The following is a 57,671-nucleotide window of genomic DNA, read 5'->3' as shown; positions in this document are numbered from 1 at the left end:
CGTGAGTTTCATCAAATTGGCGTTGAAGCCTTTGGGAGTGAAAGTCCTAACTTGGATGTTGAAGTAATTTCAATGGGTATGCATTTACTTAAAAAGCTAGGTATTCAAAATTTTAAACTAGTTATTAATTCTTTAGGGGACAAGGAAACTAGAAAGGCCTACCGAGAAGCATTAATTGCCTATCTTGAGCCACACTTTGATGAGCTTAGTGATGATTCTAAGGAACGGTTACATCGTAATCCTTTACGAGTTCTTGATAGTAAGGATAAAAATGATCAAAAACTAGTAGCTAATGCGCCATCTATTTTAGATTATCTAAGTGATGATTCTAAGCAACATTTTGAAACTGTTAAACAACTTTTGGGTGATTTGAATATTCCTTATGAAGTTGAATCTTCAATGGTTCGTGGCTTGGATTATTATAATCATACAATCTTTGAAATTATGGCCCATGATAAGGTCCTAGGAGACGGTGATGTGACCGTTTGTGCTGGTGGACGTTATAATGGCCTGGTTGAAGAACTAGGCGGTCCAGAGACACCAGGAATTGGATTTGGTTTGGGTGTGGAGCGTCTCTTGTTATTAATGCAGGCACAAAATGCTGCTTTACCTAAAACAAATGATCTAGACGTTTACGTGGTGGCAATTGGTGATGAAACTAAGGCCGAAACTTTAAAAATTGTTGAAAAAGTTCGCGAATATGGATTTAGTGCTGATCAAGACTACTTAAATCGTAAACCTAAGTCCCAATTTAAAACTGCTAATCGTTTGAATGCCAAAATTGTGATGACCATTGGAAATGATGAGTTAGCTAAACAAGTTGTTAACTTAAAAGTCATGGCAACTGGTGATGAGCAACAGGTGAAACTGGAAGATGTTTATAAAAACTTTCCAAAATTATTTGGTAAATTTTTAGAAAAGTAAGGGAGATAGAGAATTATGAAACGTACAACCTATGCTGGTTTAGTAAATAAACAGTATTTAAATCAAGATGTCGTTTTAAAGGGCTGGGTTCAAAAACGACGTGATTTAGGTAATCTTATTTTTATCGATTTGCGTGATCGCGAAGGAATTGTTCAATTAGTTTTCAGTAAAGAATTTTCTGAAACGGCTTTGAACGTTGCGGATGAATTACGTAGTGAATATGTCATCGAAATAAACGGAAAAGTTGTTCCCAGATCTGAAAAAGAAATTAATCCTAATATGAAGACTGGCGAAGTTGAAGTAGAGGTTCATGAAGCTAAAATTTTGAATAAAGCTAAGACACCGCCTTTCTATATTCAAGATAATATCAATGTTTCAGATGAATTACGTCTTAAGTATCGTTATCTTGATTTACGACGTCCAGAAATGCAGCGTGGCTTAATGATTCGTAATCGTATCACTCAAGCTGTTCACAGCTATTTTGATGCACAGGGATTTATTGATATTGAAACACCCGATTTGACGAAATCAACCCCTGAAGGTGCACGAGATTATTTGGTTCCTTCTCGGCTTTATCCTGGTCATTTTTATGCTTTACCACAATCACCACAGTTGTTTAAACAATTGTTGATGGGTGCTGGTTTTGATCGCTATTATCAGATTGCTCGATGTTTCCGAGACGAAGATTTACGTGGAGACCGTCAACCAGAATTCACACAAATTGATATGGAAACTAGTTTCTTAGATGCCGAAGAGATTCAGGACTTGACAGAAGGCCTAATTGCAAAGGTTATGAAAGATACCTTAGATATTGACGTCAAATTACCATTTGATCGAATTACTTGGAATGAATCTATCGCACGTTTTGGCACAGATCAACCCGATGTTCGTTTTGGAATGGAGCTAAAAGACTTATCGACCATTATGAAAGATTCTGAATTCAAAGTTTTCTCAGGTGCTATTGCTAATGGCGGTCAAGTTAAAGCAATCGCTGTTCCTGGCGGGGCTAACTTATATTCTCGAAAGGCAATTGACAACTATACCGAATATATCAAACGTTTTGGTGCAAAAGGCCTTGCATGGTTGAAAGTTACTGACGACAGTTTTTCTGGTCCGATTGCTAAATTCTTTAAAGAAGACACTGTTCGTGATCAAATTTTAAGCGCTACTGAAGCCAAGAGCGGTGATTTATTGTTGTTTGTGGCCGACCGGAAAAAGGTTGTGGCAGATACATTGGCTTATTTACGTGTTACCATTGCCAAAGAACAAGATATGATCCCAGAAGACAAGTTTGCTTACCTTTGGGTTGTTGATTGGCCATTATTCGAATATGATGAGGGAGACGCGCGTTGGGTACCAGCACATCATCCATTCACTATGCCAAATGAAGAAGATGTTCATTATCTGATGAATGATGATGAGGATCCTCACAAAGCACATGCACAAAGCTATGATATTATCCTCAATGGTTTGGAACTTGGTGGTGGTTCGATTCGTATTCATAACCGTGAACTTCAGGGACGGATGCTCAAGGCTTTAGGATTTACCAAAGAACGAGCTGAAAAGAGTTTTGGTTATCTCTTAGATGCGCTAGATACTGGTTTTCCACCACATGGTGGTTTAGCAATTGGGCTAGATCGTTTTGCCCGTTTACTAGCAAAGCGTGATAACATTCGTGATGTTATTGCCTTTCCAAAGAACTCCAAGGCTGTAGAGCCAATGACTTCGGCACCACGACCAGTGGCAGAGAAACAACTACAAGAGTTACATTTATTTTCAGTAAATGAAAATAATGAAAATGAATAATTAACTAATTTCGATCAGCTGAGTAATGCATAATTACCGGCTGATTTTAATTTTTTGATCAAAAAATCAGAAAACAAAATGGGGTTATGATACTATATAACCTGAATGCAGCGATATAAGATTAAGTTAACGGAGATGTTGGATAAAATGAGCAAAGAAGAAACAGCAATTTTTGCAGGTGGATGTTTTTGGTGTATGGTTCAGCCTTTTGATTCTTTACCTGGAATCAAGAAGGTAGTTTCGGGTTATACCGGTGGTCATACGGTTAATCCCACCTATGAAGAAGTTAAATCACATACAACTGGACACACAGAAGCAGTAAAAATCACTTTTGATCCAGAAGTTATGTCTTATAAACAACTAGTTCAAATTTACTGGCAACAAACTGATCCAACCGATGCAATGGGACAATTTCAAGACCGTGGTGACAATTATCGACCAGTTATTTTTGTGAACAGTCCGGAGCAACGTCAAATTGCTGAACAATCACGCAAAGCACTGGCAATTAGTGAACAGTTTGATAAACCAATTGTGACCAAAGTTGAGGACGTGGCACCTTTCTATCCCGCTGAAGATTATCACCAGGATTTCTATCAAAAAAATCCCGACGTCTTTGCACAACAAGAAGCTGGGGGACGAGAAGCATTTATCAAAACTCACTGGGAAAAGGAGAATTAATTACTTTTCATGGATAAACAGTTTAAAAAAATTGCTAAACGTCATCAATATACAGCGCTGGCTGGAACCGCCTTTATTTATGCGATTTTAGTTTCAATTGCGATGAATTTTTTCTGGACGCCAGGTAAAATTTACGCCTCAGGAATTACTGGTTTTGCCCAGTTGATTTCCACACTAAGTGATCATTATTTACCATTTGGATTATCAACCGCGTTAATGCTCTTTGTTTTAAATGTACCTTTGTTTTTCTTAGCATGGGCACAAATTGGCCATCGTTTTACCTTGTTTACAATTTTGTCCGTTGGTTTAGCTAGTATTATGATCAAAGTCCTTCACCCCATGACATTAACCACGGATCCAATCATTTGCGCAATTTTTGGTGGGGCAGTGAATGGATATGGAACTGGTTTGGCCTTAAAAAACGGGCTGTCAACCGGTGGACTAGATATTTTGGGAATGGTTTTACGAAAACGAACCGGAAAAAGCATTGGAACCATTAATATGGTCTTTAACGCCTTTATCGTTTGTGCTGCCGGTTATGTGTATGGCTGGCCATATGCGTTTTATTCCGCAATTGGTTTAATTGTAAATGCCAAAATTATGGATATGACGTATACCAGACAACAAAAAATGCAGGTGATGATTGTGACTGATCGTCCCAAGAGCGTAATTGATAGTGTTCAAAACCATATTCGCCGTGGAATTACAATTGTCCACGGTGCAGAAGGTGCCTATAATCATCATCAAAAAACCATTTTGTTTACCATTATTTCGCGCTACGAGATGAGTGATTTGGAGATGGCAATGAAAGAGTCTGATCCAAAGGCTTTTGTAAGTATCTCTGGAAGTGTCACAATCCTTGGGCACTTTTATGAACCGTCACTTTAAATCAAGGAGCAATCGAAATGAAGACTATTTATATGTTTCTCGTTCGACTTTGGTCTTCGATATTTGCAGGGCAAAGAAAAACGCAAATAACCTATCTTATGAGTTTTGGTAATAATAATGAGTTTGTCATAAAATTAGCTCAGCGAGTTGCGCCTTTAAAACTCACGATCTTTTATCAAACTAAAATTGAAAAAGATGCAAAAGAGTTAAGCGAGTTAGAAAATGCTCAGCTGATAAAATTTGATAATGGTTTTTCACTATTTTTAAAGCTCATTCCCACGTTAATGCGCAGTAAATTGATTTTAATCGATAATTATTTTCCATTTATGGGTGCTATTGTGAAAACAAAACAGATGCGCGTGACTCAGCTTTGGCATGCAAACGGTGCAATTAAGGAATTTGGGTTTAGTGATCCTTCAACAAGTCAACGTAGTTTATCAGCTCAATCGCGCTTTCAGAAGGTGTATGATGCAACAGATGATATTGTCGTTGGTTCACAAAAGATGGCTAGTGTTTTTCGGATAAATTATCGACTTGATGGTCACCAGATGAGAACTTTAGGTTATCCAAGATCAGATAAATTTAAAAATAATGAATGGATGACTCAGGTAAGAACGCATTTTTTTAAAAGCTATCCCAAATTGAAGGATAAGCGTTTAATCTTGTATGCGCCAACATATCGAAAAGATGTTCAGTTCTCATTTGCACCAAATTTTGAGAACTTAAAGTTACCTCAAAATGCAGTTTTAATTTTAAGATTGCATCCACATTTACAAGATTTGGAAAAATACTGGGAACAAAAAGCGTCCTTCATCACTTCAATTGATCCGAAAATCTCAACAGATGAACTCCTTACTGTGGCGGATACACTTATTACAGACTACTCATCAATTTTGTTTGATTATACGTTGCTTGATAATGCACGTCATATTGGTTTATTTACTTTTGATCAAAATAAGTTCAAAAAAACAGTTGGCTTACAAAATGATTTTTCCGACGAGTTTCATGCAATTATTATTTCAACTGTGCCGCAGCTGTCTGATTTTTTAGTTAATCCAAAAGATCAAACAAATATCATTAAAGAAATTAATAATAACTGGAATGAATTTAATGATGGTAAGGCAACTGATCGGACGATAAACTTTTTAATGGAACGGAGTGAAATTTAAATGACTCATAAGTTTGGCCAATTCATTAAAATTTTTGTTCGCTATTTCTTGATTTTGATTAATGAATGCCTTATCCGTTTACCGATTAGATCCCATTTAATTATTTTTGAAAGTTTTAACGGTCGCGATATCAGTGATAATCCCGCAGCCATATATCATGAATTGGTTTTAACACATCCTGAATACACAACTTCCTTATTTTTTGGTGTGAAGGGAAGTCAATTTGCAAAAGTGAAAAAAGCCAATCCAGAGATTCAATTGCTTAAGCGTTGGTCAATAAAATGGATTTGGGTTGTGGCAAGGGCTGAGTACTGGGTTTTCAATTCTCGGATGCCATTATGGTGGCACAAAAACCGCGGTACCCAATATATACAGACCTGGCACGGAACACCACTTAAAAAATTAGGAATTGACATCGATAATGTAGAAATCCCGGGAACAACTACAGAAGAATATCACAAGAAGTTTATAAAAGAAGCGGCAAGATGGGATTATTTAATTGCTCCTAATGCTTATTCAGAAGAGATTTTTAAACGAGCATTTGGGTTTAAAAATAAGTTTATTCGTTCTGGGTACCCACGTAATGATGTTTTATATTCACAAAACAACTCACGCACCATTCATGATTTAAAACGCACTCTGCTGGGACGAGATGCCACGCAAGTAATTTTATATGCACCTACATGGCGAGATGATGATTTCATTTATAAAGGACGATATCGATTTAATTTGCCATTTGATTTAAAAACCTTTTTCTCAGTTGTTTCTCCAGACACGATTCTGATCATTAGACCCCATTATTTGGTTAAGGATCATATTGATATTCGCGGTTTTGAAAAACGCGTCAAAATTCTTGCTGATACCGATATCAATCAACTTTACCTAATTAGTGATTTACTTATAACGGATTACTCATCAGTGATGTTTGATTTTGCAAATCTACGACGACCAATGTTATTTTTCCCTTATGATTTGACTCATTATGCAACTGAATTACGTGGATTCTATTTTAATTATCTGGAAGAATGTCCTGGACCGATTGTAACTAAACAAACAGAATTCTATCAACAACTCAAAATCTTTGAGCAGGCAGGAGCTTTTTCAAATTTCGATAATCGATTTGATCGTTTTCAAGAAAAATTTACGAGTTGGGAAAATGGTACAGCAGCCAATCAAATTGTGAAACTCATTGCAAATTAGGAGGAGATAAACATGTTATTAGGTTCGCACGTAAGTATGAAAGCACCTAAAATGTTTTTAGGTTCCGTTGAGACCGCCATTTCGTATAAAGCTAATACTTTTATGATTTATACCGGGGCACCACAAAATACACGCCGAAAACCAATTGACGAGTTGCGAATTCCAGAAGGAAAACAGCTTATGGCTGAAAACTCACTTCATAATTTGATTATTCATGCACCTTATATTGTCAATTTAGGGAATACGTTGAAGCCAGAAAGCTTTCAATTTGGCATTAATTTCTTAAGGGATGAAATTAAACGTGCTGACGCTCTGGGTGCTAGTCAAATTGTCCTGCATCCAGGAGCACATGTGGGTGCCGGATCCGATGCTGCCATTGATCAAATTGTAAAGGGTTTAAATAAAATTTTATCCGCAGATCAACACGTCCAAATTGCCATCGAAACAATGGCCGGTAAGGGGACAGAAGTTGGTAAGAATTTTACTGAAATTGCTGCCATTATAAAAGGAATTCAATTACAGGACAAAATTTCCGTTTGTTTTGATACTTGTCACACTAACGATGCGGGCTATGATGTTCGCGATCACTTTGATGACGTCCTAAATGAATTTGATCAAAAAATTGGATTATCTTATTTAAAGGTTATCCATTTGAATGATTCTAAAAATCCGCGTGGAAGTCATAAAGATCGTCATGCTGATCTTGGACTAGGTACAATTGGATTTGAAGCACTTAATAAAATTGCTCACTATGATCAATTAAAAGATGTTCCGAAAATTATGGAAACCCCTTGGATTGCCGATCCTGAGAATATTAAGAAAAAATATGCACCTTACGGCTATGAAATTGCCATGTTAAATGCCCAGAAATTCAATCCTAGTTTAGTTTCTGATGTCCTTGAACAAAATGCCTTTGATGCTTTCCTAAAGTAAAATACAGTGACATAAAAAAAGCCTGAGAAAGTAAATTTTCTCAGACTTATTTTTGTTTTAGTCCATTTTTATTCTTTGCTTACGTCCACATCAAGACTTTCCATGATTAGAGTGGCTGTCTCTTCAATAGATTTGTTTGAGGTTTTAATCACTAAGCATCCCAAACGTTTGAAAATTTTATCGGCATAATCTAATTCTAATTTGATGCCTTCTGTATTTGAATAGGATGAATCTGGATTCAAACCATATGCAATCATTCGTTGTCGACGAATATCATTCAAAACTTCTGGTGTTGTCGTTAAACCAAAAATCTTTTTGGGATCTACTTTCCAAATTTCTTCTGGAATTGAAGCTTGCGGTACAAGCGGGAGATTAGCCACTTTAAAACCTTTATTAGCTAAGTATAGTGAAAGTGGAGTTTTTGAAGTTCTTGAGACACCAAGAAGAACAATATCCGCCTTTAAAAAACCAGTCGGATCTTTGCCATCGTCATAAGTAACAGCAAATTCCATGGCCGCAATTTTATCAAAGTAGCCCTCATCTAAGTTATGAACCGTGCCAGGTTTATTGGCAGCTTCTTGACCGGTTTGTTGTTTAAACAGAGAAATCGCAGGAGTTAAAACATCATAATACAGAATTTTTGCTTGTTCACATTGCTCTTTAGCAAATTTATTTAACTCTGGATTAACAAATGTTGAGAAGACCACTGCTTTTTGTCGTTGTGCACGTTTCAGGATACCATCTAATAAAGATGTTGTCTGTGTAAACGGATAACGATCAAATTCAAACTTTTCATTAGGAAATTGTGCAGAAGCGGCTTTGGCAACAGAATTCGCAGTTTCACCAACTGAATCAGAAATTATAAATACTTTTGTTGACATAATCAATCACCCTCATCCTTTTAGGTTAAGTCTACCATACGGAGACGTGAATGAAAACGGTTTTATGATTTTTCAAATGAATTTGAATAAACCTGAATTGTTTTGTTGACGTAAAAATCTATGTTATGTATAATAATAAAGAACAGCAGATTTAATTAGATAAGTTTGTCGTTACTTTAGAGCTCGGAGGGAGGGATTCAAAATGTCAAAAACAGTCGTTCGTAAAAACGAGTCACTTGATGACGCTCTTCGCCGCTTTAAACGTACAGTTTCTAAATCAGGTACATTACAAGAATATCGTAAACGGGAATTCTACGAAAAGCCAAGTGTTAAACGCAAGTTAAAATCAGAAGCTGCAAGAAAACGCAAGAACAAGAAACGCTTCTAATTTTTAATGCTCCTGAAAATCAGGAGCTTTTTTTGTATCAAAAACTTTGATAAGGGGATATACTGATGAGCCTAGTACAAATAATTACAGACGATATGAAAACGGCAATGAAAGCGCGAGATAAGGATACTTTGAGTGTGATTAGAATGCTTAAAGCTGCCTTAATGAATGAAAAAGTTAAAGTAAACCATGAACTGAGCGATGAAGAAGCACAAACAGTTATTGCACGTGAATATAAGCAACGTAAAGAATCTGTAGACGAATTCAAAAAGGGCAATCGTGATGATCTGGTAAAGGCAACCGAAGCTGAATTAAAGATAGTTGAAAAGTATATGCCACAACAATTAACTAAAGAAGAAATAGAAAAAATTGTTGCAGATACAATTACTTCAGTGGGAGCAACTGGTACATCTGATTTTGGTAAAGTAATGGGTGCCGTAATGCCTAAGGTAAAAGGTAAAGCAGATGGAAAGTTAGTTAATCAAGCTGTAAAGAGTCAGCTTAGTTAATAGATAAGAGTGGTTATGGAAAATAACCATCAAATTAATCAGAAGGAGCAAATGTTACTTGGCTGAACAAAAAACGATTGAAAAAGAATTTTTGTTATCAAACCCAAGCGAAGAAATGTCACTTCTTGGTAATCAAGATAAGTTTGTACAAATTCTTGAAGAAGGGATGAATGTTTCTATCCACCCATTTGGCGAGAAAATCACAATTTCTGGCGAAGCTGAAGCGACAAAACGAACGGTTAATGTGTTTCAAAACCTTTTGTCATTAGTTAAGCAAGGCATTCAACTGAACAGCGCAGACGTTGTCAGTGCGATGAAAATGGCGGATAAGGGAACTTTGAACTATTTTCAAGATATGTACAAGGAAACTTTAATTAAAGACAATAAAGGCAAGGCCGTTCGGGTTAAAAACTATGGTCAAAGACAGTATGTAGATTCTGTGAAACGGAACGATGTTACCTTTGGAATTGGTCCGGCTGGGACAGGTAAAACATACTTAGCTGTTGTTATGGCGGTTGCTGCCTTAAAACGAGGCGAAGTCGATAAATTAATTTTAACTCGACCAGCAGTTGAGGCTGGTGAGAGCCTTGGTTTTTTGCCTGGTGATCTTAAAGAAAAAGTTGATCCTTATCTACGTCCGGTCTATGACGCACTTTATCAAATTATTGGGGCCGAACACACCACTCGTTTAATGGACAGAGGCGTTATTGAAATTGCGCCTTTGGCATATATGCGTGGACGAACTCTAGACGATGCTTTTGTTATTCTTGATGAAGCTCAGAACACAACAAGTTCGCAAATGAAGATGTTTTTAACGCGATTAGGTTTTGGTTCTAAGATGATTGTTAATGGAGACGTTACACAAATTGACTTGCCCCATGGTGTTCGAAGTGGGTTAGTTGAAGCACAACGAATTTTACAAAAGGTTCGCCATATTGGTTTTGTTGGATTTGATTCCGAAGATGTTGTGCGTCATCCAGTTGTAGCACAAATTATTAATGCTTATGAAGGACATAAATCAAATTAAAAATGGAGTAGATTTAGATTATGGATATTCAAATTTATGATCATACAAAAGAAGAGCCCAAGACAAATCTTGAATTAGTTCAAAAAGTCCTAGAATTTGCTGGTGATTACCTTAAACTAGCAGCAAATACCGAAATGTCAGTCACATTAATGCATAATGATGAAATTCACGAAATTAATAAAACCTATCGACAGGTAGATCGGGCAACCGATGTGATCAGTTTTGCAATTGAAGACGATTCGGATGAAGATCCAATCATTTTGGATGATGAGTTAGCGGAAGAAATCACACCGAATATTGGTGATCTTATGATTTCCGTTGATAAAGTTAAGGAACAAGCTGAATATTTGGGACATTCCTATCAACGGGAATTAGGTTTCCTTTGTGTACATGGTTTTTTACATTTAAATGGTTACGATCATATGAAACCCGAAGACCAGAAGGTTATGTTCCCTCTTCAGAAAGAAATTTTAAATGCTTATGGCCTTAAAAGATAAAAAACAAACTGAAAAAAATCATACATTTAGTCAGTCTTTTGTGCATGCTTACAACGGATTAATTCGCGTTTTTCACGAAGAACGAAACATGCGAATTCATAGTGCTTTGGCAATCATTGTGATTGTGTTTGCTTGGATTTTACATTTAACAAATGAAGAATGGTACTGGATCATTGCTTGTATTGGATTGATGTTTGTGACGGAAACTTTGAACACCGTTGCTGAAAACTTAGTAGATTTAGTGACTGAAAAGACTTATAGTGAGTTAGGTAAACACATTAAGGACATGGCTGCTGGAGCAGTTTTGATTGCGGCTTTCTTTTCGGGAATTATTGGATTATGTATTTTTGTTCCCAAAATTTGGATGCTTTTAGTCCATTAGAATAGGAGAAATACTTTGGTAAGTTCAAACAAAAAGTTTCATTCAGGATTCGTGGCAATTGTTGGTCGCCCCAATGTGGGTAAATCAACGTTTATGAATTATGTTATTGGTCAAAAAATTGCCATTATGAGTAACGTACCACAAACAACACGTAATAAGATTCAGGGTATTTATACGACTGACAAAGAACAAATTATTTTCATCGATACACCAGGAATTCATAAAGCACATAATAAGCTTGGCGACTTTATGGTGCAGTCTTCATTATCAACACTAAATGAAGTGGATGCAGTCATGTTCATGATTAGTGCTAATGAAGAACGTGGTGCCGGTGATGATTTCATTATTGAACGCTTGAAACAGATAAAAAAGCCTGTTTACTTGATCATCAATAAAATTGATCTCATCAATCCCAATAAATTGCTTGAAATTATGGATAATTACAAGGATGCACTGAATTGGAAAGAAGTAATTCCAATTTCGGCTACTCAAGGTAATAATGTTTCAGAGTTGATTGATACGCTGGCAGCCGAATTGCCCGAGGGACCAAAGTACTATCCAGACGATCAAGTAACTGATCATCCAGAACGTTTTATTGTGGCCGAATTAATTCGGGAAAAGGTTTTGATGCTGACTAGACAGGAAGTTCCTCATTCTGTTGCAGTTGTTATTGAAAGTTTAAAACGACAAGATAAACGCAAAATTCATATTCAGGCAACTATCATTGTTGATCGACCAACACAAAAGGGAATCATTATTGGTCATGGTGGCCAAATGCTTAAAAAAATTGGTACTTTGGCACGTGAAGATATTGAACGTCTTTTGGGTGATAAAGTTTACCTTGAGCTTTGGGTAAAGGTTTCAGAAGGTTGGCGAGATAAACAATCACTCTTGCAGTCATATGGCTATCGAAAAGATAATTATTAATAAGGAAATTCTTAATGGCAGTACAAACTACAGCTCGATTTGAAGGAATTGTCATGTTTCGTAAAGATTATCGGGAACGTGACCAATTAGTAAAATTTTTCACGCGTGAATTTGGGAAAAAAATGTTCTATATCCGCGGAGCAAGAAAAAGAGGGTTTAAATTGGCAGCCGCTATTCTTCCCTTTACCAGAGGAACTTATGTGGGCTTAATTAGAGAAAATGGCCTTTGCTATTTAAATGCAGAAAAAAAATTAATTCAATTTGAACAAATTAATCAAGATATTGAGCGCAATGCGTATATTACCTATATTTTGAATTTAATTGATTCAGCTTTTGCTGATAATCAGTCAATTCCTGTGTGGTTTGATATGGCAGCAAACGCCTTAACGATGATTAATGAAGGATTTGATCCTGAAATTATTAGTCATATTTTCGAGCTTCAATTGTTGCCGGTTTTTGGGGTTCAGCAAGAATGGCAGCAATGCGTTATTTGTCAGCGAAACGATCTGCCACTAGATTATTCTGAATCTTCTGGAGGTATGCTCTGCCAAAATCATTGGCATCTTGACCCGCAACGTTCACATCTTGATCGCAGAACTATCTTTTATTTACAGAGATTAAGTTCTATTCAACTTCAAAAAATTCGATCAATTAAAGTTCGAAACGAAACCAAGATAAGGTTAAAAACTTTAATTGACACAATTTATCAAGACGAGGTTGGTTTGAACCTAAAGAGTAAACATTTTATTGATACGATGGATTCTTGGAATTAAGGCGTTCAAAGATTGACTTTAATCTAAAATTATCCTAGTATAGAGAAGAATTTAATACTGAACAATGATGAAAAGAATTTTTTAAATGAACTTGCAGAGAGCTTAGGATGGTGAAACTAAGTAGTGTGTTTAAAAAATTGGCGTTTCGGAGTTCGCAAATTAAGCTGCTGACTTTTGTCAGAAGTAGGGTGGAACCGCGAATAAATCGTCCCTACGTAGATTATTTCTGCGTAGGTTTTTTTGTGTTCAAAATAAAAAGGAGACACATAATGGTAAATAAATTAGCTGTTCAAGATATTATTCTGACTCTACAACATTATTGGTCGGATCAAGGCTGTATGTTAATGGAGGCGTATGATACTGAAAAAGGAGCAGGAACCATGAGCCCTTATACATTCTTAAGAGCTATCGGGCCAGAACCTTGGAACGCAGCATATGTAGAGCCTTCTCGACGTCCTGCAGATGGTCGTTATGGTGAAAATCCTAATCGTCTTTATCAACATCACCAATTTCAGGTAATTATGAAACCATCACCTGAAAACATTCAAGAACTCTATTTAGGCAGTTTAAAAGCTTTAGGTATTGAACCCCTTGAACATGACATTCGCTTTGTTGAGGACAACTGGGAAAATCCTTCAATGGGGTGTGCCGGTGTTGGTTGGGAAGTCTGGCTTGATGGTATGGAAGTCACACAATTTACTTATTTTCAACAAGTTGGTGGGTTGGAAGTTTCACCTGTAACTAGCGAAGTAACTTATGGATTGGAACGCTTGGCTTCATACATTCAAAATGTGGACTCTGTTTTTGATCTGGAATGGGGTCATGGTGTAAAATACGGTGAAATTTTCAAAGAGCCTGAGTACGAACACTCAAAATACTCTTTTGAAGAAAGTAATCAAGAAATGTTATTACAATTATTTGATGATTATGAACGTGAAGCCAAGGCACAAATTAAAAATGGTTTGGTGCATCCTGCCTATGATTACATTTTAAAGTGTAGTCATACATTTAATTTATTGGATGCTCGTGGAGCGGTTTCTGTTACAGAACGTGCAGGTTACTTATCTCGAATTCGTAACATGGCAAAATCAGTTGCTAAGGCTTTTGTTCAGGAACGTGAAGCACTTGGTTTTCCACTTTTAAAGAATTCAGATCATCAAAAGGAGGCCCAAAAATAATGGCACATTCTTATTTACTCGAAATTGGCTTGGAAGAAATTCCCGCTCATGTAGTAACACCAAGTATTGAACAATTGAAAAAACGGGTGACCGACTTCTTAAACGAAGAAAGAATTGAATTTACGGCTATTAAACCTTTCTCTACACCACGACGTTTGACTATTTTGATTACTGGATTAGCAGATCGGCAAGCAGATGAGGAACAAGAAGTTAAGGGACCTGCCAAAAAAATTGCATTGGATAAAGAGGGCAATTGGTCAAAAGCTGCAATTGGTTTTACCAGAGGTCAAGGTGTAACCACTGATGACATTACCTTTAAAGAACTCAAGGGTACGGAGTATGTTTATGTCACTAAAAAAACAGTGGGTCAGTCTGTTACAGATGTTTTACCAAAAATAAAAAATGTTGTTGAAAAAATGACTTTTCCAACGATGATGAAATGGGCTACTTATAGTTTTAAATATATTCGTCCCATTCGCTGGATTGTCTCTCTTTTAGATGATCAAGTAATTCCTTTTTCTATTTTGGATGTAACGGCAAGCAACATTTCTCAAGGTCACCGTTTTCTTGGTAAACCCGTCACAATTAATAATGCCCAAGATTACGAAAAACAACTGAAATCCGTGTTTGTTCTTGCGGATGCAACGAAACGTAAACAACTTATCAAAGATCAGATCAATAAAATTGCCGCTGATCAAAATTGGAATATCGAAGTTGATGCTGACTTGCTTGAAGAAGTTAATAATTTGGTTGAATGGCCAACTGCCTTTTCAGGTCATTTTGATGAAAAATATCTTGAAATTCCTGAAGAAGTTTTAATAACTTCTATGCGCGACCATCAACGCTTCTTTTATGCACGAAATAAAGCGGGCCAACTTTTACCTAATTTTATTTCAGTACGTAACGGTAACAAAGACCATTTAGAAAATGTTATTCGTGGGAACGAAAAAGTTTTAACTGCCCGATTAGAAGATGCCGCCTTCTTCTATCATGAAGATCAAAAACATAGTATTGATTACTATGTTGAAAAACTTAAGAAAGTTAGTTTTCACGATAAAATTGGCTCAATGTATGAAAAAATGCAGCGAGTTCAAATTATTGCCCAAGAACTTGGCAAGTATGTTGGTTTAACTGAACAAGAGCTTGCTGATGTCAAACGAGCTAGTGAAATTTATAAGTTTGATCTTGTCACAGGTATGGTTGGCGAATTTCCTGAACTTCAAGGGGTAATGGGTGAAAAATATGCCTTGCTTGAAAATGAGCATCCCGCAGTAGCTACTGCTATTCGGGAACATTATATGCCGGTTAGTGCAGATGGTGCATTACCAGCAACTAAAGTGGGGGCTGTTTTAGCAATTGCCGATAAATTTGACGATATTGGTAGCTTTTTTGCCGTTGATTTAATCCCAACCGGTTCAAACGATCCATATGCTTTACGCCGACAGGCTTTAGGAATTGTTCGAATTACGCGCGATCAAAATTGGCATTTTCCAATGCAAAGTTTGCAAAAACAGTTTTTACAAGATTTGCATGATCAAAAGGCAACCTTCGATCTAGACTTTACTCATCATGCTACTGATGTTCGTGATTTTATGAAGGATCGTGTACGCCAGTGGTTTTCAAATAAAAACGCACGTTATGACATCGTGGAAGCTGTTACTAAAGGTTCCAATTCCGATATTTTAAACATGCTAGACGCGGCTAAAGTTCTAGAAACACACAAGAATGATACAGACTTTAAAGAGAATATTGAAGCTTTAACTCGTGTTTTACGAATTTCGGATAAAGCTGACCTTTCAAGTCAGAATTTAATCGTTGATCCTTCATTATTTGAAAATGAATCTGAAAAACAATTGTTTGATGCCGTTGAAACAGTCCGCAAAATGGCTAGTGATCGTACCTTAAACGAGAATTTTCAAGCTTTACAATCACTCCGTCCTTTGATTGAAGCATATTTTGATCAAACGATGATTATGGTTGATGACAAAGCAGTTCGCGAGAATCGTTTGAAACAACTCACAATTTTGGCAAGATTAATTTTCTCTATCGGTAATTTAAATGAATTGATTGTTAAATAGTTATAGCTTCTATCTAAAGGTTGAAAGTACAAAAATCACTTCAATAACTGGTGTTAAACGACTTGACCACCGAAAAATAGTTTGGCTGCCGTCCTACGACTCACCTGGTCTGGAAAACGGCATTTAAATCTAATTTTGTTATCATAAACACTTTTGTATCAGGTAATGAGATGCGTTTTTGAGCTTTCAACCTTTAGTCTCTATGAATAATCTTCGTCTACAGGTATGTTTATTAGTGTAAATGAAGATTATTTTTATTATTAGTTACGTCATTAGTGTGCCTAATTATTTTAGTCTAGTGATTGTAATTAATAGCAATGAACTAAATCGTTTTAATTGCTTTTTATGTGCCAGGGCGGTATTATTTGATATGTGTCGATATCGTGGCTTAGTGTATACTTGGGAGGAGGAAATCGTTTTTTGGCTAAGGCAATTCCAGAAGATCTTATTGATCAAATTCGAACCTCTGTTAACATTGTTGATGTGATTGGTCAGTACGTTCAACTAAAGAAGCAAGGAAAGAACTTTTTTGGCCTTTGTCCGTTTCACGAAGAAAAAACGGCATCATTTTCGGTTTCTGAATCAAAGCAAATTTTTCATTGTTTTAGTTGTGGACGAGGTGGCAATGTTTTTAAATTCTTGATGGAACTTAACCACATTGAATTTCCAGCAGCAGTTAAACAAATTGCAGATTTTGCGAGCATCAAAATTCCAACTGAATATTCAGAAACTAATTCTGGCGCGACTCAAAATAGTGAACAAGGTCAACTAATTAAGCTTTATGATCAAGCAGCAAAACTTTATACACACGTTTTATTAAATACAGAAATGGGACAACAAGCCTTAGATTACTTACATGGACGTGGATTAACCGATGAAATTATTACAAAATTTCAGCTGGGCTTTGCTCCAGGTGAACAATTACTAAAAGAATTTTTTGATGAAAAAAAGTTAGATTATCAATTATTACGTCAATCAGGTTTGTTTATAGAGGATCAACAGGGCAATTTACGGGATCGTTTTAGGGGTCGTGTAATGTATGCAATCAAGAATCCTCAAGGTCATGTAATTGCGTTTTCTGGTCGAATTTTAAATAAAGCTGATTCACAAGCAAAATATATTAATAGTCCTGAAACTAAAATTTTTAGTAAAGGCGACGTTCTGTATAACTTTGATATTGCCAGATCTGCTATCCGTAAAGAAAAGCGTGCAATCTTATTTGAAGGATTTATGGATGTTATTGCTGCATATCAATCAGGAGTTGTCAATGGAATTGCTTCCATGGGAACTAGTTTTACTAATGATCAAATTTATTTACTGCAACGAACAACAACACAACTAGATATATGTTACGACGGCGATGATCCTGGACAGGCTGCAATCAATCGTGCTTTAGAGGCTTTTGGTCAAAATAGTCGATTGAAATTAAGCGTAATTGAGATTCCTGACAAATTGGATCCAGATGAGTATGTCCGTCAACATGGATTTGAACAATTTAAAGAGATTGTTCAGTCAGCACGCCTAACACCAACTGCATTTAAATTAGTTTATTTGAAACGAGATTTTAATTTAAATAATGAGGCGGACCAAGTAACTTATATCGAACGAGCTCTAAATGAAATTAGTCATCTTGGCTCTACAGTCGAACAAGACTTATATTTGAATCAATTGTCAAAAGATTTTGGTGTACAAACACAGGATTTAGCCCAACAACTGCGACAAATTCGTTCACAGCAAAGTATTACTAATCATCAGCAACAGGCCACACAAAATCCACCACAAACAATTAGTCGAGAATATCACCGACAACAAGTAAAGCTTGGAAAAGTGGAAATTGCTGAAGAACGATTATTAAATTATTTACTTTATGATCATAATGTTTGGCTAAAGCTTACCGGGCTACCAGATTTTCATTTTGTGCATGAGAAATATCAAACAATTTATATGTTAGCATCTGGATATTTTGAAAATCATGATTCTTACGATTCAGCCGCCTTTATGGACTTTGTACATGATAATGAACTCCAAAATGTCATTGCAGAACTGGATTTGCAAGATTTAGATGATGAGAATATTGATCAAGCTGTTAATGATTATGTAAAAGTGATTATGGCAGAAGCCCCGCTTAGCCAACAAATTGCTTCTAAGACAAAATCGTTGAATGAAGCTAAAAAAATGGGTAATACCGAATTACAGCAAAAGTTAGCAATAGAACTAATTGATTTGTATCGTCAACGCCAAGGTGCTTAACACGTTCATGGGAGGATTTAACTATGGCAAAAAAAACTACAAGTAAAACAACAACTACAAAAAAAGCAACTAGAAAAGCAACAACCAAAAAGGCAGTATCAGCAAAAAGTCCAGATAATGTGTTTAATACTAAGGCTTACAAAAAAGAAGTCAACGCACTAATTAAAGCAAATAAGACCGGCAAACAACTTAAATATGATGAACTTTCGGATAAGATTGCAATTCCTTTTAAATTGGATGTTCGTCAAATTGACGATCTCATTCAAAAGGTTGAAGATGCTGGAATTAGTGTTGTGGACGAAAATGGTGATCCAAGTACTCGTGCTTTAAAAGCCCAAAAAATTAGCAAAAAAGAATTAGATGATACCAAGGCACCTGCAGGCGTTAAAATTAACGATCCTGTCCGCATGTACTTAAAAGAGATTGGTCGGGTACCGTTGTTAACTGCTAAACAAGAAGTTGAACTTGCTTTAAGAATCGAAAAAGGTGAAGAAAGTGCTAAGCAAGAACTAGCAGAGGCCAACTTACGACTCGTTGTTTCGATTGCTAAGCGTTATGTCGGTCGTGGCATGCAATTTCTTGATCTGATTCAAGAAGGAAACATGGGACTTATGAAAGCCGTTGAGAAATTTGATTACCGAAAGGGATTCAAATTTTCAACCTATGCAACTTGGTGGATTCGGCAAGCAATTACCCGTGCGATTGCTGACCAAGCACGAACTATTCGAATTCCTGTCCATATGGTTGAAACCATTAATAAATTGATTCGTATTCAACGACAATTGCTTCAAGACCTTGGCCGTGAACCAACGCCTGAAGAAATTGGTGCTGAAATGGATATGCCAACTGAAAAAGTCCGTGAGATCCTTAAAATTGCTCAAGAGCCAGTCTCCTTGGAAACTCCAATCGGTGAAGAAGATGACTCTCACTTGGGTGATTTCATTGAAGATCAGGATGCAACAAGTCCTGCTGATCATGCTGCCTACGAATTACTGAAGGAACAATTAGAAGGTGTTCTTGACACGTTAACAGACCGAGAAGAAAATGTGCTGCGTCTTCGCTTTGGCCTAGATGACGGGCGTACACGCACTTTGGAAGAGGTTGGTAAAGTCTTCGGAGTGACCCGTGAACGGATTCGTCAAATTGAAGCCAAGGCATTAAGAAAGTTACGTCATCCTTCAAGATCCAAACAACTAAAAGATTTCTTAGAATAGCGCATTTAAATTATAGAATCTAAAGTAAAGTTACGCATTTTACTTTAGATTCTATTTTTTTAGCGCAATATCTACTCGTGATATAATAAATTTAAAAAGAGAAAAGAGTTTTTTTATGAATGCAGATAAATTGTCTACACGACTTCAAACAGTTGCAAACTTTGTTGATCCGGGAGCACGAATTGCTGATATTGGTTCTGATCACGCGTACTTACCGGTACATTTAGCAAAAAAAGATTTAATTGAATTTGCAATTGCGGGAGAAGTTGTCAAAGGTCCCCATGAAAATGCCACTACTGAAATCAGCGAACAAGGACTTCGAAATTTAATTGATTCGCGCCTTGGCGACGGACTGGCCGTTATCAGACCAGACGACCATATTGATACCGTTGTGATTGCTGGGATGGGTGGTACATTAATTGCCCAAATTCTGGAAACAGGTAAACAAAAACTTGATAATGTGACAACATTGATTTTACAACCGAACGTTGGTGAAAATCGTGTACGTAACTGGTTAATGACTAATCACTATATCATTACCGAGGAACAAATCTTAAAAGAAGATCATCATATTTATGAAATTATTGTAGCTAAAAAAACGAATAAAACTTTTTCTTATTCAAAGAAACAACTTCTCTTTGGACCAGAACTTTTAAACAAATTACCCAACCCCATTTTTAAGGAAAAATGGGAGGCTGAGTTAGCCCGCGAACGGATCGCCATTCATCAAATGGAACAGGCTAAGCAGATTCCTCAAGAACGTATAAATAAACTGAACTTGAAAACTAGTTTGATTAAAGAGGTATTACACATTGAAGATTAGAAACTTTGTTAACAAATTAGAAAAATTTGCGCCTAAAAAATTAGCTGAACCAGGAGATCCGGTTGGTCTTCAAATTGGTAATTTAGACGCTGAGTTTACTAAAATACTTGTGACTTTGGATGTCCGACCAGAGGTGGTTGCCGAAGCTATTGCCAATCACTGTGAACTAATCATTGCGCATCATCCTGTAATGTTTCATTCGGCACATAATCTAGATCTAGCAAATCCACAAAATCAAATGTATGCACAAATTATTAAACATAATATTACGGTCTATGCGGCTCATTCAAACCTTGATGCTGCTGATAATGGTATGAATGATTGGCTAGCTGATAAAATTGGGCTCCTTGATACCCAACGTCTATTAAATGGTTACATTGATGAAAATGGCCACCAGTACGGTATGGGTCGAATTGGAAACTTAGCCACAAAAATCTCTGTTTTAAACTTTGCAAAAGAAATTAAATCTATTTTTAAATTACAAGGTTTGCGACTTGTTTCTTCGAATCCCGAAAAATTAATTTCACGGGTTGCTGTTCTTGGTGGTGATGGTGGTAAATTTTATCCGCAGGCTCTGAGCAAAGGTGCGGAAATTTTTGTAACTGGTGATGTATACTATCACACAGGTCATGATATGTTAGCCAATGGTTTAAACGTTGTTGACCCAGGACATAATATTGAAAAAATTTGTATTCCAAAATTGACAGCCTTATTTCGTACGTGGGATATCGTGCAAACTAATCATATTGAAATTGTGGAATCGAAAGTAAACACAAATCCATTTACTTTTATATAACCTAAAGCTGTTAGTAAAAAGGAGGAATTTTGTTTGAATCCAGATAATCTTACAAATGCAGTTCAAGAAGCTCTTGCTGAAGCTCAAAAGGTTGCAATTAATCGTAAACATCAAGTAATTGGTATTCCCGAATTATTTAAGTTTCTTGCACAACCGGACCAAATGGCGGGGACACTACTCGGAGAACAAGGATTAGCTAATCAGGATTTACAAGCAGAAATTGACCGTGAACTTGATGAGGTTTCAGTAGTTGAGGGAGATAACATTCAGTACGGACAAACCTTAAGCAATAATTTGTTCAAACTTTTTCAGAAAGCTGAACAATTAAGTAAACAGCTTGGTGACGAATATATTGCCTCAGAAATCGTGGTACAAGCGTTACTTCAAATAGATGATCCGCTTACCACATTTATCAAGAAAAATGGCGTCACATCAGCAGAATTATCCAAACAAATTAAAAAAATGAGGGGAGGAGAGCACGTGACTTCTAAAGATCAAGAAACACAATATAAAGCATTGGAAAAATATGGCGTTGATATGGTGAAATTAGTTCATGCTGGGCATCAGGATCCAATTATTGGTCGTGATGAGGAAATCATGGACGTTATTCGTATTTTGTCTCGAAAAACTAAAAATAATCCCGTTTTAATAGGTGAACCTGGTGTCGGAAAAACAGCTATTGTTGAGGGACTGGCACAGCGTATTGCACGTAAAGATGTTCCAGATAATTTAAAGGATAAAACTATTTTTTCACTAGATATGGGATCACTTATTGCTGGAGCAAAGTATCGGGGTGAATTTGAAGAGCGTTTAAAAGCCGTTTTAAAGGCAGTGAAGAAATCTGACGGCAAGATTATTTTGTTTATTGACGAAATTCATAATATCGTTGGTGCTGGTAAAACGGAAGGTAGCATGGATGCAGGAAATCTGTTAAAACCAATGCTAGCAAGAGGAGAACTACATCTGATCGGTGCAACTACGTTAGATGAATATCGTGAATATATGGAAAAGGACAAGGCTCTAGAACGGCGTTTCCAACGTGTTTTAGTCAATGAACCATCCATTGAAGACACCATCAGTATTTTGCGAGGGTTAAAAGAAAGCTTTGAAATTCATCATGGTGTAAAAATACATGATAATGCGATCGTGGCAGCAGCCAATTTATCCAATCGCTATATTACAGACCGTTATTTACCTGATAAAGCCATTGATCTTATTGATGAGGCGTCGGCAACAATTCGTGTTGAAATGAACTCAAGTCCTACTGAGCTTGATCAAACCAATCGACAACTGATGAGGATGGAAGTCGAAGAAACGGCTCTTAAGAATGAAACCGATGCGGCTTCAAAAAAACGATTAACTGAATTAAAATCCGAATTAGCTAATACGAGAGAAAAGAAAAATAGTCTTCAAAAACAGTGGGAATCAGAAAAAAAGGCTATTCAAACTGTTAACAAAAAGCGAACAGAGCTTGATGATGCAAAACATAAATTAGAAGAAGCTGAAAATAATTATGATTTAGAACAAGCAGCAAAACTTCAACATGGTGTTATTCCAAAATTGCAGGGCGAACTAACAGCTTTGCAGACCCAAGAGCAAAAAGATTCTGATCACTGGCTGGTTGAACAGTCTGTGACTGAAAACGAAATTGCTAATGTAGTTAGCAAAATGACTGGAATTCCTGTAAATAAATTGGTTAAAGGTGAACGTGAAAAACTATTGCATTTGGCCGATAGCCTGCATGAACGTGTAATTGGTCAAAATGAAGCTGTTGATGCCGTTGCAGACGCAGTTTTGCGGTCTAGAGCTGGCTTGCAGGATCCTAATCGTCCCTTAGGCTCATTCATGTTTTTAGGACCAACAGGTGTCGGAAAAACAGAATTAGCTAAGGCACTTGCAGAGAACCTTTTCGATTCAGAACAGCATATGGTTCGAATTGATATGTCTGAATATATGGAAAAGGAATCCGTTTCACGTTTAGTTGGTGCTGCACCAGGCTATATTGGTTATGAAGAAGGTGGCCAATTAACTGAGGCTGTCCGTCGAAATCCCTATACAATTGTTCTTTTTGATGAAATTGAAAAGGCACATCCGGACGTATTTAATATCTTATTACAGGTTTTAGACGATGGTCGTTTGACTGATGGACAAGGGCGGACTGTAGATTTTAAAAATACCATTTTAATCATGACTTCAAATCTTGGTTCTGATATTCTTCTCCACGGAGTTGATGAAAAGGGTGAAATTTCAGATTCAGCTAAACAAGCTGTGCGGCAACTTACCCAAACTAAATTCAAACCAGAGTTTTTGAATCGAATTGATGACATAATTATGTTTGCACCACTGAATTTAAAGGATATTGAAAAAATTGTTGGCAAGTTAGTTGATCAATTGTCGACTAGATTAGCCGATCAAGACATTCAACTTCAAATTTCATCATCCGCTAAAGAATGGATTGCCAAACAAGGATATGATTCTGCTTATGGTGCACGACCTCTTCGTCGGTATATTTCAACAGAGATAGAAACACCGTTAGCTAAAGAAATCATCTCTCAGCGTATTAAACCTCATACAAGTGTTAGCATTGAACTTGTTTCAAATCATTTGGTTTTCGAAAATAATTCATTGAAATAAAAAAGAAAAAAACAAAGATGAAAAATCATCTTTGCTTTTTTTAAAACTATTTTTTAACCGAATCACTGCTAGACAGTAAGCTAATACCATTTGAAGCAATCAAGGCTGCAACTGCAGCAACAATCCCAATGGTTAAGGGTTTGTAGGTCATAACTTCTAGGGCACCCCCGACGGCTCCAATAACTTCACCAAAAATGAATGACCAGAATATAATAACAACTTGTTTCATTTTACAGGACACCTCGCAATCAGAAATAGTTTAGCACAATTTCACCAAAAATCAACTCACTTGAAATGTCATTAGTTCCTTAACGGTGATATTTTTGTATAATGGGAGTAGTTGAAAACAAGTTGAGATAAGGGAGGTAAAATTATGGCTTTTGTTCCGTTACAGGTCACAAGTAGCTATAGCTTGTTACAAAGCACGACGAGAATTAGTGAACTAGCAAAAGTGGCCAAACAAAGAGGCTTCTCTTCACTGGCTTTAACTGACAATAATATTATGTATGGGTTGGTAGACTTTTATAATGCCTGTCGAAAAGAAGGGCTCAAACCAATTCTCGGATTAAAACTAGATTTATTTGGAGCTCTTGATTCTACCAACCGATTTCCTGTCATCTTTTTAGCAAAAGATCAAATAGGTTATCAACATCTTATGAAAATTAGTACTACCAAAAACACTCAAACTGAAGAAACAGATATTTTCTATTCACAAATTACTGAGTTTATGACTCATCTTTACATCATTTTTCCAGCCAGTAATTCTGAACTAGTCATGTTAGTTGAACGTGGTGATTCACAATCTGCGCAAAAACTACTGAATCAAATTCAGACCGTGGCCGATGCAAAAAGTGTTTTGATCGGTGTCAATACACAGCAGTCTTCTGTTTTACAAAATACTTTGCAACAATTGGCTAAAACAACTAAAACGGCAGTTATTGCATTGCCAGAAGTAAACTATTTAAATGCAACGGATCACTTTGCAACACAGGTATTACGGGACATTGACAAGGGTGAAACCATTCGCAACCCGGAACAATTTGAAGATTATCAAGGTAATAATTGGTTACGGCCGGCAGCCGACTATGAAGAAATTTATCGGAAAAATGACTTAACAGAAGCGATGGATCTAACTGAAACGATTGCTGCAAACTGTAACGTAACCTTAAATTTCAAAAAACCAGAATTACCGGAGTTTACTGTTCCCGACGGATTTGATTCCAAAACCTATCTTCAAAAATTAACCAAAAATGGATTGGCAACTAGACTTAGCAATAAAAAAGCTGATATCACAGCTTATCAAAAACGATTAACCCACGAATTAACGGTCATTGATCAAATGGGGTTTGATGATTACTTTTTAATTGTGTGGGATGTGATGAATTTTGCTCACCATCATGACATTACTACTGGCCCAGGACGGGGTTCTGCCGCCGGATCACTGGTTGCTTATTGTTTACAAATTACGGATGTGGATCCCTTAGAATACGATCTTTTGTTTGAACGATTTTTAAATCCAGAACGTGCTCAGATGCCTGATATTGATCTGGATATTCCTGACAATAAACGCGATGAAGTTTTACAATATGTTCATGATAAATACGGGCATTCACATGTTTCCCAAATCATTACATTTGGAACATTGGCAGCTAAACAGGCGCTTCGTGATGTTGGTCGTGTTTTTGGAATGGCACCTTATGAAATCAATCAACTGAGTAAACTGGTACCCAATGTTTTAAAAATCACTTTACGCGAAGCAGTTGAACAATCACAAAAATTAAAAAATTGGTTAGCTGACAGTTCAAAAAATAAACTACTTTATACAATTGCACAACAAATTGAGGGACTGCCACGTCATTATTCAACGCACGCCGCAGGAGTTGTTTTAAGCGCTCAAAATTTGAGTGATGTCGTTCCACTACAAAAGGGCAGTGATGAGCTTTTACTTACCCAGTATCCAAAAGATACCGTTGAAGCACTTGGCCTTTTAAAAATGGACTTTCTTGGCCTCCGTAACTTAAGCATTATGGCTAATGCAGTTCGAATTATTACCAAAACAAAAAATCCACAGTTTAAGATTTCAGATGTTGAATTAGATGATCAACAGACCTTAAAACTTTTTCAAAACGCTGATACTACGGGAGTTTTCCAGTTTGAATCAGCTGGTATTCGCAATGTTTTGCGTCAATTACATCCCGAAACATTCGAACTAGTCGCCGCTGTTGATGCACTGTACCGACCTGGTCCTATGGAGAATATTGAAACTTTCATTAAACGTAAAAAGGGTAAAGAACCTGTCCAGTATCCGGATTCAAGTCTCGAGCCAATTTTAAAAAGCACTTTCGGTATTCTAGTCTATCAGGAACAAGTTATGCGTGTTGCTTCGGTTATGGGCGGCTTTTCACTTGGAGAGGCCGATTTATTGAGACGAGCAATGAGTAAGAAAAAACGTGCTGTAATTGATGAAATGCAGACCAAATTCATTGCTGGAGCCTTAAAGCGGGGATACACACAGCAAACAGCCAAGCAAGTTTATGATTATATCGAACGTTTCGCAAACTATGGTTTTAATAAATCACATGCCGTTGCCTATTCCAAAATGGCCTTTGAATTAGCCTATTTAAAGGCACATTATCCAGGCGCATTTTTTGCAGCTTTAATGAACTCGGTTATTAATAATCCTAGTAAAATTAAGCTTTATTTATCTGAAGCAAAACAACATGAAGTTAAAGTTTCAGCTCCTGATATTAATGAAAGTCAATCGACCTTCATCTTAAAGAACGATCAAATCATTTTTGGATTGTCTTGCATTAAGGGCGTACGACGAGATTTCGTTTCTGATATACTAACCGAACGAAAAAAAAATGGTAAATTTATCGATTTGCAAGCTTTTCTTCAGCGAATTCCGGTTAAATGGCTCAAACAAGATTTGATGGAAGCTTTAATATATGCGGGATCATTTGATTCATTTGGTTATAATCGGGCTGAACTTTTAAATGTTTTGCCTGATTTATTAAATGGGGTTGCCTTAAGTGGTAGCAGCATGAGCCTTTTTGAAAAATTAACACCAAAAATTTCAAAAACTTCAGACCTGCTACTAGATATAAAACTACAAAAAGAAAATGAATTTTTAGGAGCTTATCTTTCTGGTCATCCAGTTGAACAATTTTCGTTTCTGCGTAAGCAATTTAATATTACAGATGTCCTTAACTTAAGTGTTAATCAATCCGTCACTTGTTTACTTTACATTAATAAGATCAGAATAATTCGAACCAAAAAGGGTGAACAAATGGCTTTTGTAACGGGAAGTGATCTCACCGGTGAAATTGACATAACAGTGTTTCCGAACCAGTACCAAACTTCTGCAAGGATTTTAGAAAAAGGGAAAGTTATTTTAATTCAAGGTAAAGTTGACGAACGTAACGGCCTACAAGTTATTGCAAATCGCATTCAGCTTGCCGAACAAATTAAGGTACCCTCTGCTGTTTCCAATCAACGTTGGGTGCTCCGCATTTTAGAGGAAACACCGGCTATACAAACACAACTTCAACAAGTTTTGCGAACCAATCCAGGAACTATTCCTGTTTTGTTATTTTATCCACAAACGGATAAAAAAGTTTTACTGGAAAAGCAGTTTTGGACAACTAATTCTGATAAAACTAATTCAGCGCTTACAAACCTGTTGGGTAAAGGAAACGTAGTGCTACAATCCATGAAAAATACCGGTATCTAGGGATTTGTTAGTGATCTTTTTTATCAAGAATACAGACATTCAATTTCAAAAGTGGTAAAATTATACTTGAAGTTTGTGAAACTCAATAATTTTTTACTTGAGGTGAAGAAATGAAACGCATTGGTATTTTAACTAGTGGTGGCGATGCACCAGCTATGAATGCTGCAATTCGTGCGGTTGCACGAAAGGCACTTAGCGCAGGACTTGAAGCTTACGGAATCAACTACGGTTTCGCTGGTTTAGTTGCCGGAGATATTCATAAGTTTGCTGCTGCTGATTTGGACGACTCAATTGATGAAGGTGGAACATTATTATATTCTGCTCGTTATCCTGAGTTTGCCCAAGTAGAAGGACAGTTGAAAGGTATTGAACAACTAAAGAAATTTGGAATTGATGCTTTAGTTGTTATCGGTGGAGACGGCTCTTATCACGGTGCCTTACGACTCACAGAACATGGATATAACACAATTGGTCTTCCGGGAACAATTGATAATGATATTCCATATACTGATTTTACAATTGGTTTTGACACAGCTTTAAATACAGCTGTTGAAGCAATTGACAAAATTCGCGATACTGCAAAAAGTCACCAACGAGTTTTTGCAGTGCAAGTAATGGGTCGAGAAGCTGCTGATATTGCACTTTGGGCAGGTGTTGCAACTGGCGCAGATGCAATTGTAGCTCCGGGTCATGATTATGATGTTAAAGAAATTGCCGAGAAACTCAAGCGTAATCGAGTTGATGGTAAGGATTATGGCATTATTGTCATTGCAGAAGGCGATGCAAATTCTGATGCTGCACCTGAGTTCTTAGAAAAGCTCAAGCAGTATGGTGATTTTGATGCACGTGCCGTTGTTTTAGGACATGTTCAACGTGGTGGTCGTCCAACTGCTCGTGATCGTGTTTTAGCTAGCAAGATGGGTGCTTATGCCGTTGAATTATTGTTAGAGGGTAAAGGTGGTCTGGCAGTTGGAATCTTAGACAATAAGGTTCAGGCTCATGACATTACTGATTTATTCAACGCAAAGCATCAACCCGATTCTTCGTTATATGAGTTGAATCAAGATCTATCATTTAAGTAAAGAAATTTTTAAATTCTGGTAAAAACGACGTTAAAGTCTTTTTATAAACTAATCAAGGGAGAGATATAGTTATGAAGAAAACCAAGATTGTTTCAACACTTGGTCCTGCAAGTACATCAGTAGATACAATTGTTAAATTAATTGAAGCTGGTGCAAATATTTTCCGTTTCAACTTTTCACATGGTGATCATGCAGAACATTTAGACCGCTATAACAAAGTTATGGAAGCAGAAAAGATTACTGGAAAAACTGTTGGTATCTTGTTAGATACTAAAGGTGCCGAAATTCGTACCACAGTTCAAAAAGACGGTAATCAAGAATATCATACTGGTGATAAAGCACGTATTTCAATGGATGACTCATTAGAGACAACTAAAGATAAGATTGCTGTTACTTACGCCGGTTTATATGATGATGTACATGTTGGTGGCCATGTGTTGTTTGATGATGGTTTACTTGACTTTAAGATCGACGAAAAAGATGAAGAGAACAAAGAATTAGTTGTTCATGCTATGAACAATGGTGTTCTTGGCTCTCGTAAAGGAACAAACGCACCTGGCGTTTCAATTAATCTTCCTGGAATTACTGAAAAAGACTCAAGCGATATTCGTTTTGGTTGTGACAACATGAACATTAACTTTATCGCTGCAAGTTTTGTTCGTAAACCTCAAGATGTTTTGGATATTCGTCAACTTTTGGAAGAAAAGAATATGACTGATGTTCAAATCTTCCCTAAGATCGAATCACAAGAAGGTATTGATAATGCTGATGAAATCTTAAAGGTTGCTGATGGAATTATGGTTGCTCGTGGAGACATGGGTGTTGAAATTCCAGCAGAAAATGTTCCATTGGTTCAAAAATCATTAATCAAGAAATGTAATGCACTTGGTATGCCCGTTATTACAGCTACTCAAATGTTAGATTCAATGATTGAAAACCCACGTCCTACACGTGCTGAAGCATCTGATGTTGCTAATGCCGTTTGGGATGGTACTGATGCAACAATGCTTTCAGGTGAAAGTGCTAATGGTGCATACCCTGTTGAAGCTGTTGCTACAATGGCCAAGATCGATGAAAAAGCTGAAAATGCTATGGCTGAAGACGGAAACTTGCAAATCAACAAGTTTGATCAGAGTGATGTTACTGAAACAATTGGTGCCGCTGTTGCACGTGCTGCAAAGAACTTAGGTGTTAAAACAATTGTTGCTGCAACAGAATCTGGTTACACTGCAAAGATGATTTCTAAGTACCGTCCAAATGCTGATATTTTAGCCATCACATTTGACGAACGCACACGTCGCGGTTTAACCGTTGAATGGGGTGTTCACCCAATCGTTACTGAAAAACCATCAACAACAGATGATATGTTTGATTTAGCTGCTAACAAGGCTGTTGATTTAGGCTTTGCTAAAGAAGGCGATTTGATTCTTATCACTGCTGGTGTTCCAGTTGGCGAACGTGGAACTACTAATATGATGAAGCTTCAATTAATTGGTTCTAAATTAGCATCTGGTCAAGGTGTTGGTGATGAAACAGTTATTGGTAAGGCTGTTATCGCTTCTTCTGCAAAAGAAGCAAACGACAAAGCTGTTGAAGGCGGTATTCTTGTTACAAAGACTACTGACAAAGACTACTTACCAGCTATCGAAAAATCTAGCGCTTTAGTCGTTGAAAACGGTGGTTTGACATCACACGCTGCAGTTGTTGGAATTTCAATGGGAATTCCAGTTATTGTTGGTGTTCAGAACGCAACTTCAATTCTTTCAGATGATGAATTAATTACAGTTGACTCACGTCGTGGTGTTATTTACCATGGTGCTTCAAACGCTATCTAAATTGCGTTATTTATAAAGTAGTATTAATGAAAAGACCGCTGTTATTGGACAGCGGTCTTTTTAATACATAGTTGAATGAAAGGTGTCGATTTTAAAATGGAAAACTGGTTGTTCTTAGTTGGTATTCTAGCAATTGCTGTTTGGGGGAAAAATCAGTCATTAGTAATTGCAACTTCCATTGTGCTCATACTGATGTTGATTCCAAATTCCCAAAAAATTTTACAACTTGTTGAGAAACAAGGAATCAATTGGGGAGTCACAATAATTTCAATTGCTATTCTTATTCCAATTGCCACCGGACGAATTGGTTTTCAAGATTTAATTAATGCTTTTAAATCACCAATTGGGTGGATTGCCGTATTTTGTGGTATATTAGTGTCAATTCTTTCGGCCCGTGGTGTCGGCTTTCTTGCTGTGTCTCCTGAAGTAACCGTAGCATTAGTTTTTGGCACCATCCTGGGGGTCGTTTTTCTGAAGGGCATTGCCGCTGGACCAATCATTGCTTCTGGAATCGCATACTGCATTCTTCAATTAATTAATATAAAAATTTAACATTAAGGAGTTATCATGAATAATTTATTAGGTCGTGTTATTGATACCAAGATGACTGATGAAAACGAAAACTACTACTTTCTTCAAAATGGTGGGGTGGTTTTTCAATTAGACAAAAAAGAACCTGTCAAGCCTTTACATATTGGCGGTCATTTTCAAGGATTTGCTTATGAAAATGAAGACCATAAATTGCAAATCACCGCTAATTTACCCAAAATTCAAGTGGGTCGAATGGGGTTTGGTACGGTTGTGCAAAGTCGACGAGATTTAGGTGTGTTTGTAAATATTGGTTTACCAAATAAAGATATGGTAGTTTCACTGGATGAATTACCGACCATTAAAAGTCTGTGGCCACAAAAAGGTGATCAGCTAATGATCAGTTTACGAATTGATCATAAAAATAGAATGTGGGGAACTCTTGCAGATGAAGCTACTTTTCAAGAAATTTCTCAAAAAGCTCCCCAAACTTTGAAAAATAAGAATTTAAAAGCTACGGTTTATCGTTTGAAATTAGTAGGAACTCTGGTAATCACAAAAGACTATTATTTAGGCTTTATTCATCCAAATGAACGAGATCAAGAGCCTCGTTTGGGTGAAGAAGTTTCTGCCCGAGTTATTGGTATTCATCCAGATGGCACTTTGAATCTTTCTTTAAAGCCTCGTAGTTACGAAGCGATTGGTGATGATGCAGCTATGCTTTTGGCCATGCTACAACATGATGAGACTCATGCGCTTCCATTTACAGATAAGAGTAGCCCAACTGCCATTAAAACTGAATTTGGTATCAGTAAAGGTCAATTTAAACGTGCCGTAGGTCATCTCTTAAAAGCTGGTGTCGTTAAACAAGAAGATGGCCAATTAAAACTAAAAGAAGAAGCCCAGTGAGTTAAAAAATGAATAATGAACTTCAAGATTATTTACACGCTCTCTTAGTAGAACAGGGATTGGCACAAAACACAATAACTTCTTACCAACAAGAATTAACTGAATTTTTTTCATTTCTAAAAGCACAACAAATCACAACATTTAACCAAATTGATCGTTATACAATTTTGGGTTATTTAAAATTTTGTGATGATCAAAAAAAATCAAGAAATTCGGTTATTCACACAGTTACAAGTTTACGCCAATTTTTCAATTACCTGATGGCGCAAAATAAAATTAAAGCTGATCCCATGTTGAAAATAGACACGCCTAAATCTGCACATCACCTACCACAAGTGCTAAGTGCTGCAGAAATTGAAGCTTTGTTAAAAGTACCAGATACTCACAAAAAACTTGGCGTACGAGATCGTACGTTATTAGAGGTCATGTATGCAACTGGTTTACGGGTTAGCGAGGCTGCCAATCTTAAAATGGATGATTTACGGCTAGAAATGGGATTGATTTCAACCATTGGAAAGGGCGATAAACAGCGAATTATTCCAATTGGTGATGTTGCCATTCAGTGGTTAGAGGAATACACAAAAGACGCAAGGATTCAACTTTTACATGGTAAAGAAAGTCCTTATGTATTTTTAAATAATCATGGTCATCAGTTGACAAGACAAGGTATTTGGAAAAATTTAAAAATTATGGTAAAAAAAGCTGGCATAAAAAAAGATGTCACACCACATACACTGCGCCATTCTTTTGCAACTACGTTATTAGAAAATGGTGCTGATTTAAGAACTGTTCAAGAACTATTAGGTCATGCCGACATTTCAACAACCCAAATATATACACATGTCACAAAAAAGCATTTAACAGAGGTTTACAACAAATACCATCCACGCGCATAAGTAAAATTGTCGCCACCTTTAAAATATGGTAGAGTTATTAATAATACTTATGTTTTGAATTGAACAGACCCCTAGGAGGCTGAGTTCAACTTGTTAGTAAAATATAGAGATTCGTTCCAAAAAATAGTTATGGGATTACTATCGTTTATTCCAGACCTAAAAGATATTGATCGCATTAACCATGAGTTAGAATGGTATGCGGCTACTGACGATCGTAATTTATATCTTCAAAAAAATGAAGATGGAGATTTTATTGGTTTGGTTGGCGTTGAAAAACAGGATAAATATTTAATGATTCATCATTTGGCTTTTATTCCTCAACAACAAACTAAAGAAAATGAAAATCAAATTTTTAATTCGCTGGCAGATTACTATCCAGATTTACAAATGATGGGAACTATTGAAACGACGCCTGCGTTAGCAAGGTGGGAAAAAGAAAAAAATGAATAGTTCAGCAAATGAACAGCCGGAAACACTACCAAATGTAAAAATAAATGACTTTGAAGGTCCATTAGATTTGTTATTACATCTTATTAAACAGGCCAAAATGGATATTTATGATATTCAAATTTCTGAAATCACTTCCCAATATTTAGGCTATTTGCACAAGAATCAACAATTAAAGTTAGATATTGCTGGCGAATATCTCATTATGGCCGCAACCTTAATGAGAATTAAAAGTAAACTGCTTTTACCAACCGAATTTGATTCTGAAGATAGTCCGGAAGAGGATACAGATCCACGTTTAGATCTGGTCAATCAGTTAGTTGAATATCAAAAATATCAGCAAGCTGCTAAAACATTACAACACGAAGAAAACAAACGTGATCAATTCTATACACGTGAAGAAGCAGCCGTTCCTGAGGGAATGCAATTGGCACATTTGGCTCCAGGACTCACATTAACCATGCTTCAACAGGCGTTTCAAAAAGTATTAATTAAGCAAGAAAATGATCAACCCATTCACCGTACTGTAACTGAGGATTCAGTTTCAATTGCGCAAAGAGTCAAGGTAATCGAAACCTCTCTTCTTCAACATCCAGATGGTGTTAGTTTTGATTCACTCTTCGAAGCTAACGTAAGTGTAACTGGAGTTGTTGTTACTTTCATGGCCATGCTAGAAATGGTAAAAAAACAAAACATAACTTTCCAACAGGATGGGCAATTAGGTACCATCAAATTATTCAGTTTAGGTGAAATTAGAAATGGCAAGTAACATACAAAAAATTGAAGCCCTTTTATTCGTCAGCGGTGAAGATGGACTAAGTCTCGCCGATATTGCAGAAATGACGGGTTTTATGAAACCGGCAGTAACAACCATGTTGGATAATCTAGCCAATAAATATGAGAAGGACCCCGATTCGGCTTTAACCGTTTTAAATTTTGGGCATCGTTATCGCTTGGCCACAAAGGCAGAAGTGGCCACAGTAATAAAAAACTATTTTGATGCCCCACAACTAACTAAATTATCACCTGCATCGCTTGAAGTACTTGCAATTGTGGCCTATAAGCAACCAATAACAAGACTTGAAATTGATGAAATTCGTGGTGTACAGAGTGGTTCCATGTTGCAAAAACTAACCATTCGAAATTTAATTAGTGAAGCAGGGCGACTAGATGAACCTGGTCGACCGATTCTTTACCAAACAACCGATTATTTTTTAGATTATTTTGGATTGACAAATCTTCAGAGTTTACCAGCCTTGCCAAATATTCAATCTGATAATTTAAATAATAATGGCGATTTGTATTTAAAACAATTTAATGAAAAATTACACGAAAATGAGGCAAAATCGGATGGCAAATGAACGATTGCAAAAAGTAATGGCAGAAGCGGGAGTTGCTTCTCGCCGAAAATCAGAAACTTTGATTACTACTGGCCATGTTAAGGTTAATGGCCAAACAATTAAAATATTGGGAACCAAGGTGGATGATGACGACGAAATCGAAGTTGATGGCATCCCGCTTCAACGTGAAAAACTTGTATACCTTCTTTTTTATAAACCAAGGGGTGTAATATCAAGCGTTAAAGATGAAAAAAATAGAAAAACCGTCATGAGCTACTTTCCAGATGTACGTCAACGAATTTATCCCGTTGGTCGTTTAGATTACGACACGTCGGGCATTTTGCTAATGACCAATGATGGTGCGTTGGCGAATAAATTAACTCATCCAAAATATAAATTTGAAAAAACTTATGTTGCCAAAGTTGAAGGCATTCCGACTAATGATCAATTAGAAAAATTGCGCCATGGAGTGCGAATTGATAAAAAACTTACGGCACCTGCAAAAACAAGGGTCATGAGTTCTGATTTAGATAAAAAAACGGCTATTGTAGAAATCACAATTCATGAAGGTCGTAATCATCAGGTTAAAAAAATGTTTGAAAAAATTGACCATCCAGTAATCAAGCTAAAGCGTGAAAAATACGGATTTTTAACTTTAGATGGCTTGCAATCTGGTGAATGGCGCTCCTTAAAACTCAATGAAATTACTCGACTAACACAACGGTAGGTAAAATGAATAACGAATTTAACTTTTCATACTTTTTATTACAATTTTTAAGTACCGATGACTGGCGCCGTCCAAAAGTATTGCTAAACAATTTAATTGGGAGAAGAACTGTATCTAACCTTTTTTGGGGAATACAATACGGTCTTCTGCCTTTTTTTAATTTATTTCCTAAATTGACGGCGACTGATTTTGAAAGGGCAATAAACTTACTTCAAGAAAAGAAACTAATCGAAAAACAACAAAATGATCAAATTCGATTAACTACTGCTGGTAAACAAATGCAACAAATTATTCAAGAAAGTATTGTACAATTTCATCTTTCGGGAATGGGTTTACATACCAACTTGGAAACCGTGCAACAATGTCTAAACTTAGTCATTCAAATTACATCTGAGTTTTCCTATAAGAATAATCGATATTACCCCTTGCAATATACTGGACAAGTCATGGCAAGAAGTAAACAGTGGTTTCTAAAAAATAAGTCTGATACGTTACCGGAACAACTGCAAGCAGAATTTACAGCGTTTCTAAATACCATTCCAACCGAAAAAGCTGACATTTTCACGAATAGTTTTATTGGTCATAATGATTATGGTTTAACGGATGCGCAATTTGAATCTATCTTAGATCTAACCCCGTTTGCGTGGCATCTTCAAAAATTAACACTTATTGCTGATTTTATTCGATGGGCATTAGATGATTCAAAAACGGATCATTTTTTATGCAATCAAATTGTATTGCCTTGGATTACACCATCACCACTTTCAACCAGCAGTTTGCGTTCATATCAGCTTTATTTAAAAACCAAAGATCTTCAAAACGTTGCTACATTAAGGCATGTAAAGCTTAATACGGTTAAAGAACATTTATTGGAAGCCGCTATGTTGACAACTGATTTTCCTTTTAATTTATTACTGCCTAAGTCAATTTCAACAGATTTAAAAAATTATTTAACCACTTATCAGGTTAGCCAATGGCAATTCGACGAAGTTTTAAAACGAGATGCTCGTTTTTCTTTCTTTGAATTCCGCTTATTACAAATTGAAAGAGGGCAAATTCAATATGCAAATTGAAGCGCATGATCTCTATAAAGTTTTGCAAGCTAAATTTGGCTTTTCTACGTTTAAATTGGGACAACTTGAAATTATTCATCATCTTTGCAATTCAAAGAATGTTTTGGCCGTGTTACCTACTGGAACTGGAAAATCTTTAATTTATCAATTACTCGGATACTTATTAAACCGTCCAGTTCTCGTTATTTCACCTTTAATATCATTAATTGATGATCAGGTAGCTCGTTTGAATAGGCTAGGTGAAAAACACGTGGTGGGGCTGACCTCAAAATTAGACCACAACCAACGTGAATTTACGTTAAACCATTTAAGAAATTATCGATTCATCTATCTTTCTCCTGAAATGGCAACTCAACCTGAGGTTTTAAACGCACTGAAACAACTAGATTATGGTTTATTTGTTATTGATGAGGCTCACTGCCTATCACAATGGGGACCGGATTTTCGACCAGATTATTTAAAGTTAAAAGACCTTTTAAGTCAGTTAGGATCTCCAACAACCTTAATGTTGACAGCCACAGCAACCAAATCAGTCCGTGAGGATATTCTTAAAAAAATGGGATTTCACTCAGATCAGGTTGAACAAGTAGTATATTCAGTGGATCGCCCCAACATTTACTTAGAGGTAGAACATTGTGAAACTCCAGCTCAAAAAAACAAAAAACTATTTAAATTACTAAAAATGATTAAAGGTTCAGGAATTATTTATTTTTCAAGTAAGAAAATTGCTAATCAAATGACTGAATTAATTGCTCAACAAACTGACCGTTCGGTGGCCGCTTACCACGCTGATGTTAGCCTACAAGATCGTTATCGCATTCAACAACAATTCATGTTAGGAAAAGTGAATGTTATTTGTGCAACTAGTGCGTTTGGGATGGGCATTGATAAGAATAATGTGCGTTTTGTTATTCATTATCATATGCCCGGAAATCTAGAAGATTACTTACAAGAAATTGGTCGAGCTGGTCGGGATCAGCAACCAAGTATTGCAATTCTTTTGTACACGGCAGGTGATGAATACATTCCAAGCACGCTTAACATGAAAGGTTTTCCAAGTGCAAGTAATGTGCAAACTTTTTTTGCAAAACCGGAAAGTCGTGCATCTTTTGAACCTGATCAAAAACAATTACTAACTTACTATCATGACCAGCATAAGTCTGCTCAAGAAGTAAGCCAGATTTTTGAGAATCGTCAAGTAGCTAAACAAAATAGTTTGATGCAAATGCTAAATTTTGTAAATGAAGAAAATTGTCTACGTAATAACTTGCTAACTCATTTTGGTGAACAAGAGGTCACTCATAATGCTAATTGTTGTGGTATTGATTGCGTATTCGAAGCGGTTGCAACACTTAAGCTCACGAAAACAAGCGAAGTGGAACAAGAGACAAATCAAAGTCTATCTTTAGTTCCGTGGCAAACCAGGTTAAATCAATTATTTTCACAGAAAAAGTAAACACGGAAATTAACCAATATGTTACAATTGTTCTGGTAGTTTTTTCTAGGAGGAATGAGAATGAGTCAAAATAAAAATACCAATTCTGATGATAAACAAACGGAAAAACAACGATCTAGTACTGATAATCCTACGAGTTCACCTTCGAGACGAGCAAATCGTAGATCATACCGTTACACTAAGTTAATTGTTACGGTGGTCGGAATTGTGGTTGTTTTGCTATTCATTTCACCAATTGTGGTTTATAAATACAATCAAAATAATTTTAATCGACCACAAACTGATGCACAGATTGCTTCATCAAAAAAGAAGGCAAGTGCTTCCAGTAAGGCGATTGCAGACAAGGCTGCAGCTAAATCTTCAAAAAAACTGGCCAGTTCAGTAAGTGAAAGTAAGTCTAAGGCTGAAAGTGCATCTAGTAAAGAAGCAAAAAGTAGTTCATTAGCTGCTGCAAGTTCCAAGTCTTCAGCTAGCTCATCATCAAGTACTTCTACGAGCTCAAGTTCTTCCAGTTCTTCGACCTCTAGCTCCTCAAGTAGTAGTACAACCAAAAAGTACGTAACCGTTCCTGCAGGCGAAGGCTTATATCGAATTGCCGTGAACAATGGTATTTCACAACAAAAATTAATGGAACTTAACGGATTAACTAGTAGTTCCGAACTAAAACCAGGTCAACGTTTACGAGTTAAATAATTAAATGGGGAGTCGTTTATTCATGGAAAAACAGAAGATACAGGTTGCCATTGACGGTCCAGCATCCGCTGGAAAAAGTACGGTGGCCAAATTAGTTGCAAAGAATTTTGGTTATATTTATTGTGATACTGGTGCCATGTACCGTTCGGTAACACTGAAGGCCATTCAAAATCATCTCAGTTTAAGTGATGAATCCACCATTGTTGCAATGTTAAAACAGACAAAAATTTCTTTTACACCTGGAAATCCCGTTCAACATGTATTTGTGGATGATAAAGAAGTTACGGAAGATATTCGTCAACCAAACATCACTAATTCAGTTTCAACAATTGCCAGTTTGGCTGGTGTGCGTACTGAGTTGGTTAATCGCCAGCGAGAAATCGCTAATCAGAATAGTATTGTGATGGATGGACGTGATATTGGCACAGCAGTTTTGCCTAATGCACCAGTTAAAATATTTTTAATTGCTAGTGTTTCAGAACGGGCAGAACGACGTTACAAAGAAAATATTGCTAAGGGTATTGAAACACCTTTGGCACAATTAAAAAAAGAAATTGAAGTTCGTGATCATAAAGATTCAACTCGAAAAGTGTCACCTTTAACTAAGGCAAAAGATGCGATTGAAGTGGATACAACTTCAATGACAATTGAACAAGTGGTCAATGAAATCACAAAAATCATTAATCAGCGAATAAAATAGAAATTCTAATTATTTAACTAGCTTTTATCGACAATTTCAGCTATGATAGAATAGTATAGTGTTGTTAAGGAGGAAATTCGTAATGAGCGAAAACGAATCAGGTCAAAATAATGATTTATTAAACGCACTTAACAGTGTGGAAGAAGTAAAAATCGGTGATGTTGTAAAAGGTGAAGTTTTAGACATTGACGATGACAAACAAGTTATTGTGGGAATTGAAGGTACCGGTGTTGAAGGCGTAGTTCCATTGCGTGAGCTCTCAACTGCTCACATCGATGATATCAATGACGCCGTTAAAGTAGGCGACAAGTTAGATCTCGTTGTTGTTTCTAAAATTGGAAATGACAAAGAGGGTGGCAGTTACTTACTTTCACATCGTCGTATTGAAGCTCGCAAGGTTTGGGATGAAATTCAGAAAAAAGCTGATGACGGTGTTGAAATTGAAGCACCTGTTACTCAGGTTGTCAAAGGCGGTTTAGTTGTTGATGCTGGTGTACGTGGATTCATTCCAGCTTCAATGATTGAAGATCGTTATGTAGAAGATCTTAATGTATACAAGGGTCAAACATTAAAGTTGAAGATTGTTGAAGTTAATCCTGCTGACAATCGTCTAATTTTATCTCATAAGGCAATTGTACAAGAAGAAAATGCTGCTAAACGTGAAGAATTAATGTCACATCTCACAGCTGGCGACATTGTTGAGGGTACTGTAGCTCGTCTTACAAACTTTGGAGCTTTTGTTGACCTTGGCGGTGTTGATGGATTAGTTCATGTTTCTGAAATTGCTTATGAGCATGTCAACAAACCTTCTGACAAATTAAAAGTTGGTCAAAAGATTAATGTGAAAGTTCTTGCAATTGATGAAGATCGTGGTCGTATTTCATTATCATTAAAGCAAACATTGCCTGGACCTTGGGATGATATCGAGGAAAAAGCAGCAGCCGGTTCTGTCTTAGATGGTACTGTTAAACGATTAACTGATTTTGGAGCTTTTGTTGAAGTATTCCCTGGCGTTGAAGGTTTAGTTCATATTTCACAAATCTCACACAAACATATCGACAGTCCTAGCGATGTATTAAAGACTGGTGATAAGATTAAGGTTAAGGTTTTGGAAGTTCATCCAGATGCACATCGATTGGCACTTTCAATTAAAGCTTTGGAAGAGGCTCCTAAATCAGAACCAAAACAACGTAATTCTCGCAACAGTCGTCCTGCAGCTAATAACTACAAGAACGATGCACCCGAGGAGAGTACTGGTTTTACATTAGGCGATTTGATCGGTAATGAACTTAAAGGTAACCAGGATAATGACGAAAAGTAATTTAAAATAACAATTACTGGGGCTGTGATTATTTCACAGCCTTTTTTATAAACTAGAAAGTGAGGTTCTACTATGGCAAATCCAATTGTTGCCATTGTTGGCCGTCCCAATGTGGGAAAATCAACAATTTTCAACCGGGTAGTAGGAGATCGAATCTCAATTGTCGAAGATACTCCTGGTGTAACTCGAGATCGTATCTATGCTCACAGTGAGTGGATCGGACATGAGTTTAGTGTGATCGATACTGGTGGTATTGATATTAGTGACGAACCTTTTGTCAATCAAATTCAAGATCAAGCAGAAATCGCGATTGATGAAGCAGATGTGATCGTTTTTCTCGTTAGTGTTAAAGAAGGCATTACAGATGCTGACGAAAAAGTTGCGCGTATTTTATATAAAGCAAATAAACCTGTCATTTTAGCCGTTAATAAGGTAGATAATGCTGAACTACGTCAAGAGATCTATGACTTTTACAGTTTGGGTTTTGGAGATCCATATCCAATCTCAGGTAGCCATGGATTAGGTCTAGGTGATCTATTAGACGCTATTGTCAAAGAGTTTCCTGATTCTAAAACTGATGAGAAAGATGATTCAATTCGCTTTAGTTTAATTGGCCGTCCGAACGTCGGTAAATCATCCATCGTAAATGCGTTATTGGGAGAAGATCGTGTCATTGTGTCAGACATTGCAGGAACGACTCGAGATGCAATTGATACCAAGTTCACAACTCCTGAGGGAACTGATTTTACGATGGTTGATACTGCTGGTATGCGTAAAAAAGGTAAGGTTTACGAAAATACTGAGCGGTATAGTGTTATGCGTGCAATGAAGGCCATTGATAATAGCAATGTGGTTTTAGTGGTTCTTAATGCAGAAGAAGGCATTCGAGAACAAGACAAACGAATTGCGGGTTATGCACACGAAGCTGGTCGTGGAATTATTATTGTGGTCAATAAGTGGGATACCCTGAAAAAGGATAATCATACGCTTCATGAATTTGAAGCTGGCATTCGCGATCAGTTTGCTTATCTGAGCTATGCACCGATTATTTTTGTTTCTGCAGTTACTAAACAACGCTTAGCTCAATTGCCAGAATTGATTGCACGTGTGGATGAAAACCATCGGCGTCGTGTCCAGTCATCAACACTTAACGATGTGATCATGGATGCCATTGCAATTAATCCGACACCTAGTGATAACGGCAAGCGTCTTCGTGTGTACTATGGCACCCAAGTAAGTACAGAGCCACCAACATTTGTTATTTTCGTAAATGATCCGGATATGATGCATTTTTCTTATGAACGATTTTTGGAAAATCGAATTCGAGAAGCCTTTGATTTTTCCGGAACTCCAATTCATTTAATTGAACGTCGTCGTAAGTAATTGTCAATTATTTCCTTATTTTTTATCGAAAACGTTTAGTTTTTAGACAATTCGCATTAAAACCCTTGTCATAACAGCCTTCCTGTGATATCTTTGAAATTGAAATAATACCGTTCAGGGTTATTGTTTCGTTAATCTTGGACCACTCAAGATTGACAAGTTGATGATTAATTCATCAATTCAATTTTACCTAGGAGGTGAATCACATGGCAAACAAAGCTCAATTAGTAGATGATGTTGCATCAAAAACTGGTTTAACTAAAAAGGATGCTGCCGCAGCAGTAGATGCTGTATTTGGCTCAGTTCAATCCACATTAGCAAAGGGCGAGAAAGTTCAATTGATCGGTTTCGGTAACTTTGAAGTACGTCAACGTGCTGCACGTAAGGGACGTAACCCTCAAACTGGTAAGGAAATTCAAATTCCTGCTAGCAAGGTACCTGCATTCAAGCCAGGAAAAGCATTGAAGGACGCAGTTAAATAATCTTTCAAATTTTTCTATTTAGAATCCAGCATAACAACTGTTATGCTGGATTTTTTAGCTCAAAACACTTAATATAGAGATACTGATTTTTTGATGAAAGGTGATTATCATGAGCTATTCAGAACAAGCATTACAAAAAATTGAGAACGGCGATATTGAAGCTGGTAATCGCTTATATGCATGGGCTCTTCGTAAAGATGATGATGATACCCTGAACAGTTTTGCAGAGGAATTATATTCGCTTGGTTTTGATAAAAAAGCCAAACGAATATACGAAAATCTCTTAAAAAAGTATCCAGACGAAGATTCGTTGCATGTTAATTTAGCAGATATTGAAATTGGACAAGGAAATACCGATGAAGCATTACAAAATCTTGCAGTGGTGAAGCCTAATTCCGATGCCTATCTTCAATCTTTGCTTGTCTCAGCCGATCTTTATCAAACGGAGGAACTATACGAAGTTAGTGAACAGAAGCTGTTAGAGGCTGAAAGAATTGCCCCTGACGAGCAAGTTGTGTTGTTCGCGCTGGCTGAATTTTATAATATGATGCAAAACTATAAAAAAGCGGCTTCATATTATTTGACTTTAATCAAACAAGGCATTCTAAAACTTTCTTCGGTGGATTTAGTGGCACGTTTGGCAACGGCATATGCCGGTATGGGAAAATTTGAAACAAGTATGGCCTATTTTGAACAAATTAAACCGGGAAACAAAACACCTGATATTTTATTCCAACAAGGATTTGTTTACTTACAATTAAAAAATTATTCAAGTGCAATTGATCTATTAACACAGCTGCGTGAATCAAATCCAGATTATGTTTCTTTATACACCATTCTCGCAACTGCTCAAGAAAAAAATGGCGATGTGCAAGCAGCTTATAAAACAGTTCAAGAGGGAATTGGTTTTGATGAATTTAACGAAGATCTATTTTCACAAGCTGCCGAACTAGCCAACCAGTTACAAAATTACGAAGCTGTCGAAAAATATTTGAAAACAGCTTTAAAGGTTAATCCTGAACAAATGCGTACGGTTGTGCAATTGAGTAATTTATACATCCAGCAACAACGTTATCAAGAAAATTATGATCTACTGCAACCATACATTCAGGAGAATGATCTGGATCCGCAAATATATTGGAATATTGCAGTTTCTAATGAGCACCTCGAGAAATTTCTCGAGGCTAAACAAGCATATGAAAATGCATTTCCATTTTTCACCAACAACGCCGACTTCTTACACGCCGCTGTATATTTCTTTAGACAAGTGGGCGATCGAGAATGGATTCTTAAGAGTTTAAAGGCCTACTTAAAACTAGCTCCTGATGATTCTGAATTTAGTCTCATGTTAGAAGACTATGAAACCAATGATTTTTGAGATTTTTAAATAATTTGTGATAAGATAGAATTCGTGATTAAATTTTAAAAAGTCAAGATCGAGGAAAGATAATGAGTACGGAACAATACAAAATTAAAAACTATTCTCCAAAATTTGCAAAAAAAACAGTCACTGTTATGCGAAAGGTAAATCAACGAAATTCTGATATTCTTATCAAGGATAACTTTGATGAACAAGTAACGCATTTTAAAAATGTAGTTGCAAAAAAATATGATATGCGCATCGTCACGAGTTTTAATGAACGCACAATTTATGGCGTCGTTATCTTTGATCAGAATCAATTAATTGATCTTTTAGTTGATCCCGCTAAAAAAAGTTTAGGCATTTCTGAAACTTTAGTAAACATCGTCAAAAACCAAAGTAATGGTAATTTAGTATGTGATACAAGTAATCGTCAATTGAGTGCTTTTCTAAGTCAACAGGGCTTTCAAAATATAGCAACTAATCATTTTGTCTGGAAGCAAAATTAATTTTAAACTAGGAGAATTTTTATGAGCAATCAAATCTATCTTGCTGCACCTTTCTTTAGCCCAAAACAAGAGGAACATGTTAGAACTGTCCAAAACTTATTAGCTAAAAACCCAACGCTTTCTGCTAAGAAAATTTTTATTCCTATGGAACACCAAATGGAAAGTGAAGAATTTGGATCATTTCGTTGGCAAACAGGGGTCTTTAATAGTGATATGCGTCAAGTACACCGTGCAGATGCTGTGGTTGCTATTCTAGATTACAAATTAATTAGACACTGATGGTATTAATCAACCTGATAGTGGAACAATTTTTGAAATTGGTGCGGCTTTTGAGGCCAATATACCAGTTATTATGGTTCAATTTGCACCTGATCAAGAATTGAATTTAATGCTCTCACGTAGCTATACTGCCTTTTTCAATGGCGAAAGCGAAATTAAACAACTCGAAACATACAATTTTAATGATTTGCCAACAATTTTTAGTGACGTTAAAGTATTCTAGCTTATCAAATTAAGTTCACCACAATTCATAACCAACTCATAATTCGTTTAATAAAAAGGATGTAACCAGGTAGAAATACCCAGTTACATCCTTTTTGTTAAATTTAACTAACTTTTTTTCCGGTAGGAGAGTCGTATGTGAATCCCTCTCCAATTACTTCGTGAACATCAATCACTGAAATAAACGCATGTGGATCAATTGCATCAACGATTCGTTTGGCTTCACTCAGTTCGTTAGCAGAAAGAACGCAAAAAACCATCTTTTTTTCATCTTTAGAATAGGCACCCTGAACGTGTACAAAACTAGCTCCTCGTTGTAATTCAATCATTAATTGATCAGCAATCAGTTGATAGCTTTCACTAATAACCAAAATTCCTCGTTCAGCATACGAACCTACTTGCGTAAAGGTCACTATTCGTGAAAACACAAACGCCGCTAACAATGTATACATCATTTGACGAACATCAATATAACAAAGCGAAATTGTCAAAACAACGGCATCAAGCGCAAATAGTGTTTGTCCCATAGGAATACCACGTTTTTGTTCAATGATACGAGCAATAACATCCGTACCACCAGTTGTCCCGCCAAAGCGATAAACAAGGCCGCTACCAAAGCCACCGGCAAGACCGGCAAGGATGCCTGCAATAAACATATCATGGCTAATATCGATGTTTATCGGTACTCTTTGCCAGATCCACAACCACATAGATAACATTAACGTTCCAAAAATCGTGTAGTATAAAGCCCGTTTCCCCAAAAAGCGATAACCAATTACAAGCAGTGGAATATTAATTAAAATCGTTGTATAAGCTGGATCAATATGAAACAAAGCACGAAAAATTAGGGTGATACCTGTAGCACCTCCCTCAGCCAAATGATTAGGAATGTTGACAGCTGCTAATCCTAATCCATATAAACAACAGCCCAACATAATCATAAATAAATCTTTAAATCGAATGGATTCTTTTTTTATCATGTTTTCACCTACTTCACTCCAATATCATAACATATTCATTTAACTAACTGACCGTATCCATTTTAAAAAATGCAGGATTCTGTTAAGATTAATTCTGATAATAAGATCAAGAAATTTTAAAACTTAGGTTGGCGAATTGTGTATGCAGATTAAAAAATTACCTATTGAATTTGTGACGGCTCGTCCCATTTTACAAACTATCGAAAAAGCTGGATACGAAGCCTATTTTGTGGGTGGGAGTGTTCGTGACACAATCTTACAAGATAATATTCACGATGTGGACATTGCAACTAGTGCATATCCATCAGAAATTAAAGCGTTGTTTCCCAAAACTATTGATACTGGAATTAAACATGGTACCGTCATGATTTTGAGCGGACAGAATAAATACGAAGTAACCACTTTTAGAACCGAAAGTGGCTATCAGGACTTTAGAAGACCCGACAAAGTGACCTTTGTTCGGTCATTAGCAGAAGATCTAAAACGGCGTGATTTTACGGTCAATGCACTAGCACTTAAAGAGGATGGTACCGTCGTCGATCTATTTAATGGCTTACAAGATCTTAAAGATCATATTTTACGAGCAGTAGGTAAGCCTGAAGAACGCTTCCATGAAGATGCTTTACGAATGATGCGTGCGATTCGCTTTGCAAGTAAATTAGATTTTACAATTGAAGCAGCAACTGAAGCTGCGATCAAACATCATGCCGAATTACTCGAAAAAATTGCTGTTGAACGTATTCTTGTTGAATTTAATAAAATGATGATGGGACAAAAACCAGTGAAGGGAATTCGTTACTTTCTCGAAACTGGCCTGTATGCGTTTTGCCCACAATTAAACGAACAGTTACCGAAGCTTAAAAGACTACTTAAAATTCGAGAGGATACACATCTGAAAAACGAGAATCAAGTTTGGTTATTGATGTGTCGGGTTTTAACCATTTCTTCAAACCAAAGTCATCACTTCCTAAAGGCTTGGAAAACTTCCAACGAATTGATCTCTGCAGTTTCTAATGGGTTAGATTTGTTTGAAGCAATGGATCAGAACGCGGTTTCTGAACAAATTCTTTTTCAAACGGGTAAAACAGTTATAAAAGATGTTTTGACGGTTGCCAATGTTTTACCTAATGCTGGGAATTCGGATCAGCTTTTGGATCGCTATGAAGCTCTGCCAATCAAAAATTCACACGAGTTAAAAATTAATGGTGGTATTCTATTAAAAGCACACATAACTACACCCGGTCCACAGTTAGGAAAGCTACTTGCTATCTTATTAAATAAAGTTTTAACTGGTAAAATTGAAAACAAGCAACCAGATTTACTCTTAGAAGCAAAAAAAATAGTTTCTGAAGATTAGAAAGATGAACAATAATGCAAACTTTAAAAGCAGAAGATTTAACCGAAACTTATGGAACCAAAGTTCTTTTTCAAAAGATAAATTTCTTAATCAATGAACAAGATCGCATTGGCTTAATTGGCACCAATGGTACGGGTAAGACAAGTCTCTTGAATGTACTTGCCAAGGTTAGTCCACAGGATTCAGGACAAATTGAAACACCCAAAAATTATACGGTTGGCTACCTACGTCAAACACCAGCACTTGATGCAAATTTAACTATTCTTGATGCTATTTTTGCTGGCTCTCAACGTGTTTTTAAAACCATTCGATTTTATGAACGTGCCTTAGCTAACTACTCTCAGGCACCAGAAAATGAAGAAAATCAACGCCAGTTTGAAATTGCAGAACAACAAATGAATCAAGAAGATGCTTGGACTGCCGAAAGTGATGTTAAAACTATTCTGACCCAGCTCCATATTACCAATCTAAACCAAAAGATTGGTACTTTATCTGGTGGTCAACAGAAACGAGTGGATTTGGCACAAACTTTAATTCAAGCACCTGACTTATTAATGTTAGATGAACCAACTAATCACCTTGATTTTGATTCGATTGCTTGGCTAGAACAATATTTAACGTCATATAAAGGTGCACTTCTTATTGTGACCCATGATCGGTATTTTCTTGATCGGGTTGCCAATCAAATTTGGGAACTTTCATTTGGAAAACTTAGACAGTATCCAGGAAACTACCAGGCCTACGTAACTAAAAAGGCTACTCAAGATGAGCAGGAAGCCGTTCAATCACAGAAAGAAAAACGCCTTTATAAACAAGAATTAGCATGGATGAAACGAGGACCACAGGGACGGGGAACCAAACAACAAGCACGAATTAATCGTTTTGAAACTTTAAGCGACTCTGTGAATGCGCCAGCACAATCAACCGATAACATTGCTGTTCAGTTAGGTCAGCAACGTCTAGGTAAAAAAGTAATTGAATTTAAACATGCCTCCTTAAATTTAGGCTCGCATATTATTCTTAAGGATTTTTCTGAATTAATTCAAGCTGATGAACGGGTAGGAATTACAGGTAACAACGGAACCGGAAAATCAACCTTACTTAATGTAATTGCTAAATTACAACCGCTAGATTCAGGTATTATTGACATTGGTGAAACAGTAAAACTTGGTTATTACACACAAAAAATTGAACCAATTCCAGAAGATAAACGAATTATTAGCTATCTTAGTGAGGTTGGTTCTGGCGTTCTCAATACTAACGGAGAGCATATTAGTGTCACAAATTTGTTGGAACAATTTCTATTTCCAAGATCGATGCATGGTACCTTAATTAGAAAATTATCTGGTGGTGAAAAACGGCGGCTATATTTATTAAAAATTTTAATGCAGCAACCTAATGTCTTGCTTTTGGATGAACCAACAAACGATTTGGATATTGGTACACTAACTGTTTTGGAAGATTATCTGGCTCACTTTAATGGAACGGTAATTACCGTTTCTCATGATCGGTACTTCTTAAACAAAGTAGCGGAACACTTACTGATTTTTGAAGGCCAGGGTAAAATCAATCGCTTTACTGGACTTTTTACTGATTACCTTCATCAACAAAATCAAACAGCTGCGCAACCTGATTCTCATGACAAGAACGAACCCAAAACAACACCAAAAAAAGTGACAACCACCGCGCATCAAAAAGAGAAATTGACCTATGCAGAACAGTTAGAGTGGCAGCACATTGAAAGTGATATTGATAAATTAGAAAATAAAAAGGCTGATCTACAAAAGCAAATGAACGATAATTCTGAGAATTATGGTAAGTTGGCTGATTTGCAAAAAAATATCGATAACTTAGATTCTGAAATAGATGAAAAAATGACCCGTTGGGAATATCTAAGTCAGTATGTTGACGACTAAATGTAAGGAGTCTTTAAAATGTTAGAACAAGCTTATCTAGATTTAGCATCCTATGTTTTGAAAAATGGCAATTACAAAGATGATCGCACCGGAACAGGAACCTATAGTACATTTGGTTATCAAATGCGCTTTAATTTGGCCGAAGGTTTTCCGCTATTAACTACTAAAAAAGTCCCATTTGGTTTAATTAAGAGCGAACTAATGTGGTTTTTACATGGCGATACTAACATCCGGTATTTACTTCAGCATCATAATCATATTTGGGATGAGTGGGCATTTAAAAAATGGATTGAAAGCGACGTATATACTGGTCCAGATATGACAGACTTTGGTCGCCGTTCACTAAAGGATCCGGAATTTGCAAAAGCTTATCAAGAACAGAAAAAAAACTTTGACCAGCAAATTCTAACTAATGATGATTTTGCGTCTCGTTTTGGTGATTTAGGTAATGTGTACGGAAAACAGTGGCGTGCTTGGAAAACTTCCACTGGGGACAGTATTGATCAGATTAGTGATGTTATTCAAACAATTAAAACAAATCCTGATTCAAGAAGAATGATTGTATCCGCTTGGAATCCTGAAGACATTCCGTCCATGGCGTTACCACCATGTCACACCATGTTTCAATTTTATGTCTCCGAGGGAAAACTAAGCTGTCAGCTTTACCAACGAAGTGGTGATATCTTCTTAGGTGTTCCTTTCAATATTGCAAGTTACGCTTTACTAACTTGTTTGATTGCTAAGGAAACCGGGTTGCAACCTGGCGATTTTGTTCATACTTTAGGTGATGCTCATATTTACAGTAATCACGTTGAACAAGTTAAAACCCAACTTTCACGCACACCAAGACCAGCACCAAAATTAATCATTAAAAGTGACGCAAAAAGTATTTTTGATTACGATGTAAAAGATATTCATTTAGAAGGTTATGATCCTTATCCAGCAATTAAGGCACCCGTTGCGGTATAAATAAGGGAGTGGAGCGAATGCTAGCATTTATTTGGGCGGAATCAAAAAATGGTATCATTGGAAATCAAAACACAATTCCATGGCGAATTCCTGATGACACCAGCTATTTTAAAAAGATAACTACTGGTCACACAGTTATTATGGGACGAAAAACTTTTGAATCATTTGGGGCAAAACCGCTACCTAATCGATTAAATGTGATTTTAACTCGCCAAAAAACTTTAAAAGAGACGAAAAATCTAAAAGTGTCTCATTCAGTTTCTGATTTATTAAAAACTTATAATTCAACGACTGAGTTAGTTTTTGTGATTGGTGGCAAACAGATTTATCAACAATTCTACCCTTATGTTAAGCGACTTTATCGTACGTATATTGATCAAAATTTTTCCGGAGACACACACATGATCCCAATTGATTATTCAGAGTGGCAACTTATTAAAACTGTTCTAGGTCATGGTCCAAAAACTAATCCAATTGCACATACTTTTGAAGTTTATGAGCGAATCAACACCGATAGTGCTAACGAATAATGAAAATATCAGCGTTCTCTGTTATAATCAATTCATAAATATATCTGTGTAGAAAGAGTGACTTTTAATGGCAAAAATCAAAATCGTGACCGATTCCTCATGTGGTGTAACAGATCAAGAGGTCGCCGATTATGACATCACAATTGTACCTTTGACCGTTATGATTGATGATACAATTTATGTTGAACGCGAAACAATTTCAAATGAAGAATTCTTAAATAAAATGCAAAATTCAAAAGCACTACCAAAAACTAGTCAACCACCAATTGGTAAGTTCGTGGAAGTTTTTGATAAGCTGGGTGCAGATGGCAGCCAAGTCATTTGTTTCAATATGTTAGAAGCCATTAGTGGTACTGTCCACGCAGCGGAACAGGCTGCACAGCTTTCCAAAACAGATGTTACTGTGGTTGATAGTCAGACTACAGATCGTGCCTTGGCATTTCAAGTTATTGAAGCCGCAAAATTATCGCAAGCAGGCAAAAGTCGCGAGGAAATTTTGAAGGCTGCTGAGGACATTCGAGATCACACTAAATTATATATGGGTGTTATGACACTTGATAATTTGGTTAAGGGTGGTCGAATTAATCGAATGACCGGAATGATTAGTGGGTTACTAAATATCAAAATTGTTTTACAGGTAACTGGTGGTGAACTTAAGGTAGTTGCTAAGGGTCGGGGAATGAAGACCATTAGTCGCTTTTTTGATGATGTTTATGAAAAAATGGCTAAATCGCCAAACATTAAATCAATTGGTATTTCACATGTTGGCGCTTTGAAAACGATCGCACCAATAAAAGCAAAAATTCAAGAAATGTTTCCAGATATCAACATTTTGGTTCGAGAAACGGTTCCGATTATTGCAACCCATGGTGGTCCAGGTGCCTTTGCGTTAATGTATTATACTGGTGACTAAAGTTTCATCAAATAACGGGACAATTGGTAGAAAAATTCGCCTACCATTTGTCCCGTGTTTATATAAAGCGCAAATTTAAAGAGTCAAGGAGTAAGAACAATGAAAAAAATCACCGATTGGATCATTATGTTGATTGTTTTTGTAGTAATTGTGGCTTTAGTAGTCCTTGGTCTAAATTACTATTTTCCCAAACATTCTACTAATAACCAGTCATCAAGTCCTACCCGAACTGTTCATAAAATTGCTAAGATTCAAAAAAAGACTGTCCATGTAACTGCGCTTGGGGATTCACTTACGCAGGGAGTTGGTGACAGCAAAAATGAAGGTGGGTATACAAAACGCTTAACAAAAAAGCTTAAGTCAACCTATCATTTAAAAGCGACCGTTTCAAACTATGGTATTGCGGGTGAGCGAAGTGACCAAATCTTAAAACGTGTCAAAGAAAACACTAAGCTTCAAAATTCGCTTAAAAATGCGGATGTAATTACCCTAACAGTAGGCGGAAACGATCTTTTTCAAGCACTGCAAAAGTATTCCACATCCTCAGAGGGAAAATTTACACTTTCATTAGAAAAACTTAACATCAAATACGCAACACAAGTCCAGGATTTGTTAAAACAAGTCAGACACTATAACAGTACAGCCCCAATTTACGTATTTGGTATTTATAATCCATTTTTTGTTTATTTTCCAAATATCACTCAGATTAATCGTGCCGTTACTAACTTTAATGAAACTACTAAAGCGGCCGTATCACAATCAAGTTCTGCCTATTTTATTTCAGTAGATAAGTTGCTTTCTCAAGGTCAATATCAAAGCTCCAAAGCTCTTGCAGAATTAAAACAAGGCTCAACCGCTAAATCGATTAGTGACATGCAAATCAGTAAAATCGAAAGTAATCTTGAAAATACAAAAGAAAAAAACATTTATCTGTCCAGCAGTGATCACTTTCACCCTAATCCAACTGGCTACGATCAAATGACACGTTTATTATTGAGAAGTATGAAAACTCATGAGCAATGGCTCTATAAGGACTGAAAAAAATGAAAAAAACAGATCAAATAACAAAACGACGTCCAAATTTTTGGAAATGGGCGTTTATAATTTTATTAGCCTGTCTAGTAGCCTTTGGAATCTTTTTCAAAATGAGAGTTGCAAATACCCCGGTACCTGATACTAAAAATACTAGTCCCCAGACGGCAGCAGCTTCATTTAACGTTAATCTCAATAAAAAACAATTAAACGCACTAATGGCCGCATATTTAAAGCCGTACCAAACTAACAAAAGCTTTACTTATCAATTGAAAATAAGTAAACAAGTTTTGTTAATTGGAAAAGTAAAGGTCTTGGGTAGCGACGTCAACTATGCCCTATCATTAACACCTAAAGTTACGTCATCTGGTAATATTGTGTTGACGGCAAAACACTTAGCAGTAGGGGCTTTAAGCATTTCCCCTAAAATGGTGCTTGCCTACATTGGATCTAATTACAAACTTCCCAAATGGATCACCATTAAAGGAAAAATTATTACTTTAAATTTACAAAAGATTAAAACAACCAACGGAGTTTATTTCAAAGCTGAAAAACTAGATATTAACAATAACAAATTTGTCTTCTCAGTTAATATTCCTAAGCAATCGAATTAGAGGTTTGATTATGAGCAAAACATTTTATCAATTTTTAATGACCCAAAGAAATCCAGAAAGTTATGAACCAATTGCAGAATTTGCGAATAATGCTTTTTACGACCAATCTTTTCCAAAACAGTCGACAAATTTTAACGAAATTTCAAAATATTTAGAATTAAACGGTAATTATTTACCTTCCATGACCGTTTTTGACGATACCTGGCAAAAATATTTAGAACTAAATAATCATTAATAGACAGGAAGCTTTTAAATGAATAAAAAACAACCAAAAACAGTCAAAAGAACTACTTTAATGTGGTCGATTTTAATCGCCTTAGTTGTCGGTGGTGGCGTTGCTTATAGTGTGGCTTATTTTCAAACTAGAGCTGTTGTTTCTCAAGCACAGACAGATACGGCCTCAATGCAAAAAATTCAATCTGTTTATGAAACAATTGAAGGCAATTATTACAAATCCGTTAGTTCAAAGAAAATTACGAATGGTGCTATCAAAGGAATGATTTCTGCACTGAACGATCCGTTCTCTGAATATATGGATAAATCAGAAGCGACAAGTTTAAATGATCAAATTTCTTCAAGTTTTTCCGGAATTGGTGCTGAGGTACAAAAATCGGATCAATATATAAAAATTATTTCTCCAATTAAGGGAACACCTGCTAAGAAAGCTGGTTTACAGCCTGGAGATTTAATTACGGCGGTCAATGGCAAGTCTATCGCTGGTAAGTCAGTGACTGACGCCGTTAACTTGATGCGCGGTAAGATTGGTACCAAAGTTACCTTAACTATCAAACGAGCTGGTAAGAGCTTTGACCAAACCCTCACCAGGGCAAAGATTCCGGTAAGTACGGTTAACTCACGAATCATTAATAAGAAAATTGGCTACATTCAAATTACCTCTGTTTCAGAACGTACTGCAGCAGAATTAAAAACTGCACTGAAACGATTAGATAAAAAGGGCGTCAGTTCCTATATATTGGATGTTCGAGATAATCCTGGTGGTTTGATGAATCAAGCTTTGAAAATGTCTTCGATGTTTTTGAAGAACGGTAAAACCATCATGCAGGTTCAAACCAAAAATGGACAACGACAAGTATACAAAGCTGGCAAGAAATATGACGGTGGCTATAAAGTGACTAAACCAGTGGCCGTATTAATGAATGGTGGAAGTGCGAGTGCGGCTGAAATTTTTGCGGGTGCGCTACATCAATCAGCTAACGTCCCTTTGATTGGAACACAATCGTATGGAAAAGGAACTGTTCAAACAGTCAGCGATTTTAAAGATAAAAGTGAAATGAAGATCACAATTGCAAAATGGTTAACTCCTAATGGTGATTGGATTAACAAAAAGGGATTAACACCTACTTATAAGGCAGATTATCCTAAATATGCATATCTTCAATTAATTAATACTAACAAGACCTATCAAATAGGTGATGTTTCTACTCAAATTAAAACTTTGCAAAAGGAATTAAAGGCGCTTGGCTTTTTCAATGATAAGGTTAATGGTTACTTTGGGTCAACAACCAAAACCGCTGTTACAGCTTATCAAAAGAAAGAAAAATTAAGTGTTACTGGTACTGCGAATAAGAAGACCATTCTGAGCATTGAAACTAAAATCCAAAGTAAGATTGCTAAGAATGATCAAGCTTTAAACAAAGCAGAATCCATTGTTTCTAAATAAATATGAATTGACCAACGACGTTTCCTTAAAATGAGGGAGCGTTTTTTTATTCGTTGATTGCTATTTTGAGCTTATAAAGAAACACGCTTTACTTCCACTTTGTGAAAAGGTGAACTATAATAAAGCTGGTAAGCGTAACCGCTTTCATTCATGGTTGTATATTTGATGGTAAGAAAGATTAGGTGATTAATTATAAGGGGGTAATATCATGAGTAGTCGCGATACAGCAAATGTTTTATGGTTTAACGAATTGCACCGTGAAGATGTCAACCTAGTGGGCGGTAAGTCTTCGTCACTAGGTGAGATGACTTCTTCAATGGATGTACCAGTACCATATGGTTTTGCAACAACTGCACGTGCGTATAGATACTTTATGCACCAAACAGGTTTAAATGATAAAGTTAACGCCTTGCTTGAGAGTATTAAGGACTACGAGAATTCGGATGAATTACACAAAGTTTGTGAACAGATTCGAAATTTAATCATTGAGGCAAAAATGCCAGATGATTTAGCAAATAGTATCACAACAGCATATGCCGAACTGGCCAAAAAAATGAACCAAACTGATCCGTTTGTGGCCGTTCGTTCTTCTGCAACTGCCGAAGATTTACCAAATGCATCGTTTGCTGGCCAACAAGAGTCTTACTTAAATATTAAAGGTGCAGCAGATGTCGTTAATCGCGTTCAACAATGTTATTCTTCACTTTTTACAGATCGAGCAACTTACTACCGCCATAAACAACATTTTCCACATGAAAAAGTAGCTCTTTCGGCCGCAGTTCAGATGATGGTTTTTTCAAAAGCATCAGGCATCATGTTCTCCGTAAATGTGGCCAATGGCGATGCTTCTAAAATTGTAATTGACGCCGTTTTTGGCCTGGGCGAATATATTGTTTTAGGTAAGGTTACGCCAGATCATTTTGTTATTGACAAACAATCAATGAAAATTGTTGAAAGAAATATCATTAAACAATCAGTAGAATTAATTCGTGTTCCAAATGGTGGAACGACGGAGCAAGCAGTACCTACTGAATTACAGGAACAGCCCGCGTTAAGTGATAGTCAAGTGATTGAATTAGCTGGTTATGCTAAGGAGATTGAACGCCATTATGGCGGTTATATGGATATGGAATACGCTTTGGATGCCAACACAAATCGACTTTGGATTGTCCAGGCTCGACCGGAAACAGTCTGGTCACAACGTAATAAAGAAAAAGGTATTGCTAACGACGCAACTAATGATGAAAATGTGGTTGCTGAAGCCGATGCAAAAATTGTCGTTCGTGGTTTACCAGCCAGTCCTGGTTTAGCTAGTGGTGTGGTTCACGTTATCGATGATCCTTCCGCCATTGATCAATTTAAAAAGGGCGAAGTTTTAGTTACTTTCATGACCTCTCCTGATTGGGTTCCGGCTATGAAAAAAGCAGCCGCAATTATTACTAATAATGGGGGCATGACCTGCCATGCAGCGATTGTTTCTCGTGAAATGCAGATTCCTTGTATCGTTGGAACCGAAAGTAAAGGTGCAACGGCTACTGATATGCTGAAAACAGGAGATGTGGTAACCGTTGATGCCAAAAATGGTGTTGTTTATCAAGGTAAAATTGAAAGTATGCTCAAGAAAACGAATCAAACAGCTCCTGTAGCCGGTCGGGTTGTAGCAGCTGAAACCTTTGCACCAACTGCTACTGGGGTCATGATGAACTTAGGTGATCCAGAATTGGCTGATAAATATGCTTCACTACCAGCGGATGGCATTGGTTTAATGCGAGAAGAATTTCTTTGGACATCTTATATTCATGAACATCCACTTTACCTAATTGAACAGGGCCATCCAGAAAAAGTGGTCAACATGTTGGCAGAAGGAATTGCCAAAGTAGCCCGCGCAATGGCACCGAGACCAGTAGTCTTGCGGCTTTCAGACTTTAAATCAAGTGAGTATCGAAAACTAAAGGGTGGCGAAAAATACGAACCGCATGAATCAGCAGATTTACTCGGATGGCGAGGTGCTTCTCGTTACTATGATCCGAAGTATATTGGTGCCTTCAAACTGGAACTTGCGGCGGTCAAAAAAGTTCGTAATGAATTTGGTTTAAAAAACTTGAATGTGATGATTCCATTTATTCGAACCGTTGCAGAAGCACAAAAGGTAACCGGTATTATGCGTGATGAGGGGTTAGTTCGTAATGCGGACTTTAAGGTCTATATGATGGCAGAGATTCCATCAAATATTATTTTGGCTGATCAGTTCAATCAATTCATTGACGGTTATTCAATTGGATCAAACGACCTTACCATGCTACTTTTGGGATGCGATCGAAACAATGATACAGTTGCTAATCTTTTTGATGAACGTAATCTTGCTGTTAAACGCGCAATTCGGCACTTGATTACGGTTGCTCACAAGGATGGAAAGACGGTGTCCATTTGTGGTCAGACACCTTCCGAGTATCCAGAATTTACGAATTTCTTAATTCAAAGTGGTATTGATTATGTTTCGGTCAATCCAGACATGGTTAAAGAAACGAAACGTAATGTCGCACACTTTGAGCAGCGCATTATACTTGATAAGGCAACTGGGCGAGGATTACAGGATCAAACGGACTATGAGTGGTAATTCTCGAAAGGTGACTTAAAAAATAGAGTTATTTAGAACACAATAAACATTGTGCTAAAGCTTTTGAGAATGTGATGAAGGAGATTTTAGATAAAACAAATAGCCCGATTTACAATTCAAGTGCAACACCTG

Annotated in this window: 53 protein-coding genes and 1 pseudogene (1 of these 54 running past the window's edge); 51 read left to right on the top strand and 3 right to left on the bottom strand. The window is 36.6% G+C overall.

What is annotated here, in order from left to right; translation table 11 throughout:
• From hisS to IV87_RS05130, 7 genes are all read left to right on the top strand, one after another.
• Positions 1-924, top strand: partial view of a histidine--tRNA ligase gene (hisS, locus tag IV87_RS05160; protein WP_057806113.1) — the 3' portion only. The gene continues 369 nt to the left of window position 1, outside the view; only the last 924 of its 1,293 coding nucleotides appear in the window; its start codon lies beyond the left edge, outside the window; its stop codon occupies positions 922-924.
• Between the two features lie 15 nt (positions 925-939).
• A complete protein-coding gene (gene aspS, locus IV87_RS05155; protein ID WP_057806111.1) occupies positions 940-2,730 on the top strand; it encodes an aspartate--tRNA ligase in 1,791 nt (596 codons plus the stop codon).
• A 147-nt stretch (positions 2,731-2,877) separates the two neighbouring features.
• Positions 2,878-3,408 (top strand): peptide-methionine (S)-S-oxide reductase MsrA, encoded by a 531-nt coding sequence (gene msrA, locus IV87_RS05150; RefSeq protein ID WP_057806109.1) that lies wholly within the window; start codon positions 2,878-2,880, stop codon positions 3,406-3,408.
• A 9-nt stretch (positions 3,409-3,417) separates the two neighbouring features.
• Complete coding sequence (locus IV87_RS05145) at positions 3,418-4,296, top strand: YitT family protein (protein WP_057806107.1); 879 nt, start codon at positions 3,418-3,420, stop codon at positions 4,294-4,296.
• Positions 4,297-4,313: 17 nt separating this feature from the next.
• Positions 4,314-5,465, top strand: a complete 1,152-nt coding sequence (locus IV87_RS05140; protein WP_057806105.1) for a CDP-glycerol glycerophosphotransferase family protein — start codon at positions 4,314-4,316, stop codon at positions 5,463-5,465.
• The gene (locus IV87_RS05135; protein ID WP_057806102.1) at positions 5,466-6,665 is read left to right on the top strand and encodes a CDP-glycerol glycerophosphotransferase family protein; all 1,200 of its coding nucleotides are present in this window, start codon (positions 5,466-5,468) and stop codon (positions 6,663-6,665) included.
• A 12-nt stretch (positions 6,666-6,677) separates the two neighbouring features.
• A complete protein-coding gene (locus tag IV87_RS05130; protein WP_057806100.1) occupies positions 6,678-7,598 on the top strand; it encodes a deoxyribonuclease IV in 921 nt (306 codons plus the stop codon).
• Between the two features lie 68 nt (positions 7,599-7,666).
• Here IV87_RS05130 and IV87_RS05125 read toward each other — a convergent pair whose 3' ends face one another.
• On the bottom strand, positions 7,667-8,479 hold the full coding sequence (locus tag IV87_RS05125; protein ID WP_057806099.1) for a pyruvate, water dikinase regulatory protein: 813 nt from the start codon (positions 8,477-8,479) through the stop codon (positions 7,667-7,669).
• Between the two features lie 202 nt (positions 8,480-8,681).
• Between IV87_RS05125 and rpsU the strand changes: the two genes are divergently transcribed.
• The 14 genes from rpsU to clpB all read left to right on the top strand — a co-directional run bounded on the left by rpsU (position 8,682) and on the right by clpB (position 23,955).
• Positions 8,682-8,867: a 30S ribosomal protein S21 gene (rpsU, locus tag IV87_RS05120; protein WP_002830340.1), complete on the top strand. Its 186-nt coding sequence runs from the start codon at positions 8,682-8,684 to the stop codon at positions 8,865-8,867.
• 65 nt (positions 8,868-8,932) lie between these two features.
• Positions 8,933-9,376: a GatB/YqeY domain-containing protein gene (locus IV87_RS05115; protein WP_057806097.1), complete on the top strand. Its 444-nt coding sequence runs from the start codon at positions 8,933-8,935 to the stop codon at positions 9,374-9,376.
• Between the two features lie 58 nt (positions 9,377-9,434).
• The gene (locus tag IV87_RS05110; RefSeq protein ID WP_057806095.1) at positions 9,435-10,403 is read left to right on the top strand and encodes a PhoH family protein; all 969 of its coding nucleotides are present in this window, start codon (positions 9,435-9,437) and stop codon (positions 10,401-10,403) included.
• Between the two features lie 20 nt (positions 10,404-10,423).
• Positions 10,424-10,900 (top strand): rRNA maturation RNase YbeY, encoded by a 477-nt coding sequence (gene ybeY / locus IV87_RS05105; RefSeq protein ID WP_057806092.1) that lies wholly within the window; start codon positions 10,424-10,426, stop codon positions 10,898-10,900.
• Entirely contained in the window at positions 10,878-11,282 is a 405-nt protein-coding gene (locus IV87_RS05100) for a diacylglycerol kinase family protein (protein WP_236698972.1), read from the top strand. Before ybeY ends, IV87_RS05100 begins: the two co-directional genes overlap by 23 nt.
• Positions 11,283-11,297: 15 nt before the next feature.
• Positions 11,298-12,209, top strand: coding sequence for a GTPase Era (gene era / locus IV87_RS05095; RefSeq protein ID WP_057806090.1), 912 nt, complete (start codon positions 11,298-11,300; stop codon positions 12,207-12,209).
• Between the two features lie 14 nt (positions 12,210-12,223).
• Positions 12,224-12,982, top strand: coding sequence for a DNA repair protein RecO (recO, locus tag IV87_RS05090; protein ID WP_057806089.1), 759 nt, complete (start codon positions 12,224-12,226; stop codon positions 12,980-12,982).
• Positions 12,983-13,251: 269 nt separating this feature from the next.
• Positions 13,252-14,160, top strand: a complete 909-nt coding sequence (gene glyQ, locus IV87_RS05085) for a glycine--tRNA ligase subunit alpha (protein ID WP_057806087.1) — start codon at positions 13,252-13,254, stop codon at positions 14,158-14,160.
• Positions 14,160-16,238 carry a glycine--tRNA ligase subunit beta gene (gene glyS, locus IV87_RS05080; RefSeq protein ID WP_057806085.1) on the top strand — a complete coding sequence of 693 codons (2,079 nt, stop codon included), beginning with the start codon at positions 14,160-14,162 and terminating at the stop codon, positions 16,236-16,238. Before glyQ ends, glyS begins: the two co-directional genes overlap by 1 nt.
• Before the next feature lie 420 nt (positions 16,239-16,658).
• Positions 16,659-18,488, top strand: a complete 1,830-nt coding sequence (gene dnaG, locus IV87_RS05075) for a DNA primase (protein ID WP_057806084.1) — start codon at positions 16,659-16,661, stop codon at positions 18,486-18,488.
• Positions 18,489-18,511: 23 nt separating this feature from the next.
• On the top strand, positions 18,512-19,702 hold the full coding sequence (gene rpoD, locus IV87_RS05070; protein ID WP_074693887.1) for an RNA polymerase sigma factor RpoD: 1,191 nt from the start codon (positions 18,512-18,514) through the stop codon (positions 19,700-19,702).
• A 115-nt stretch (positions 19,703-19,817) separates the two neighbouring features.
• Positions 19,818-20,525: a tRNA (adenine(22)-N(1))-methyltransferase gene (locus IV87_RS05065; RefSeq protein ID WP_057806082.1), complete on the top strand. Its 708-nt coding sequence runs from the start codon at positions 19,818-19,820 to the stop codon at positions 20,523-20,525.
• On the top strand, positions 20,515-21,321 hold the full coding sequence (locus IV87_RS05060; protein WP_057806081.1) for a Nif3-like dinuclear metal center hexameric protein: 807 nt from the start codon (positions 20,515-20,517) through the stop codon (positions 21,319-21,321). Before IV87_RS05065 ends, IV87_RS05060 begins: the two co-directional genes overlap by 11 nt.
• Positions 21,322-21,354: 33 nt before the next feature.
• The gene (gene clpB / locus IV87_RS05055; RefSeq protein WP_057806079.1) at positions 21,355-23,955 is read left to right on the top strand and encodes an ATP-dependent chaperone ClpB; all 2,601 of its coding nucleotides are present in this window, start codon (positions 21,355-21,357) and stop codon (positions 23,953-23,955) included.
• A 46-nt stretch (positions 23,956-24,001) separates the two neighbouring features.
• On the opposite strand, the gene IV87_RS05050 is transcribed toward clpB, so the two are convergent.
• Positions 24,002-24,184, bottom strand: a complete 183-nt coding sequence (locus tag IV87_RS05050; protein ID WP_057806077.1) for a DUF2929 family protein — start codon at positions 24,182-24,184, stop codon at positions 24,002-24,004.
• Positions 24,185-24,328: 144 nt separating this feature from the next.
• On the opposite strand from IV87_RS05050, the gene dnaE reads away from it, so the two are divergent.
• The 20 genes and pseudogenes from dnaE (at position 24,329) to IV87_RS04950 (ending at position 44,931) form a co-directional block, all read left to right on the top strand.
• Positions 24,329-27,688 carry a DNA polymerase III subunit alpha gene (gene dnaE / locus IV87_RS05045; protein ID WP_057806075.1) on the top strand — a complete coding sequence of 1,120 codons (3,360 nt, stop codon included), beginning with the start codon at positions 24,329-24,331 and terminating at the stop codon, positions 27,686-27,688.
• Positions 27,689-27,798: 110 nt separating this feature from the next.
• Positions 27,799-28,770, top strand: a complete 972-nt coding sequence (pfkA, locus tag IV87_RS05040; protein ID WP_057806074.1) for a 6-phosphofructokinase — start codon at positions 27,799-27,801, stop codon at positions 28,768-28,770.
• Between the two features lie 71 nt (positions 28,771-28,841).
• On the top strand, positions 28,842-30,605 hold the full coding sequence (pyk, locus tag IV87_RS05035; RefSeq protein WP_057806071.1) for a pyruvate kinase: 1,764 nt from the start codon (positions 28,842-28,844) through the stop codon (positions 30,603-30,605).
• A 96-nt stretch (positions 30,606-30,701) separates the two neighbouring features.
• Positions 30,702-31,157: a DUF441 domain-containing protein gene (locus tag IV87_RS05030; RefSeq protein WP_057806069.1), complete on the top strand. Its 456-nt coding sequence runs from the start codon at positions 30,702-30,704 to the stop codon at positions 31,155-31,157.
• A gap of 15 nt (positions 31,158-31,172) precedes the next feature.
• Positions 31,173-32,042, top strand: a complete 870-nt coding sequence (locus IV87_RS05025; protein WP_057806068.1) for a CvfB family protein — start codon at positions 31,173-31,175, stop codon at positions 32,040-32,042.
• Between the two features lie 8 nt (positions 32,043-32,050).
• Entirely contained in the window at positions 32,051-32,938 is an 888-nt protein-coding gene (xerD, locus tag IV87_RS05020) for a site-specific tyrosine recombinase XerD (protein ID WP_057806066.1), read from the top strand.
• Between the two features lie 90 nt (positions 32,939-33,028).
• On the top strand, positions 33,029-33,388 hold the full coding sequence (locus IV87_RS05015; RefSeq protein ID WP_057806065.1) for a hypothetical protein: 360 nt from the start codon (positions 33,029-33,031) through the stop codon (positions 33,386-33,388).
• On the top strand, positions 33,381-34,154 hold the full coding sequence (locus IV87_RS05010) for a segregation and condensation protein A (protein ID WP_057806064.1): 774 nt from the start codon (positions 33,381-33,383) through the stop codon (positions 34,152-34,154). Before IV87_RS05015 ends, IV87_RS05010 begins: the two co-directional genes overlap by 8 nt.
• Positions 34,144-34,746 carry an SMC-Scp complex subunit ScpB gene (gene scpB, locus IV87_RS05005; RefSeq protein WP_057806062.1) on the top strand — a complete coding sequence of 201 codons (603 nt, stop codon included), beginning with the start codon at positions 34,144-34,146 and terminating at the stop codon, positions 34,744-34,746. Before IV87_RS05010 ends, scpB begins: the two co-directional genes overlap by 11 nt.
• Positions 34,736-35,452 carry a pseudouridine synthase gene (locus IV87_RS05000; RefSeq protein WP_057806061.1) on the top strand — a complete coding sequence of 239 codons (717 nt, stop codon included), beginning with the start codon at positions 34,736-34,738 and terminating at the stop codon, positions 35,450-35,452. Before scpB ends, IV87_RS05000 begins: the two co-directional genes overlap by 11 nt.
• A 5-nt stretch (positions 35,453-35,457) precedes the next feature.
• Positions 35,458-36,525: a helix-turn-helix domain-containing protein gene (locus tag IV87_RS04995; protein ID WP_057806060.1), complete on the top strand. Its 1,068-nt coding sequence runs from the start codon at positions 35,458-35,460 to the stop codon at positions 36,523-36,525.
• Positions 36,515-37,981: a RecQ family ATP-dependent DNA helicase gene (locus IV87_RS04990; RefSeq protein ID WP_057806058.1), complete on the top strand. Its 1,467-nt coding sequence runs from the start codon at positions 36,515-36,517 to the stop codon at positions 37,979-37,981. Before IV87_RS04995 ends, IV87_RS04990 begins: the two co-directional genes overlap by 11 nt.
• Before the next feature lie 60 nt (positions 37,982-38,041).
• Positions 38,042-38,674 carry a LysM peptidoglycan-binding domain-containing protein gene (locus IV87_RS04985; RefSeq protein WP_057806057.1) on the top strand — a complete coding sequence of 211 codons (633 nt, stop codon included), beginning with the start codon at positions 38,042-38,044 and terminating at the stop codon, positions 38,672-38,674.
• Between the two features lie 22 nt (positions 38,675-38,696).
• Entirely contained in the window at positions 38,697-39,374 is a 678-nt protein-coding gene (gene cmk / locus IV87_RS04980) for a (d)CMP kinase (RefSeq protein ID WP_057806054.1), read from the top strand.
• An 82-nt stretch (positions 39,375-39,456) separates the two neighbouring features.
• A complete protein-coding gene (rpsA, locus tag IV87_RS04975) occupies positions 39,457-40,695 on the top strand; it encodes a 30S ribosomal protein S1 (protein WP_057806052.1) in 1,239 nt (412 codons plus the stop codon).
• Between the two features lie 72 nt (positions 40,696-40,767).
• Entirely contained in the window at positions 40,768-42,078 is a 1,311-nt protein-coding gene (gene der / locus IV87_RS04970; protein ID WP_057806050.1) for a ribosome biogenesis GTPase Der, read from the top strand.
• 206 nt (positions 42,079-42,284) lie between these two features.
• Entirely contained in the window at positions 42,285-42,560 is a 276-nt protein-coding gene (locus IV87_RS04965; protein WP_046871107.1) for an HU family DNA-binding protein, read from the top strand.
• A 109-nt stretch (positions 42,561-42,669) separates the two neighbouring features.
• Positions 42,670-43,938: a tetratricopeptide repeat protein gene (locus IV87_RS04960; RefSeq protein ID WP_057806048.1), complete on the top strand. Its 1,269-nt coding sequence runs from the start codon at positions 42,670-42,672 to the stop codon at positions 43,936-43,938.
• A gap of 71 nt (positions 43,939-44,009) precedes the next feature.
• On the top strand, positions 44,010-44,429 hold the full coding sequence (locus tag IV87_RS04955) for a hypothetical protein (protein WP_057806046.1): 420 nt from the start codon (positions 44,010-44,012) through the stop codon (positions 44,427-44,429).
• Positions 44,430-44,450: 21 nt separating this feature from the next.
• Positions 44,451-44,931, top strand: a pseudogene (locus IV87_RS04950) (nucleoside 2-deoxyribosyltransferase).
• A 103-nt stretch (positions 44,932-45,034) separates the two neighbouring features.
• Here the strand turns inward: IV87_RS04950 and IV87_RS04945 are convergent.
• Positions 45,035-45,910: a YitT family protein gene (locus IV87_RS04945; protein ID WP_057806044.1), complete on the bottom strand. Its 876-nt coding sequence runs from the start codon at positions 45,908-45,910 to the stop codon at positions 45,035-45,037.
• A 142-nt stretch (positions 45,911-46,052) separates the two neighbouring features.
• Between IV87_RS04945 and IV87_RS04940 the strand changes: the two genes are divergently transcribed.
• The 10 genes from IV87_RS04940 (at position 46,053) to ppsA (ending at position 57,539) form a co-directional block, all read left to right on the top strand.
• A complete protein-coding gene (locus IV87_RS04940) occupies positions 46,053-47,267 on the top strand; it encodes a CCA tRNA nucleotidyltransferase (protein ID WP_057806043.1) in 1,215 nt (404 codons plus the stop codon).
• Between the two features lie 14 nt (positions 47,268-47,281).
• Positions 47,282-49,183 carry an ABC-F family ATP-binding cassette domain-containing protein gene (locus tag IV87_RS04935; RefSeq protein ID WP_057806041.1) on the top strand — a complete coding sequence of 634 codons (1,902 nt, stop codon included), beginning with the start codon at positions 47,282-47,284 and terminating at the stop codon, positions 49,181-49,183.
• An 18-nt stretch (positions 49,184-49,201) separates the two neighbouring features.
• Positions 49,202-50,152: a thymidylate synthase gene (locus tag IV87_RS04930; protein WP_057806039.1), complete on the top strand. Its 951-nt coding sequence runs from the start codon at positions 49,202-49,204 to the stop codon at positions 50,150-50,152.
• 17 nt (positions 50,153-50,169) lie between these two features.
• On the top strand, positions 50,170-50,682 hold the full coding sequence (locus tag IV87_RS04925; RefSeq protein WP_057806037.1) for a dihydrofolate reductase: 513 nt from the start codon (positions 50,170-50,172) through the stop codon (positions 50,680-50,682).
• Positions 50,683-50,749: 67 nt separating this feature from the next.
• On the top strand, positions 50,750-51,595 hold the full coding sequence (locus IV87_RS04920; protein WP_057806036.1) for a DegV family protein: 846 nt from the start codon (positions 50,750-50,752) through the stop codon (positions 51,593-51,595).
• A gap of 99 nt (positions 51,596-51,694) precedes the next feature.
• The gene (locus IV87_RS04915; protein ID WP_057806034.1) at positions 51,695-52,633 is read left to right on the top strand and encodes an SGNH/GDSL hydrolase family protein; all 939 of its coding nucleotides are present in this window, start codon (positions 51,695-51,697) and stop codon (positions 52,631-52,633) included.
• A gap of 5 nt (positions 52,634-52,638) precedes the next feature.
• Positions 52,639-53,241 (top strand): YpmS family protein, encoded by a 603-nt coding sequence (locus IV87_RS04910; RefSeq protein WP_057806032.1) that lies wholly within the window; start codon positions 52,639-52,641, stop codon positions 53,239-53,241.
• 10 nt (positions 53,242-53,251) lie between these two features.
• On the top strand, positions 53,252-53,476 hold the full coding sequence (locus IV87_RS04905; RefSeq protein ID WP_057806030.1) for a YozE family protein: 225 nt from the start codon (positions 53,252-53,254) through the stop codon (positions 53,474-53,476).
• A gap of 18 nt (positions 53,477-53,494) precedes the next feature.
• Complete coding sequence (locus IV87_RS04900; RefSeq protein ID WP_057806029.1) at positions 53,495-54,922, top strand: S41 family peptidase; 1,428 nt, start codon at positions 53,495-53,497, stop codon at positions 54,920-54,922.
• 208 nt (positions 54,923-55,130) lie between these two features.
• Entirely contained in the window at positions 55,131-57,539 is a 2,409-nt protein-coding gene (gene ppsA / locus IV87_RS04895) for a phosphoenolpyruvate synthase (RefSeq protein WP_057806028.1), read from the top strand.
• Positions 57,540-57,671 lie beyond the last annotated feature (132 nt).

It is taken from the genome of Pediococcus ethanolidurans, from assembly GCF_001437405.1.
GTDB lineage: Bacteria > Bacillota > Bacilli > Lactobacillales > Lactobacillaceae > Pediococcus > Pediococcus ethanolidurans.
The sequence above is the reverse complement of the archived record's forward strand: the minus strand, read 5'-3'. Positions and strand labels throughout refer to the sequence as shown.

Excerpts from the sequence above, each read along its gene's own strand:
- aspS (WP_057806111.1), top strand. The coding sequence starts at position 940 with ATGAAACGTACAACCTATGCTGGTTTAGTAAATAAACAGTATTTAAAT.
- msrA (WP_057806109.1), top strand. The coding sequence starts at position 2,878 with ATGAGCAAAGAAGAAACAGCAATTTTTGCAGGTGGATGTTTTTGGTGT.
- IV87_RS05145 (WP_057806107.1), top strand. The coding sequence starts at position 3,418 with ATGGATAAACAGTTTAAAAAAATTGCTAAACGTCATCAATATACAGCG.
- IV87_RS05140 (WP_057806105.1), top strand. The coding sequence starts at position 4,314 with ATGAAGACTATTTATATGTTTCTCGTTCGACTTTGGTCTTCGATATTT.
- IV87_RS05135 (WP_057806102.1), top strand. The coding sequence starts at position 5,466 with ATGACTCATAAGTTTGGCCAATTCATTAAAATTTTTGTTCGCTATTTC.
- IV87_RS05130 (WP_057806100.1), top strand. The coding sequence starts at position 6,678 with ATGTTATTAGGTTCGCACGTAAGTATGAAAGCACCTAAAATGTTTTTA.
- IV87_RS05125 (WP_057806099.1), bottom strand. The coding sequence starts at position 8,479 with ATGTCAACAAAAGTATTTATAATTTCTGATTCAGTTGGTGAAACTGCG.
- rpsU (WP_002830340.1), top strand. The coding sequence starts at position 8,682 with ATGTCAAAAACAGTCGTTCGTAAAAACGAGTCACTTGATGACGCTCTT.
- IV87_RS05115 (WP_057806097.1), top strand. The coding sequence starts at position 8,933 with ATGAGCCTAGTACAAATAATTACAGACGATATGAAAACGGCAATGAAA.
- ybeY (WP_057806092.1), top strand. The coding sequence starts at position 10,424 with ATGGATATTCAAATTTATGATCATACAAAAGAAGAGCCCAAGACAAAT.
- IV87_RS05100 (WP_236698972.1), top strand. The coding sequence starts at position 10,878 with ATGCTTATGGCCTTAAAAGATAAAAAACAAACTGAAAAAAATCATACA.
- recO (WP_057806089.1), top strand. The coding sequence starts at position 12,224 with ATGGCAGTACAAACTACAGCTCGATTTGAAGGAATTGTCATGTTTCGT.
- glyQ (WP_057806087.1), top strand. The coding sequence starts at position 13,252 with ATGGTAAATAAATTAGCTGTTCAAGATATTATTCTGACTCTACAACAT.
- glyS (WP_057806085.1), top strand. The coding sequence starts at position 14,160 with ATGGCACATTCTTATTTACTCGAAATTGGCTTGGAAGAAATTCCCGCT.
- rpoD (WP_074693887.1), top strand. The coding sequence starts at position 18,512 with ATGGCAAAAAAAACTACAAGTAAAACAACAACTACAAAAAAAGCAACT.
- IV87_RS05065 (WP_057806082.1), top strand. The coding sequence starts at position 19,818 with ATGAATGCAGATAAATTGTCTACACGACTTCAAACAGTTGCAAACTTT.
- IV87_RS05050 (WP_057806077.1), bottom strand. The coding sequence starts at position 24,184 with ATGAAACAAGTTGTTATTATATTCTGGTCATTCATTTTTGGTGAAGTT.
- dnaE (WP_057806075.1), top strand. The coding sequence starts at position 24,329 with ATGGCTTTTGTTCCGTTACAGGTCACAAGTAGCTATAGCTTGTTACAA.
- pfkA (WP_057806074.1), top strand. The coding sequence starts at position 27,799 with ATGAAACGCATTGGTATTTTAACTAGTGGTGGCGATGCACCAGCTATG.
- pyk (WP_057806071.1), top strand. The coding sequence starts at position 28,842 with ATGAAGAAAACCAAGATTGTTTCAACACTTGGTCCTGCAAGTACATCA.
- IV87_RS05030 (WP_057806069.1), top strand. The coding sequence starts at position 30,702 with ATGGAAAACTGGTTGTTCTTAGTTGGTATTCTAGCAATTGCTGTTTGG.
- IV87_RS05025 (WP_057806068.1), top strand. The coding sequence starts at position 31,173 with ATGAATAATTTATTAGGTCGTGTTATTGATACCAAGATGACTGATGAA.
- xerD (WP_057806066.1), top strand. The coding sequence starts at position 32,051 with ATGAATAATGAACTTCAAGATTATTTACACGCTCTCTTAGTAGAACAG.
- IV87_RS05010 (WP_057806064.1), top strand. The coding sequence starts at position 33,381 with ATGAATAGTTCAGCAAATGAACAGCCGGAAACACTACCAAATGTAAAA.
- scpB (WP_057806062.1), top strand. The coding sequence starts at position 34,144 with ATGGCAAGTAACATACAAAAAATTGAAGCCCTTTTATTCGTCAGCGGT.
- IV87_RS05000 (WP_057806061.1), top strand. The coding sequence starts at position 34,736 with ATGGCAAATGAACGATTGCAAAAAGTAATGGCAGAAGCGGGAGTTGCT.
- IV87_RS04995 (WP_057806060.1), top strand. The coding sequence starts at position 35,458 with ATGAATAACGAATTTAACTTTTCATACTTTTTATTACAATTTTTAAGT.
- IV87_RS04990 (WP_057806058.1), top strand. The coding sequence starts at position 36,515 with ATGCAAATTGAAGCGCATGATCTCTATAAAGTTTTGCAAGCTAAATTT.
- IV87_RS04985 (WP_057806057.1), top strand. The coding sequence starts at position 38,042 with ATGAGTCAAAATAAAAATACCAATTCTGATGATAAACAAACGGAAAAA.
- cmk (WP_057806054.1), top strand. The coding sequence starts at position 38,697 with ATGGAAAAACAGAAGATACAGGTTGCCATTGACGGTCCAGCATCCGCT.
- rpsA (WP_057806052.1), top strand. The coding sequence starts at position 39,457 with ATGAGCGAAAACGAATCAGGTCAAAATAATGATTTATTAAACGCACTT.
- der (WP_057806050.1), top strand. The coding sequence starts at position 40,768 with ATGGCAAATCCAATTGTTGCCATTGTTGGCCGTCCCAATGTGGGAAAA.
- IV87_RS04965 (WP_046871107.1), top strand. The coding sequence starts at position 42,285 with ATGGCAAACAAAGCTCAATTAGTAGATGATGTTGCATCAAAAACTGGT.
- IV87_RS04960 (WP_057806048.1), top strand. The coding sequence starts at position 42,670 with ATGAGCTATTCAGAACAAGCATTACAAAAAATTGAGAACGGCGATATT.
- IV87_RS04955 (WP_057806046.1), top strand. The coding sequence starts at position 44,010 with ATGAGTACGGAACAATACAAAATTAAAAACTATTCTCCAAAATTTGCA.
- IV87_RS04945 (WP_057806044.1), bottom strand. The coding sequence starts at position 45,910 with ATGATAAAAAAAGAATCCATTCGATTTAAAGATTTATTTATGATTATG.
- IV87_RS04940 (WP_057806043.1), top strand. The coding sequence starts at position 46,053 with ATGCAGATTAAAAAATTACCTATTGAATTTGTGACGGCTCGTCCCATT.
- IV87_RS04935 (WP_057806041.1), top strand. The coding sequence starts at position 47,282 with ATGCAAACTTTAAAAGCAGAAGATTTAACCGAAACTTATGGAACCAAA.
- IV87_RS04930 (WP_057806039.1), top strand. The coding sequence starts at position 49,202 with ATGTTAGAACAAGCTTATCTAGATTTAGCATCCTATGTTTTGAAAAAT.
- IV87_RS04925 (WP_057806037.1), top strand. The coding sequence starts at position 50,170 with ATGCTAGCATTTATTTGGGCGGAATCAAAAAATGGTATCATTGGAAAT.
- IV87_RS04920 (WP_057806036.1), top strand. The coding sequence starts at position 50,750 with ATGGCAAAAATCAAAATCGTGACCGATTCCTCATGTGGTGTAACAGAT.
- IV87_RS04915 (WP_057806034.1), top strand. The coding sequence starts at position 51,695 with ATGAAAAAAATCACCGATTGGATCATTATGTTGATTGTTTTTGTAGTA.
- IV87_RS04910 (WP_057806032.1), top strand. The coding sequence starts at position 52,639 with ATGAAAAAAACAGATCAAATAACAAAACGACGTCCAAATTTTTGGAAA.
- IV87_RS04905 (WP_057806030.1), top strand. The coding sequence starts at position 53,252 with ATGAGCAAAACATTTTATCAATTTTTAATGACCCAAAGAAATCCAGAA.
- IV87_RS04900 (WP_057806029.1), top strand. The coding sequence starts at position 53,495 with ATGAATAAAAAACAACCAAAAACAGTCAAAAGAACTACTTTAATGTGG.
- ppsA (WP_057806028.1), top strand. The coding sequence starts at position 55,131 with ATGAGTAGTCGCGATACAGCAAATGTTTTATGGTTTAACGAATTGCAC.